The organism is Arthrobacter sp. B0316-1-20 (genome assembly GCF_059091865.1).
This window is the reverse complement of sequence record NZ_JBNHHC010000033.1, coordinates 1-55771: the sequence shown is the minus strand read 5'-3', so window position 1 is coordinate 55771 and position 55771 is coordinate 1. Positions and strand designations below refer to the sequence as shown.

General features: G+C 61.4%; 56 protein-coding genes and 2 pseudogenes. 23 read left to right on the top strand and 35 right to left on the bottom strand.

The genetic code is table 11. The features are described from left to right. Nucleotides 1-435: 435 nt before the first annotated feature. A complete protein-coding gene (locus AC5RW2_RS32375; RefSeq protein ID WP_493964504.1) occupies nt 436-1173 on the bottom strand; it encodes a class I SAM-dependent methyltransferase in 738 nt (245 codons plus the stop codon). Between the two features lie 230 nt (nt 1174-1403). Between AC5RW2_RS32375 and AC5RW2_RS32370 the strand changes: the two genes are divergently transcribed. Continuing rightward, nucleotides 1404-1967 (top strand): recombinase family protein, encoded by a 564-nt coding sequence (locus AC5RW2_RS32370; protein ID WP_493964505.1) that lies wholly within the window; start codon nt 1404-1406, stop codon nt 1965-1967. A 540-nt stretch (nt 1968-2507) separates the two neighbouring features. Here the strand turns inward: AC5RW2_RS32370 and AC5RW2_RS32365 are convergent. Beyond that, a complete protein-coding gene (locus tag AC5RW2_RS32365; RefSeq protein ID WP_493964506.1) occupies nt 2508-2981 on the bottom strand; it encodes a DUF1990 family protein in 474 nt (157 codons plus the stop codon). Between the two features lie 582 nt (nt 2982-3563). Between AC5RW2_RS32365 and AC5RW2_RS32360 the strand changes: the two genes are divergently transcribed. From AC5RW2_RS32360 to AC5RW2_RS32340, 5 genes are all read left to right on the top strand, one after another. After that, nucleotides 3564-4325, top strand: a complete 762-nt coding sequence (locus tag AC5RW2_RS32360) for a hypothetical protein (RefSeq protein ID WP_494046073.1) — start codon at nt 3564-3566, stop codon at nt 4323-4325. A 7-nt stretch (nt 4326-4332) separates the two neighbouring features. After that, nucleotides 4333-4656 (top strand): hypothetical protein, encoded by a 324-nt coding sequence (locus AC5RW2_RS32355; protein WP_493941641.1) that lies wholly within the window; start codon nt 4333-4335, stop codon nt 4654-4656. Between the two features lie 861 nt (nt 4657-5517). Further along, nucleotides 5518-5919, top strand: a complete 402-nt coding sequence (locus AC5RW2_RS32350) for a hypothetical protein (RefSeq protein ID WP_493941640.1) — start codon at nt 5518-5520, stop codon at nt 5917-5919. A gap of 204 nt (nt 5920-6123) precedes the next feature. Beyond that, nucleotides 6124-6501: a hypothetical protein gene (locus AC5RW2_RS32345; protein WP_493941639.1), complete on the top strand. Its 378-nt coding sequence runs from the start codon at nt 6124-6126 to the stop codon at nt 6499-6501. A 68-nt stretch (nt 6502-6569) separates the two neighbouring features. After that, a complete protein-coding gene (locus AC5RW2_RS32340; RefSeq protein WP_494074934.1) occupies nt 6570-7205 on the top strand; it encodes a hypothetical protein in 636 nt (211 codons plus the stop codon). Between the two features lie 966 nt (nt 7206-8171). Here the strand turns inward: AC5RW2_RS32340 and mraY are convergent. The 4 genes and pseudogenes from mraY to AC5RW2_RS32320 form a co-directional block, all read right to left on the bottom strand. After that, a complete protein-coding gene (gene mraY, locus AC5RW2_RS32335; protein ID WP_493941637.1) occupies nt 8172-9275 on the bottom strand; it encodes a phospho-N-acetylmuramoyl-pentapeptide-transferase in 1104 nt (367 codons plus the stop codon). A gap of 200 nt (nt 9276-9475) precedes the next feature. Beyond that, nucleotides 9476-10174, bottom strand: a complete 699-nt coding sequence (locus AC5RW2_RS32330) for a class I SAM-dependent methyltransferase (protein WP_493941636.1) — start codon at nt 10172-10174, stop codon at nt 9476-9478. A gap of 305 nt (nt 10175-10479) precedes the next feature. Then, nucleotides 10480-10716: pseudogene (locus AC5RW2_RS32325) on the bottom strand (type II toxin-antitoxin system Phd/YefM family antitoxin); the annotation flags it as partial. Nucleotides 10717-10832: 116 nt separating this feature from the next. Continuing rightward, nucleotides 10833-11300 carry a DUF2975 domain-containing protein gene (locus tag AC5RW2_RS32320; protein WP_493941635.1) on the bottom strand — a complete coding sequence of 156 codons (468 nt, stop codon included), beginning with the start codon at nt 11298-11300 and terminating at the stop codon, nt 10833-10835. 184 nt (nt 11301-11484) lie between these two features. Between AC5RW2_RS32320 and AC5RW2_RS32315 the strand changes: the two genes are divergently transcribed. Beyond that, nucleotides 11485-11865, top strand: a complete 381-nt coding sequence (locus tag AC5RW2_RS32315) for a hypothetical protein (RefSeq protein ID WP_493941634.1) — start codon at nt 11485-11487, stop codon at nt 11863-11865. A gap of 427 nt (nt 11866-12292) precedes the next feature. On the opposite strand, the gene AC5RW2_RS32310 is transcribed toward AC5RW2_RS32315, so the two are convergent. Continuing rightward, nucleotides 12293-12604, bottom strand: a complete 312-nt coding sequence (locus tag AC5RW2_RS32310; protein WP_493957955.1) for a hypothetical protein — start codon at nt 12602-12604, stop codon at nt 12293-12295. Nucleotides 12605-12830: 226 nt separating this feature from the next. Between AC5RW2_RS32310 and AC5RW2_RS32305 the strand changes: the two genes are divergently transcribed. From AC5RW2_RS32305 to AC5RW2_RS32285, 5 genes are all read left to right on the top strand, one after another. After that, on the top strand, nt 12831-13220 hold the full coding sequence (locus tag AC5RW2_RS32305; protein WP_493957954.1) for a plasmid mobilization protein: 390 nt from the start codon (nt 12831-12833) through the stop codon (nt 13218-13220). Between the two features lie 4 nt (nt 13221-13224). Continuing rightward, nucleotides 13225-14856 carry a relaxase/mobilization nuclease domain-containing protein gene (locus AC5RW2_RS32300; protein ID WP_493957953.1) on the top strand — a complete coding sequence of 544 codons (1632 nt, stop codon included), beginning with the start codon at nt 13225-13227 and terminating at the stop codon, nt 14854-14856. Between the two features lie 30 nt (nt 14857-14886). Further along, nucleotides 14887-16119 (top strand): hypothetical protein, encoded by a 1233-nt coding sequence (locus AC5RW2_RS32295; RefSeq protein ID WP_493957952.1) that lies wholly within the window; start codon nt 14887-14889, stop codon nt 16117-16119. A 152-nt stretch (nt 16120-16271) separates the two neighbouring features. After that, a complete protein-coding gene (locus AC5RW2_RS32290) occupies nt 16272-16490 on the top strand; it encodes a DUF4913 domain-containing protein (RefSeq protein ID WP_493957964.1) in 219 nt (72 codons plus the stop codon). Nucleotides 16491-16535: 45 nt separating this feature from the next. Next, nucleotides 16536-17573: a PDDEXK nuclease domain-containing protein gene (locus AC5RW2_RS32285; protein WP_493957951.1), complete on the top strand. Its 1038-nt coding sequence runs from the start codon at nt 16536-16538 to the stop codon at nt 17571-17573. A 239-nt stretch (nt 17574-17812) separates the two neighbouring features. Here the strand turns inward: AC5RW2_RS32285 and AC5RW2_RS32280 are convergent, their stop codons facing one another. From AC5RW2_RS32280 to AC5RW2_RS32270, 3 genes are all read right to left on the bottom strand, one after another. Further along, entirely contained in the window at nt 17813-18340 is a 528-nt protein-coding gene (locus AC5RW2_RS32280; RefSeq protein WP_493941652.1) for a hypothetical protein, read from the bottom strand. 169 nt (nt 18341-18509) lie between these two features. Then, nucleotides 18510-18671 carry a hypothetical protein gene (locus AC5RW2_RS32275; protein WP_493941653.1) on the bottom strand — a complete coding sequence of 54 codons (162 nt, stop codon included), beginning with the start codon at nt 18669-18671 and terminating at the stop codon, nt 18510-18512. Next, a complete protein-coding gene (locus tag AC5RW2_RS32270) occupies nt 18668-21778 on the bottom strand; it encodes an RHS repeat domain-containing protein (protein WP_493941654.1) in 3111 nt (1036 codons plus the stop codon). The genes AC5RW2_RS32275 and AC5RW2_RS32270 overlap by 4 nt, the downstream gene beginning before the upstream one ends. Nucleotides 21779-23455: 1677 nt before the next feature. On the opposite strand from AC5RW2_RS32270, the gene AC5RW2_RS32265 reads away from it, so the two are divergent. Beyond that, nucleotides 23456-23932, top strand: a complete 477-nt coding sequence (locus AC5RW2_RS32265; protein WP_493941655.1) for a hypothetical protein — start codon at nt 23456-23458, stop codon at nt 23930-23932. Between the two features lie 11 nt (nt 23933-23943). Continuing rightward, nucleotides 23944-24384: a hypothetical protein gene (locus AC5RW2_RS32260; protein WP_493941656.1), complete on the top strand. Its 441-nt coding sequence runs from the start codon at nt 23944-23946 to the stop codon at nt 24382-24384. 86 nt (nt 24385-24470) lie between these two features. Here AC5RW2_RS32260 and AC5RW2_RS32255 read toward each other — a convergent pair whose 3' ends face one another. The 13 genes from AC5RW2_RS32255 to AC5RW2_RS32195 all read right to left on the bottom strand — a co-directional run bounded on the left by AC5RW2_RS32255 (nt 24471) and on the right by AC5RW2_RS32195 (nt 37470). After that, nucleotides 24471-24971, bottom strand: a complete 501-nt coding sequence (locus AC5RW2_RS32255; RefSeq protein WP_493941657.1) for a hypothetical protein — start codon at nt 24969-24971, stop codon at nt 24471-24473. 12 nt (nt 24972-24983) lie between these two features. After that, on the bottom strand, nt 24984-25547 hold the full coding sequence (locus AC5RW2_RS32250; protein ID WP_493957963.1) for an RNA polymerase sigma factor: 564 nt from the start codon (nt 25545-25547) through the stop codon (nt 24984-24986). Between the two features lie 973 nt (nt 25548-26520). Next, nucleotides 26521-26952, bottom strand: a complete 432-nt coding sequence (locus AC5RW2_RS32245) for a DUF4913 domain-containing protein (protein WP_493941659.1) — start codon at nt 26950-26952, stop codon at nt 26521-26523. Nucleotides 26953-26967: 15 nt separating this feature from the next. After that, nucleotides 26968-28737: a type IV secretory system conjugative DNA transfer family protein gene (locus tag AC5RW2_RS32240; RefSeq protein WP_493957950.1), complete on the bottom strand. Its 1770-nt coding sequence runs from the start codon at nt 28735-28737 to the stop codon at nt 26968-26970. Next, nucleotides 28734-30299: a helicase HerA domain-containing protein gene (locus tag AC5RW2_RS32235; RefSeq protein ID WP_493941661.1), complete on the bottom strand. Its 1566-nt coding sequence runs from the start codon at nt 30297-30299 to the stop codon at nt 28734-28736. The genes AC5RW2_RS32240 and AC5RW2_RS32235 overlap by 4 nt, the downstream gene beginning before the upstream one ends. Next, a complete protein-coding gene (locus tag AC5RW2_RS32230; RefSeq protein WP_493964507.1) occupies nt 30299-31807 on the bottom strand; it encodes an SCO6880 family protein in 1509 nt (502 codons plus the stop codon). The genes AC5RW2_RS32235 and AC5RW2_RS32230 overlap by 1 nt, the downstream gene beginning before the upstream one ends. Further along, the gene (locus AC5RW2_RS32225; RefSeq protein WP_494074933.1) at nt 31794-32975 is read right to left on the bottom strand and encodes a TrbL/VirB6 family protein; all 1182 of its coding nucleotides are present in this window, start codon (nt 32973-32975) and stop codon (nt 31794-31796) included. Before AC5RW2_RS32225 ends, AC5RW2_RS32230 begins: the two co-directional genes overlap by 14 nt. 90 nt (nt 32976-33065) lie before the next feature. Then, nucleotides 33066-33812 (bottom strand): DUF8175 domain-containg protein, encoded by a 747-nt coding sequence (locus AC5RW2_RS32220; RefSeq protein WP_493957947.1) that lies wholly within the window; start codon nt 33810-33812, stop codon nt 33066-33068. A gap of 27 nt (nt 33813-33839) precedes the next feature. Next, on the bottom strand, nt 33840-34109 hold the full coding sequence (locus AC5RW2_RS32215) for a hypothetical protein (RefSeq protein ID WP_214944378.1): 270 nt from the start codon (nt 34107-34109) through the stop codon (nt 33840-33842). A gap of 11 nt (nt 34110-34120) precedes the next feature. Continuing rightward, nucleotides 34121-34720 (bottom strand): DUF6668 family protein, encoded by a 600-nt coding sequence (locus AC5RW2_RS32210; protein ID WP_493957946.1) that lies wholly within the window; start codon nt 34718-34720, stop codon nt 34121-34123. 39 nt (nt 34721-34759) lie between these two features. Continuing rightward, complete coding sequence (locus tag AC5RW2_RS32205) at nt 34760-36211, bottom strand: MinD/ParA family ATP-binding protein (RefSeq protein WP_493957945.1); 1452 nt, start codon at nt 36209-36211, stop codon at nt 34760-34762. Nucleotides 36212-36256: 45 nt separating this feature from the next. Further along, nucleotides 36257-36769 carry a hypothetical protein gene (locus AC5RW2_RS32200; protein ID WP_493957944.1) on the bottom strand — a complete coding sequence of 171 codons (513 nt, stop codon included), beginning with the start codon at nt 36767-36769 and terminating at the stop codon, nt 36257-36259. Further along, entirely contained in the window at nt 36766-37470 is a 705-nt protein-coding gene (locus AC5RW2_RS32195; RefSeq protein WP_493957943.1) for a CHAP domain-containing protein, read from the bottom strand. The genes AC5RW2_RS32200 and AC5RW2_RS32195 overlap by 4 nt, the downstream gene beginning before the upstream one ends. 473 nt (nt 37471-37943) lie before the next feature. Between AC5RW2_RS32195 and AC5RW2_RS32190 the strand changes: the two genes are divergently transcribed. After that, nucleotides 37944-38270 (top strand): helix-turn-helix domain-containing protein, encoded by a 327-nt coding sequence (locus tag AC5RW2_RS32190; RefSeq protein WP_493941375.1) that lies wholly within the window; start codon nt 37944-37946, stop codon nt 38268-38270. A gap of 161 nt (nt 38271-38431) precedes the next feature. Here AC5RW2_RS32190 and AC5RW2_RS32185 read toward each other — a convergent pair whose 3' ends face one another. The 4 genes from AC5RW2_RS32185 to AC5RW2_RS32170 are packed head-to-tail and all read right to left on the bottom strand — an operon-like array spanning nt 38432 to nt 40851. Continuing rightward, nucleotides 38432-38863, bottom strand: coding sequence for a hypothetical protein (locus AC5RW2_RS32185; protein WP_364651398.1), 432 nt, complete (start codon nt 38861-38863; stop codon nt 38432-38434). Beyond that, the gene (locus AC5RW2_RS32180; RefSeq protein ID WP_493941374.1) at nt 38860-39390 is read right to left on the bottom strand and encodes a hypothetical protein; all 531 of its coding nucleotides are present in this window, start codon (nt 39388-39390) and stop codon (nt 38860-38862) included. Before AC5RW2_RS32180 ends, AC5RW2_RS32185 begins: the two co-directional genes overlap by 4 nt. Nucleotides 39391-39400: 10 nt before the next feature. Next, nucleotides 39401-40399, bottom strand: a complete 999-nt coding sequence (locus AC5RW2_RS32175) for a hypothetical protein (protein ID WP_493941373.1) — start codon at nt 40397-40399, stop codon at nt 39401-39403. Further along, the gene (locus AC5RW2_RS32170; protein ID WP_493941372.1) at nt 40396-40851 is read right to left on the bottom strand and encodes an ImmA/IrrE family metallo-endopeptidase; all 456 of its coding nucleotides are present in this window, start codon (nt 40849-40851) and stop codon (nt 40396-40398) included. The genes AC5RW2_RS32175 and AC5RW2_RS32170 overlap by 4 nt, the downstream gene beginning before the upstream one ends. A 405-nt stretch (nt 40852-41256) precedes the next feature. On the opposite strand from AC5RW2_RS32170, the gene AC5RW2_RS32165 reads away from it, so the two are divergent. From AC5RW2_RS32165 to AC5RW2_RS32155, 3 genes are all read left to right on the top strand, one after another. Further along, the gene (locus AC5RW2_RS32165) at nt 41257-41547 is read left to right on the top strand and encodes a hypothetical protein (RefSeq protein WP_494074932.1); all 291 of its coding nucleotides are present in this window, start codon (nt 41257-41259) and stop codon (nt 41545-41547) included. A 292-nt stretch (nt 41548-41839) separates the two neighbouring features. Then, entirely contained in the window at nt 41840-43594 is a 1755-nt protein-coding gene (locus AC5RW2_RS32160) for a MarR family transcriptional regulator (RefSeq protein ID WP_493941370.1), read from the top strand. 862 nt (nt 43595-44456) lie between these two features. Continuing rightward, nucleotides 44457-45392, top strand: a complete 936-nt coding sequence (locus AC5RW2_RS32155) for a ParA family protein (RefSeq protein WP_493941369.1) — start codon at nt 44457-44459, stop codon at nt 45390-45392. 750 nt (nt 45393-46142) lie between these two features. Here AC5RW2_RS32155 and AC5RW2_RS32150 read toward each other — a convergent pair. Both AC5RW2_RS32150 and AC5RW2_RS32145 read right to left on the bottom strand, forming a co-directional pair. After that, the gene (locus AC5RW2_RS32150) at nt 46143-46391 is read right to left on the bottom strand and encodes a hypothetical protein (protein ID WP_493941368.1); all 249 of its coding nucleotides are present in this window, start codon (nt 46389-46391) and stop codon (nt 46143-46145) included. 31 nt (nt 46392-46422) lie between these two features. Next, nucleotides 46423-46788, bottom strand: coding sequence for a hypothetical protein (locus tag AC5RW2_RS32145; RefSeq protein ID WP_493941367.1), 366 nt, complete (start codon nt 46786-46788; stop codon nt 46423-46425). Between the two features lie 108 nt (nt 46789-46896). On the opposite strand from AC5RW2_RS32145, the gene AC5RW2_RS32140 reads away from it, so the two are divergent. Then, nucleotides 46897-47034, top strand: coding sequence for a hypothetical protein (locus AC5RW2_RS32140; RefSeq protein ID WP_493941366.1), 138 nt, complete (start codon nt 46897-46899; stop codon nt 47032-47034). A gap of 626 nt (nt 47035-47660) precedes the next feature. Here AC5RW2_RS32140 and AC5RW2_RS32135 read toward each other — a convergent pair. Next, nucleotides 47661-48194, bottom strand: a complete 534-nt coding sequence (locus AC5RW2_RS32135) for a hypothetical protein (protein ID WP_493941365.1) — start codon at nt 48192-48194, stop codon at nt 47661-47663. Continuing rightward, nucleotides 48191-48802 carry an RNA polymerase sigma factor gene (locus tag AC5RW2_RS32130; RefSeq protein ID WP_493941364.1) on the bottom strand — a complete coding sequence of 204 codons (612 nt, stop codon included), beginning with the start codon at nt 48800-48802 and terminating at the stop codon, nt 48191-48193. Before AC5RW2_RS32130 ends, AC5RW2_RS32135 begins: the two co-directional genes overlap by 4 nt. Before the next feature lie 896 nt (nt 48803-49698). Here AC5RW2_RS32130 and AC5RW2_RS32125 point away from each other — a divergent pair. Further along, nucleotides 49699-49836, top strand: coding sequence for a hypothetical protein (locus AC5RW2_RS32125; protein ID WP_493941378.1), 138 nt, complete (start codon nt 49699-49701; stop codon nt 49834-49836). A 361-nt stretch (nt 49837-50197) separates the two neighbouring features. Here AC5RW2_RS32125 and AC5RW2_RS32120 read toward each other — a convergent pair. The 4 genes and pseudogenes from AC5RW2_RS32120 to AC5RW2_RS32105 all read right to left on the bottom strand — a co-directional run. Further along, a pseudogene (locus AC5RW2_RS32120) lies at nt 50198-50392 on the bottom strand (ATP-dependent DNA ligase); the annotation flags it as partial. Between the two features lie 44 nt (nt 50393-50436). After that, nucleotides 50437-51996 (bottom strand): tyrosine-type recombinase/integrase, encoded by a 1560-nt coding sequence (locus AC5RW2_RS32115; RefSeq protein WP_493941363.1) that lies wholly within the window; start codon nt 51994-51996, stop codon nt 50437-50439. Nucleotides 51997-52261: 265 nt separating this feature from the next. Beyond that, nucleotides 52262-52858 carry a tyrosine-type recombinase/integrase gene (locus AC5RW2_RS32110; RefSeq protein ID WP_493941362.1) on the bottom strand — a complete coding sequence of 199 codons (597 nt, stop codon included), beginning with the start codon at nt 52856-52858 and terminating at the stop codon, nt 52262-52264. After that, nucleotides 52842-53438, bottom strand: a complete 597-nt coding sequence (locus AC5RW2_RS32105) for a site-specific integrase (RefSeq protein WP_493941361.1) — start codon at nt 53436-53438, stop codon at nt 52842-52844. The genes AC5RW2_RS32110 and AC5RW2_RS32105 overlap by 17 nt, the downstream gene beginning before the upstream one ends. Before the next feature lie 15 nt (nt 53439-53453). Here AC5RW2_RS32105 and AC5RW2_RS32100 point away from each other — a divergent pair, with 15 nt between their 5' ends. From AC5RW2_RS32100 to AC5RW2_RS32090, 3 genes are all read left to right on the top strand, one after another. Beyond that, nucleotides 53454-54407 carry an ATP-dependent DNA ligase gene (locus AC5RW2_RS32100; protein ID WP_493957940.1) on the top strand — a complete coding sequence of 318 codons (954 nt, stop codon included), beginning with the start codon at nt 53454-53456 and terminating at the stop codon, nt 54405-54407. 102 nt (nt 54408-54509) lie between these two features. Beyond that, the gene (locus tag AC5RW2_RS32095) at nt 54510-54971 is read left to right on the top strand and encodes a hypothetical protein (protein WP_493941355.1); all 462 of its coding nucleotides are present in this window, start codon (nt 54510-54512) and stop codon (nt 54969-54971) included. 16 nt (nt 54972-54987) lie between these two features. Next, the gene (locus tag AC5RW2_RS32090) at nt 54988-55443 is read left to right on the top strand and encodes a hypothetical protein (protein WP_493941354.1); all 456 of its coding nucleotides are present in this window, start codon (nt 54988-54990) and stop codon (nt 55441-55443) included. The last annotated feature ends 328 nt before the right edge of the window (nt 55444-55771 follow it).

Here is a 55771-nt window from a genome sequence, read left to right as displayed (position 1 = left end):
CAGTCAAGCCCATGCCTCTGACATTCAGGAAATCGATCTTTGGGCGTTCTCAACTCAGCAGATTGCGGACGGCAGCGTGAAGCGGTTAGGCAGGTCAAATACGACCATTTGAGACCCTGTCAGTTCGACCGCCACGATCACCCTAGAAATGGCCTAGATCGAGCTGTAGGAACTCGTTGCCGGAATCATAGTCAGTCAAAATAAGGGAGAAGGCGTTATTGACCAGTGAGAGCGGACGCACTGGAGCGAAGCACGGCTTCGCTTCAGAGTGCGGTCGCTAAACGTTCTGGCGGAGCCAGAACCTGTGATCTCAACGATGAGCGCTAGCTGGTGTCTGGCTTATGCGCGGAGCGGACTACCGCTTAGACGCCGTGTTCTGTGGGTACTTTTTCTTGGAGTATCGCATCGAATCTAATGAATCCTTGGCGGGTCCCTTCAGGCTCGGGCGATGATGAGCCAACCACGGCCCGGTGCGTAAGGCAGGTCGCGGACCTCGGTGTTGGTAAAGCCCGCTTCTGACAGGGACTGGCTGAGTGCCTCCTTGGTGCGGAAGCGCAGGGTGGAGGTGGAGTCGATGCGCTCACCGTCGGCTAGGAAGATGGTCGGAGATTCAAACGTCACTAACTCCCCATCGACGTCCGTCACTTGGACCCATTCCTCGACTGGCCCCTCCTCGGCGACGTGAACAACCCGATGGGTGAGTTCCTTGGTCCACCGCTTCCAGCCTTGGTCAGAGGGCACGCGGCTTTCAAAGGCGATCCGTCCTCCGGGGCGCAGGCATGTGCGGATGGCTTGCAGGGTGGCGAGCCATTCCTCGTCGTCAAGGAAGACTTGGGCGACGTTCGCGGTCATCGTGGCGAGGTCGTATTGATCCTGGTGGGATGGGTCAGCGGCAATGTCCGGGGCGATACCTACAACCCACGTCACTTGATCGGCGCCGGCTTTGGTTCGTGCGACATCGACGGATGCTCCGGCGGGGTCGACGCCCAACACTCTTAGGCCGCGCTCCGCCAGAAGCGAGCAGAAGGTCCCTGTACCGCAACCGACATCCAGGACCGCAGTCGCCCCAAACTCATCGACAAGGTTTGCATAGGTATCTAGGTCGCTGCGGTCAGGATCAAGAGGGTCATACACGCGGGCTACTCGCGGATGATCGAAGATAGCATCAGGCATCCCACAGACGGTACTCCATGCCGTCGAGATCTCATCGGCGGCGTTGAATGGTTCGACGAGTAGTCCCAGAAAAGGACCGTCTGCTGAGACAGCCGGTCTTCCCCGGCCGCCATTTCTGGAGGTGAGAGAAAGTCGCGGATTCTAGACAACCCCGTCGTCTCATCAATATGTCTCACGTCTGCTAGTCTCAGGAACATTAAAATGAACCTTTGATGTGACTTAGGACGGCTGTGGCAAGTATCGGGTATGCCAGGGTCAGCACAGTTGACCAAAACACGGACCTTCAACATGGCGCGCTGAAAACGGCCGGTTGCAAGAAGGTCTTTACGGACCACGGGGTGAGCGGCACACGGGCCAAGCGTCCTGAGCTGGACAAGATGCTGGAGCACCTCCGAGAAGGCGATGAAGTGGTCGTTTGGAAGCTTGACCGGCTGGGCCGCAACACGCGGAACCTGCTGGCGCTCATTGATGACCTCGAGGAACGGGGTGTCCACTTCCGTTCACTGACCGAGGGCATCACCACCACAGGCGCCATGGGCAAGGCGATGTTCACCGTTATGTCCGCGTTCGCCCAGCTCGAACGCGACCAGTTGGCCGAGCGCACCAAGGCAGGCATGGCTGCAGCTGCCGCCAACGGGCGCAGGGCGGGACGGCGGGAAGTCACGGCAGGCGACCGAAAAGTGAAGCGAGCCCATGAGCTGAAGGCCCAGGGCCTCAAACCCGCTGACATCGGCAAGATCGTTGGCGTCAGCCGCGCCACCGTTTACCGGTACCTGAACATGGAGAACGCCTAACTATTGTTTGGCTGAAACAGGTGGAAGCTAAGTCGTGGCCGGTTGAGCTGGCATCAGTAGCGATCTGCCCCGCCTGCGTGCAGGAAACCAATGCGCAGATGACCATGGCTTACCGGTATACCTGCCTCGCCCAGCTTGGCCACGTTCCGCGTTCTGTATCGAGGTCGATGCCACGAAGACGTACATGGCAGACGTCGCCTGGCGTTCGGGCCACTGCCCAGAGGCTGTGCGAGCGTCCACGCGATCGCGATGGAATCCACTCGAGTACCTCGTCAAGGTCGGCGCCGCTTAGCTCCCACTCCTCGCTTGCGCCACCGTCCTCTGCCCAGAAATAGACACGGTACGTCGGTTTCGCGACCTCGGACGTCTGATCACGCGGATCTATCGGGTGAGCTTCCATACGCTGACCGTACTCTGCCTTACCCTCATCCTGAATGGCCGCATCGCAGCCTCATAAATGACCGATGGCTGCAGGGGAAGGTCCGACGCGGCTTTATTCGAGAAGATCGGTTCTCGTGGTTTCGGCGTTTCTTACCCCGATTATCGGAGCGCACGTAGGTATCGCCTTCGCGCGACCCGCTGTGCGATTAGAAGGAGTGGGTACAGCAATCGCCACGGTTGCTGTGGAGCCGCCCGCGTGAGCGAGCGAATCGTCAGTTGAACCTCGTCGCCGTGGCGGTGAACGATAAACGCTTCCTCACCACGAACAGGATGCCCCGGCATCGTGCGGTAGGCAAAGCCAACTCGATCTGGCTCCTGCACAACAGATACGACTTCCACCGGCTCAACAACGGTGACCCCGCAAATGTTCGCTGTGACAATCACGTCGTCACCTTGCGAGACCGGGCCCGGTGCATCTACCGAAAAGCCACTCGCGGTTTTCACCTTCCATCGGAGCACATCGAAAGCGGCTTGCTCCCATTTGGCGTCGCCTCTTCCCACAAGCGCCGTAACCTCGGATCGACGATATTCGCGGTCACTACTAGGCCATCCCGGTAAAGCCGGATTCGTCATGCGGCCTCCCTTCGCGTCCTGCACTTATTCTCAGTTGACCCTCATTCTCGTCTACATGTAGACAGACCAGTGATTGCTAATCCACGAGGTCGGTTTTTGCACAGCCTTTGAACCGGGGGCTCCCTGTCCCACAGGCAATCGTAGGTCCCATAGCAGTGACTTCCGCTGACAGGTCAGAGTGAAATCTGAGACTCTAGTCTCACGACGTCAGGAATTGCAGATTAGAACCCTATCCTGACGTCTTTCAACTCTCTTCCGGACGTCAGGTTGGGGTGTACTCCAAACTGACGAACGCCTGCGCGAACTGGGAACCGAAGTGTGCACTTGAGAAAGGATGTGTGAGTTTTCGCAGGCCTTACGGGACGGCCAAGTTGTATCCGGGGGAACTCACCCGGGCGATTTACGACTGTCTCCCAATTGAACCCAAGAACGTTCCTCCATAGGCCGGGGGTTTCCGGCTCCGTGCACGGTCAGGCGCGGCCTTCCAGCAGGTCGAAGATCTACCCAGGGTTTCTTCAAGAACCGCTCCATAGCGTTTCGGACGGGGCACTTTCTTCCATGAAGGACTTACAGGGGGAATCAATGAGAAAAACTGTCTCAACACTTGTTGCCATTCTCGTCACTGGATCAATGGCTTTTTTGAGTGCCGCGCCGTCGGACGCTACGGAGACGGAACCAATCACCCCAGCGGTGGTTGAAGCCGCGGATGCAGCCGCTTTGGCAGATCCGCTCACCGAGGAGGAACTCAGTACAATCGCCGAGCAGGAAACGGCGCTCAGTGATCCGATTTCAGACGATGACTTGGCCGAACTGGAGGAGATCGCGGAAAACGAAGACCTGACCATGTGGGTCGACGGCGAACAGTACGTTCCCAAAGCCGAACACGAGGAGGAAGAGGACTCCAAGCGCTCGATCACAGGCGGAGTCAGCACTATGGCCTACCAGCCGGTGACGTGGGGTGCCTGCGGCGTCTTTACTGCTGCCAGCAAACTGGTCCGCACCTTTTACATCAGCACCGTGCCGTTCCGCTACCAGCCTGTTTATCTTCGGTGCGGCGCGGGCTGGGGATACCGCCACATCAAGGCCGAACACATGTCGCAGTGGGAGTCGCTGGCTAGGCTGGTCGGCGCAAACTGGCGCGATTTCGCTGACTTCGCTATTAAAGACGCCCTCGAACACATCTACTCGGGAACCTACCGTGCCGCCAACAAGACCTACACGTACAAGGGCACCATCCAGCTGAAACGGTACGATGGAAGAACAGTGCGGACCTACTACCCCCGCGTGACAGTTTCGGCCGGGGACTACCGGATTATCACAGCATTCCCGTCCAGCACGAGGTAGGGAATCGATGCGCGACTACGCTGAACTGTACGAACAACTAAAGTACCGAACATCCGACGACGGCCTTCTGGAGGTTTCCGAGTTCGGCGGTAACGCCCGTGTTTCTTTCCGCACGGCTGCCGGCGGCAGTCGCTATGAGTTCGACGCTACGTTCGATCAGGTGATTGACGCCGTCGAGCGGACGGACGCCAGCGACCTGTGGCCGGACCTGGACAGGCTGCAGGCTTCTATGTGCCTGTTTTCCGTTCATCTCTACGAAGCCTTGGATACTGCACCGGAAGGCGCGAAACGCCTGCATATCGTCAAGAACGGAATACGCGCCGTCGCCTGACAATACTTGGCCAGAAGAAGTAACTCTCCAGGACCGAGCGCGTCGGTAGTCTGGGCGAACTCCTTTGCTGATAGCCAGTCATGGAGTTTCAATGGTGGAAAAACCGCCTCCTCGTGGGCCGCGGAGGCCGGCGGAACAGTCGTGGGTGCGGGCATCGCCCATGTCACCATCGGTTCGTTCGCCCAAATGACAGATGGTTCGATCTGTTACTCGGGTAACCCGACTACCGATTACCCCTAAGCCCAACCGCACAAAGCAAAAATAAGGCGCGTGGGAGCCTCCGCCGGCCCCCGCGCGCCTTATGCATTTTCAGCAATTTTCAGATTGCCGCGTAATCGGCCGCAGCCGATCCAACCGAAAACTACTTCCGAGGACAATCACCACGTCGCCACGACGCGCCGCAGCGCCCCCACACGTCTGCCGCAGAAGGAAAGACATGAACCACGTCGGGACAGCGCGGCTTGGTGTTGCTCCGGCCGCGGACCGGCCCGGTGGGGCGCTGCTCGTGGCCGTCGCAAGAACATGGGCGCAACGGTCGGTTACCTGTCCGGCCTGGCGATGCGCCGGATCGCGCTCGTTACCCTCGCTCCGGAACCTCGATCCGTGGAGATTACACCTAGTCTCCAACGGGTTGTTGATCTGAGTTGTTTGGGCTCTGGGTGGTGAGGTTTCGCCCCACTGCTGGGTTGGCCTCCCACCAGACGGATTAGCGCACCATCAGGGGCAGAGCTGGACCGGGGCACGCGCGACCGCTGGACGAAAGCTGCCGTCCGGGACGCTGGTGAATGGATTTTCATATCCAGCGGCCAAGTCAGGCCTTAGAAGGTCTCAGTGGCACGCAACACAGTTAGACTCCGGAATATGAACGATCAGCAGACTTCTCCCGAGGCCCGGTCAGGCTCCCCGGCGCAACCCGTTTCGACCCGTCGGCGGACCGGCAAAATCGCATGGGCGGCATTTATCGCCGCAGCGATCGGTGTGCTTCTCACCTGGTTCACCACCTATGCCGGCCCGATCGCCGCACGGCAGGCGGCAGCAAGGTACGACTACGACAACATCTACACCGTCGCGGCCATTGGTTGGGGCCTCGTCACCGCTCTGAACATCATCGCCGTGATCCTTGGTGCCATGGGAATACGTCGAGGGGCCCGCAAGGCGCTGGCGGGTGCCGCAGTCGGAATAGGTGCTACTGGCATCGTAGGGTTCCTCGTAAACCTGCTGGTGTCCTTCCAGATCCTGCCGATGCTGCAAATCGCGCCATAGGGTTGGAAGCCGCAGCCAAAGACGACTAATCGCCGATTCGTGAAAAATTTCTTTCACGAATCGGCGAGTTTGGTTAAACGATATTGACTTCGGTCCGGTTCATTAATAGCGTCAGCGGACCACTCGCTGACGTTCGATGCGCAATGCCGACGAGATCGTTTGTTGGACCGCTAAGACGTCAACCTCTAGGGGAAAGGTTAGACAATGCGATCTACCAAGAGTTCCACCACGAAAAGACGAGGTACCATCGTCGGCGCCACCCTTCTGCTTACCGCGGCGATGGCCGGCGGCACCGCGGCCGCGGCGTATGCGGTAGTCGCCGACGGCACCCTCGGAAGAGGCCGCATCGCTCTTCCGGTAGCGTCTCCCTACACCACTTACGTTTATGTGGACCAATGTGCTCCCGACACCAGCGGGAAGGTCCTCATCGCACGGGGCAGGGCGGTCGCCGGAGGCGACCACATCGCATACGGTCCGGATTCGATCGCCGGCATCGGCCCTGAGAGCATAACTTCCACTAAGAAGATCGGGTACTGGACCGCATCCAACGGAAGTCGCTGGGACTGCCAAAAGAAGGCATAGCCGGAACAATTCCCTGTCTCATAAAAAGCACAGTAACAACGAAGATACTCGTGAAAAGAGGATTGGTAATGGCTAAGAAATTTCGCGTCATGGTTGGGGCAGCGGCCCTTGCCGGTGGCCTGGCTGCCGCTGGATTGGGCGGCATGGCTGCTGTAGCAAGCGTCGATTCCGGTACCGCTCAAAATGAAACCTTCGAGGGCGGGCTTTCCGGCGTCTTTGAGACGGCCCTTGAGGCCGCGGCATCGTCGCCGGCGGAGCACCGAGCGGTGACAGGCGCGGTCAAGAACGGCAAAATTGCTACAGCCGCTTACGAAGCGGCTCACCGCAAGTACGAAAAATGCCTGACCGACCGCGGTTTTGATCCGGAATTCCGGAAGTCTGCCCAGGGCTTTTACGTCGAGTTGCCCTACGAAGGAGTGACAGATGGGGATGCTCTTGACGCCGCGTCCGTCGACTGCGCGAAGGGCATCAGCACGGTTATGGCCCTGTACCAGGTGCAGCAGGCCAACCCGAAGGCCCTGACTGATTGGCGGCAGGTGGCTGTCGAATGTCTGACCGAGGGCGGACATGTGAAGGTCGGATACACCGTGCACCAGTTTGAAAACGACTGGAGCAAGGATCATTTCCCCTTCAATCCTTCCGCAGTCGGGGCCAACGACTGCCTCTACGGAGCCGGATACGCCTACTTCGATCTGGATGGCTAAGGCTCAAGGCTGAGCTTCAGCCCGTCACCCGAGAACGCCCCACCGGCAAAGCCTGGTGGGGCGTTCTTTTTCGATCGGGACGCCCTAGCCCGCGCCGTTAACCGGTTACAGTCGGTCGCTGATCCGCCGCCATTAGGCTCGGGGGCAAATCCAGGAGGGGTGTGATCGGCGGGCAAGTTGACCTCCTACGTATTCTCAACACTCTACGGGAGTTGCGATTGCAGCCGTCCAAGTCCGATAACCGTGAGTATGTCCGGACAAGGTGTCCCGCTGAAGCATGCTCAAAAGGGACAGGGGAGCCCCAGCGAAGACGGGACTTCGATCGCGCTCAGGCTATTCACAGGCGTCATAGGCTCTCGCTCATATTTGTCGCAGTGGACCATCGGCTTATGCCTCACTGTCACAGGGACTCAAGCCTGTGGACCGCCCAGCAGCCTGCCACGGTCAGTGGCTGCCACTTTCGGCGTCATCGCATACCGTGACCGTGAAGGATATCCGGCAGCGCAGGGACGGCTCCTGGGCCATCCATGGCCAGCAACTCGAAGTGACTCCGGAACCCGCCGAATGCCCCGCCTGCGTCGTCGCTCGGCAGCCCGTCACCGATGACATGTGGGAATCCCGGGAGCGGGGAGGCGAGGGCGGGGAGGACTACCAGCGGGCGTCCATGGATGAACTGACCGAGATCCTGGACCGGCTCGACACAGCAACCGCTCACGCGCTGAAAGCGTCCAGCCATAGAGGACACCCGGAGGATGCTGGACCAGGCGAGCCGCTGGGGCTGAGCGACAAGCCCTGCCCAGTACCCCAACCAACCAAAGCAGAGCACAACCAGCACAATGGGTATTGCCCGAATCATCAAGGCAATTGGAGCATTACGGCCGGCCATGGCTCCTGCCAAGCCCCACGCCCTTGGAAAAGCCGAATCGGGCGCTTTCGACCGGTCTGGATTTCGCTGGGATGAAACTGTTAGAGCAGTACAACCCATTCGGCGTAGAAGATTCCAAGGGCGACGGCGACGAAAAAGCCCGCAATCATCCAGAAGCGGGCCACCACTGTGACCTGTTCCCAGCCCTTCAATTCAAAGTGGTGATGCAGCGGCGTCATGAGGAAGACGCGCTTGCCGCCGGAGAGTTTGAAGAAGCTCACCTGGATGATGACGGACAGGGTGATCATCACGAACAGACCGGCCATGACGACCAGAAGCAGCTGAGTGCGGGACAGAATCGCGAACCCTGCGATCGCGCCCCCGAGGGCAAGTGATCCGGTATCACCCATGATGATCTTCGCCGGTGTGGTGTTCCACCAGACGAATCCGACAAGGGAGCCGCACAGCGCAGCCGCGATCAGGGCCAGGTCGAGCGGATCTCTCACTTCGTAGCAAATATTGATCGGGACACTGGGATCAGCACATCGTTGGTTGAACTGCCAGATGCCCATCAGCATGTATGCGCCGAACACAAAGATTGACGCCCCCGCGGCCAGGCCATCCAGCCCGTCGGTGATGTTTACGCCGTTGGATGTCGCGGTGAGGATCAGGATGGACCATAGGATGAACAAGATTGCGCCGATCAGCGGCCCGGCGAAGGCTAAATCGAAGGATGTGTCCCGAACGAATGAGATTGCGGTGGAGGCCGGAGTGTGCCCGTTCTCATTGGGGAAGTTGAGAGCGAGAACGGCGAACGTTATCCCAACTGCGGTTTGGCCGATGATCTTCGCCGGCGCAGTAAGCCCAAGGCTGCGCTGCTTGGAGACCTTGATGTAGTCATCAATAAAGCCTACGAAGCCCATGCCGACGGTGACCATGAGCAGCAACAACCCCGAGGCTGTCGGGCCGGGCGATGCACCAAGCATCATCATGATGCCGTGCGTTGCAAAATAGGCGATCACCACCGACCCAATGATCCATGCCCCGCCCATGGTGGGAGTGCCACGCTTGATGTGGTGGGAGGTGGGTCCATCCTCGCGGATGAACTGGCCGAAGTTCTTCTTGACCAGGTAGCGAGCGAGCACCGGTGTGCCGCTCAACGACAAAATCAGGGCCGAAGCAGCAGCGATCAGCAGCGCAATCATAGGGAGGCGCCCCTTCTGTTTCCCGGACTGAGTCCGTCACATGACTGAGGTGGATCGCCGGGCACCCCCGCCGACTCGTTCGACGCCGATCATATCGAATCGTTTCATCCGTACAAGCTGGACTCACCCGCAACAGCTGAACAACCGGCCGATAACACTCTCGATGGGGGGTTGGGATAGGGCTTGGTGGGTCGGCTCCCTCAGCTTGCTTCGAGGACGAAGAAGATGAAGGCCACGAACGCTGTCCGGTCTTCGAGGTGGGGAGGGAAAAGCTCCCGGGGTGCATCCGGAGAGGCGGGCGGTTCGCTGATCATCTTCAGGTGGAAGCCCGCCTCGGTGAACGCATCGGTCATGGCGTGCAGCGGCCGATGCCAGAACGTCAGCGTCGCGGTTTGTCCATTGAAGTCGTTCTCCTGCGAGTACTCGGTGATAGCGAAGTAGTCAGCGTCCGGCTCGATGACCTTGTAGACGAAGGGGTGGTTTACCGACAGGATCAGGCGACCTCCCGGCTTCAGGACCCGCCGCAGCTCGGCCAGGGGTTCCGACCAGTCCTTGAGATAGTGGATGACCAGGGACGATACGACGTCGTCGAAGGAATCGTCCGCGAAGGGGAGCGGTTTGCTGAGGTCGGCTACGTGCAGGTCCGCGCTCTGTCCCAGCCGTTGTCTGGCCAACTCAACCATCGCAGGGCTGGCATCGAAGCCGGTCATGATGGCGCCTTTGGCGGCCAGCGCGGCGGACAGGGGTCCGGCACCGCATCCGGCGTCCAGGATCCGGTGGCCGTCGACGTTTCCGGCGAGGTCGATCATCGCCGGACGCTCGTAGTAGGCATTAAGGAGGCTGGATGCGTTCTCCGCCGCGTAGTTCAGGGCGAATTTGTCATAGTGGTCAGCCTTCACCGGATCCTCGCTTTCGGGACAACGCTCATCTAGGGACGACCCGCTCGTTTCGGACAATGAATCTGCACTTGAGACGCTTAGCGGGTGGTTACCCGCTCGGTACGGGTTTGTTGAGTGGGAGCGGGCACTTCGAACCTATGCCACGGATCACCTTTGATCTGGCGGCGCGCCGAAGTGACAGATGCTATCGGCTTAAAGTCATCCGAGGTTTCCTTAGACAGCTACCTTTTTACGCTTTAAAAATTCGATGCCTCGTCCGGGGCAGGTGGTCATGACGCTAGCCGGTCAAGGCTACGTGCGTCTGGTTACGGTTCTGAAAGCTTGTGCTCGACGGTTTCGACCTCGCGCACGGACTCAAGGGCCGACATGAGGCGGCGCTCGTTCCTGGGTGAGCCCAGCAGGTAGCTTGTTTCCACTAGCGCGTCGTACCGGTCCTTCGACATAAGCACCGCAGATCCACGTTTTGACACAATCTCAATTTCGGTGCGGTCGATGTTGACCCGTTCGATGAGGCGGCCGAGGTTGCGCCTGGCTTCGCTCGCTGTGACGGCCGTAGTTGCCTCCTGTAGATAAGAGACATGCTACGGGTTGGTCATCGGTACGCTCCGCGCAGGCATCCGAACTGGCATTGCAAATCGCTATGCTCAGACGGAGCAACTTACCGCGATACGCGGTGGGCATCATCGCCCTGCAAGAAATCCACGGCCCTGTTTCTGAGAGTGAAAGCGACGGGCACAAGGGCTAGAGAGGCAAGAAGTCCGAATAACATCGGAGGACCGCCGACGGCTGCGAAGGAACCGGCGTGTACACAAACACCTGCGAAGATCGCTGCCATGAAGATTAGCGATGCTGCCAGGACATTTGCCCATCGCTTTGACCGGCTGTTCAGAGCCTCGCCCGCCGCCGCGGCCGAGAGCAGCTGCCAGGCTGCCAGCAAAGCCACCTCGAAACCGATGATCGCAACCACGATTGCCGTTATGTAGGGTGCCGCCAGATACGCAACCTCGGGGTAGGCGTTGGCGTACTCAGCGGCGGCCCATGGGACCACCACTAGTTGGGTCAGCAGGGCGCCAAGAGCAAGCGCACCGAGGATTATACGGAGGGGTGTGACTTGCTGTCGGATCATGTCGCAATCATCGACTCACCTATATTGAGTGTCAACGGGGCACGCGGTCTTCCTGCCCGGAGTCTAGCCGGCGCAGGAGCGGGAAGGGCTGGCACCCGTCCTTCTCTGCTTCCGGAGGAGTTGTTAAACTCGGTCACGCTGCGGCGTGCCCTCCAGTAGCTGGACGCTTCATAGGAGCGAAGGTATGTTCGCCTTTAAGGAGCGGATGAATCGTGGAGGAACGATGGGCGCCGGACGTTGGGGTCTCGTTGCAGTGGTGGGGGCCGTCATCGTGCTGTCCATGACGGGATGCGGGGCCAGTGGCGCCGACGCAGACCCGGGCGCCCCGGATGGGGCAACGGACCGGTGGCAGGTGGGCGTGCTCGGTGCGAGAAGCGGCCCCTATCAACAATGCTTGAATGACCGAAGCATTGAAGAAGCCTTTCAGTCTGCGGATATGCCTTCCTCGCACTTGGGCATCAAACTGGTCGCTTCAGCCACGGCAGAAGATGCCCAGCGAATTGCAGACTGCCTGAGGCAAACCCTGGAAACCGGTGAAGTATCGGTCAGCAGTCCGGGAAGCTAGAGCTGGCCCCGGCCCGGCCGAACAGCCGGCGCAGCAACGGGACGGGCGCTGTCCACACATCCCTGAACGCTGGTGCCGGAGGTCCCCGTCCTGCAGCAGGGCGGTTGTGGCCGGCACCTGGAAGGGTGCCGGCCTTCTTGGGTTCCGCCGGCGCCTCAGTCGGTGTTGTCCACGGTTGAAAAGGGGCCGGCCCCGCCTTGCCGGCGGGTCGGGCGCAGGACGGCGTGGGCCGTGGGAAAGTCTGCCGCTGGCAACCGCCCCGAAGTGGAGGCTGTGCATGACCGCCGGGGTGCGGTGGTGAGTGTCGGGGCCGGTGGTGACCTGGCGGTTGTGTGCAGCCGGTCGGCTGGGTCCCGTCGTCCAGGTGTGTGCGGGAAAAGCCCGGAGGATTTAGCTTTTGCCGTGCACAGGTGGGCGAGGGGAGACGCTACTGGTTTGCCGGTGTCGCGGCGCTATCTGTGCATGCCACGGAATCGTTGGTAGCGGAGCGGCCGCCGGCCTTCCTGCGGCGGCCGGCGGCGCCGGTTTCGAGTCCGAGCTTCTTTAATTCCTCGGGGCTCCAGCCGTCCTTGGTGGCACGCACGTAGGCGCGCTTGTCGTCACGCTCGGCTGCGGCGAGCTGTTCTTTGAGGTCGGTGATCCGTTGGCGGGTTTTCACCAGTGCGGTGACGGATTCGATGCGTGAGTCCAGGAGTGCGCGGGCCTGGTTGCGTGTCTGTTCAATATCGAGGGTAGCCATGATGCCAGCCTAACCGGACGGCACGACAGGTCCGATTCACGGCCCCAGGGTGCCTCGCCTCCAAAACTCAGCCCCGGCGGAGCAAGCTATACACTTACGTACCCGTAAGTGGTGAAACCTTTCGACATTTGTTGTCGAGTCGGGCACACTGGGGGTGTGGTCCCCGGGGTTCCGGGGTCGCTGCGCTGGGCATTCTGAGGGTCGTGGGAAGGGCGGTGAAAGCGCGTTGGGTGAGGAACCGATCGGGCGAGGCCGTTTGGGGAAGCGGCGGCGGGAGAACGCGCCGGCGGGTTCGAAGAAGCGGCGCACCGTGTGGGTGACCGCGGAGGAGGAAGCGCGGCTGGTTGCCCGGGCGGCGCGGGAGCGGGTGACGGTGCCGAACCTGCTGATGTCCGCTGCTTTGTCCGAGTCTGCCGAGACACCCACGGAGCGTAAGGCGGCGATGGCCGAGCTGATGGCCCTGCACACCCTGCTGGCGCGGGTGTCGAACAACGTGAACCAGATCGCCCGGCATGCCAACGCGGGGGAGGATTTCCCGGAGGATGCGGCCGTGGTGCTGGGGTATGTGCGTCAGGTGGCGGGGCGGATCGATCGCGCGGTCGAGGGGCTGATGTAGGGAGATGATTCCGAACATTACCCGTGGCTCGAGAATGGCGGGGCTCCTGGTGTATCTGGCGTCGACCGATGCGGATAAGACGAAGAACGCGCACACGGATCCGCACCTGGTCGCGGGTGATGCCGCGATCATGGCGTGGTACGACGACGGGGTCCTGGACCACGCCGATGCGCTGGCGATCGCGAAGCATCTGGACCAGCCGCGCAGGGCCTACGGGGTCGAGGTCCGGCAGAAGGACTTCCGCTGGGACCAGGCGGCGAAGCGGCGGGTGGAGAACGGGTATAAGCAGGCCGACGTGTGGCACTGCTCGCTGAGCCTGCGCGCCGAAGAAGGCCCGCTGACGGACCAGCAGTGGGGTGATATCGCCAACGACTTCGTGGACGCGATGGGCTTCACCGAAGCCAGCGGCAAGGCGCAGTGCCGGTGGGCTGCGATCAACCACGGCACCAGCGAGAACGGGAACCACCACATCCACATTGCGGTGTCCCTGGTCCGGGAGGACGGCACCAAAGCCTCCACGCACGGTGATTACAAGCGTGCGCAGAACACCTGCCGGGAGCTGGAGGTCAAGTACGGGCTGGAACAGCTCTCCACAGTGCATGCAGCCCGCGGCTACGATCGTGCCGAGAAGGCCACTGCGGTCAGGGATGAGCGTGAAATGCACCGGTGGTCGCTGGCACGGAAGGTGCGTGCCAGCGCAGGCGCGTCGGTATCCGAAGCGGAGTTCGTCCGCCGCGCCCGCGACACCGGATTACTGGTCCGGCCGCGCTATGCGAAGAACACCACGGACGTCATTGTTGGGTACTCGGTAGCCGAGCGGCCGAAGCCGGGGGAGCGGCCTATTTGGTTCGGTGGCGGCACCCTCGCCTCCGACCTCAAGCTCACCGCGCTGCGGGAAGGATGGAGGGACTCGCCACAGTTGGCGATGGAAGCTGCAGCCGAATGGAACGCAGCTGCCCGCAATAAGCGCAAGGTGTCCAGGACCGGCCCCGAGAAGGCAATACCGCCGGCAGAAATGTGGGAGGAGTACACCCGTAACGCAACGCAACTGGTTCAGCAGCTGCGGGCACTGCCGCATGATGATCACGCCACGTGGGCGAAGGCTGCACGGGAAGTGTCCGGTGCCTTTGCGGCGTGGTCGCACTGCCTGGAACCAACGCCCGGACCGCTGGCGGCCACCGCGGCTGAACTGTCCCGCACAGCCCAACTCAGGACGCCAAAGGCACATGGAAAACCCGTGCCCCTGCCTTCCGTTGCCGGGACGGCGATGTTGTTCATGGCGGCCTCGGGCAAGAACAAAACGGCTGCCCAATCAGCGCTCATGCTGCAGCTGGTCAACACTGCCTTCGCCATCCACGAAATGCACCAACAGTCCGGGCGCACGAGGGAAGCGCAGCGGATCCGTGCCATCGTCACCGAGCAGCTGAAACCGTTCGCGGCGTCCATGCCGCGACCAGTCACGGCCGACGCACCGGAACAGACAGCACCAGAGCGGAGGACCGTGCCGAAGCCGGTGGAGATTGGCCTTCGCGGCATGGTTCCCACCCGCCCTGGGTTGGCCGTGCCGGCCACTCCAACCCCGGCAAGAACCCGCCAACACACAGGGCGCGGGTCCGGACCTGTGCTCGACCGATAAAGAATCACACCAAGGGATAAGGGGAACGCCATGAGTGACTCGGACGGAATGGATGATGTCCTGGACAACGGAATGCGGCAGGCCCTGCTGATGGCCTCACGCATTGCCGAAACACTTGCCCGGCACCGGCAGGAATCCCTGCGGCAGCAGGAACACCGGGACGCCCAGGCAGCACACGACGCCGGGACGCGCTTCGCGGCCGAGCGCAGTGCCGCGCGCGCGGCACTGGCACCGGTGGAGAAAGACCAGTGGTGGGACAAAGCCCAGCCCAATGACATCGCCGGCGTGCATGCCGTGGCGGAGGGCTGGAAAGACCATGACCCCGCCGCCTTGGCAGCCTCGGAAAGAATCCGTCAGGAAGTCCTGACGCGCTACGCCATCGACACCCACGACGTCGATGCGGACGGCGCCTATCTGGAGTCATATCTCCAAACCATCACCACGGAAAAGGCCCGACAGGACGCGCTGGCAACCAGCCAGGACGAGACACGCAAGGCGGCCGCCGAACACAAGAAGGCCATGCAACTGCTCGCAGCGGTCCATGCCGAAGAACTCCGCGCCCAGGCCCAGAAACTGGCCCCTGAAATGGAACGCCACCAGATACCCGTCGAGTACCTGGCCAACCCCGAGCTCGCAAAGGCCCTGCAGCGCGCGCACACCGCGAAAACCCCCAACGCCATGGCAGCGGCCGATGCCGAGATCAAGGAACGCCTGTACCTCATCGGCAAAGACGGGATCAACGGACCCGACATCGACCAACTGCGCCAAGAAACCACCGCCCACCTCAACGGTGTCGGCGATTCACACTTCAAGGATCCCGCGTTCGTCAAAGCCGCCAAGGACATGCACGAAGCCAGGCTCCTGGCTGAAGGCGGATTCGAAGGCACACACCGGGCGTCAATGGAAAAGCGTTACGAACAAGCCGAGAAGGAACTCTTCACCCGCCTCGAAGGCGTCGGCCGCGAGATTGAAAACCGCGTCACCGGCAACGACAGCAGCCGGCTCAAAGACCAAGGCCCCGGAGCAGAAACTGCTTCGTCCGCCGGCTACGGCTCCGCCGAGCGCCAGGAAGCTTTCGCCGCATCCCTTGCCACTACCGGCGCCAACGAAACCCAAATCCGAGGCCGTGCCGCGGCGGAACGCAGCGAGGGGACGCACCCCAGCGCAGCCATCACCCTGGGTAAAGGCACAGCCAAAGCCAAAAAGACCCGCCCAGGGGCAGCCATGGGTGCGGAACGGACCAAGAGCGGCCCTTCCCGATAGGCCGCCCGGTCTAACGAATGGGGAGACTTCCCCCGGGGGCGGTCTCCCATTCTCAGGAGTGTATTGCTCCGTATCCTGGGCCACGATCCTGGTGCTTAGCACCGGATAACGCGAACGGGTTGAGCCTGGCCGGATAGTCCAAAGTTCTTTGGATCTGGCGCGCGTGGGAACACCTCCGGCTGGAGCCGGCCCTTGGAGTCAGCACTTGGTGGTTGAACCATGCCGACCCGCACATGCGAATCCTCATGGACAAGGAAGGGCCGTTCAAGAAGTTGCGCCTACAACGGCCACAAGTCCTCCTGAACGCCGGGCCTCACTTCTCTCCCGCACACGCGCCCCGAACCCGGGCATCTTCGACTGCCTGCCACTAACCTTCGGGGCCATGAAGTAGTTTCCGGATAGATAGGATCGAATCCATGACTCCAGCCGGCGACCTTTCCCTCCCCAACGGCTACACCGACCTGCTGGGCGAACTCAAAAATCGGGTCAGGACCGCGCGCACCAAGGCGCTGCGGGCCGTAAACACCGAACTGATCGAGCTGTATTGGTCCATCGGCCACACCATCCTTCAACGCCAGGAGGTCGAGAGCTGGGGGAGTGGTGTGATGGGACGGCTGGCAGACGATCTGCGGGCAGAGTTCCCGGAGATGAAGGGATTGTCGCGGCGCAACCTGTTCTACATGCGCGGATTCGCTGCTGCTTGGCCGGATCCAATTGTGCAACAGCCTGTTGCACAATTGCCGTGGGGCCACGTCACCGTGTTGCTGGACAAGGCGCAGACACCGGAGCAACGGGCCTGGTACGCGTCGGCCGCTGTGGAGTACGGCTGGTCCCGGAACGTCCTGATGAACATGATGATGAACAAGTCCATGGATCGGACCGGTACGGCGCCGTCAAACTTTGTGCAACGGCTTGTTGCACCGGATTCGGAGCTGGCCCAGCAGGCCGCCAGGGACCCCTACAACTTCGAATTCCTTAACCTCTCCGGGGAGGTTGCCGAACGCGATCTCGAGCAAGCGCTCATGGACCGCATCACCGACACCCTGCGGGAAATGGGTCCCGGGTTCGCGTTCGTCGGCCGCCAGGTTCACTTCGACGTCGGCGGTGACGACTTCTACCTTGACCTGCTGTTCTTCCACGTCGAGCAACTGCGCTACTTCGTCATCGAACTTAAAACCGGCAAGTTCCAGCCCGAATACGCAGGCAAGCTCAACTTCTATATCGCCCTCGTCGATGACAGGCTCCGCCGCGAAGCGCACAACGACACTGTGGGCATCCTGATCTGCGGCAGCAAGAACGACCACACCGTCCGCTACAGCCTCGGCAGGTCCACTTCACCCATGGCCGTCGCCTCCTACACCTATGAGTCCCTGCCTGCCGAGGTACGCAAAGAATTGCCCGACGCCGACCGGCTGACCGCCGCTCTCGACTGGACCGAAGATACGACGGGCTAACCTGCACGACCAATAGGAACGGCGTGTCTTCGCCGATTGCGTCCCGCTCGGATTCCTGCGCCTGCTGGGCCGGCTACAACCTGATGCGTGATAGTGCCCCTGCTCCGGTACCGGCTTCCACGGGGTCAGGCACCTACCTGCAGCCAAACATTCGCCGTTCCACGACAGCAAAGCGCCCCTGCTCCTACTTGAGGAACAGGGGCACTTTGCTGTGACCGCCGTGGTCAGGTGGGTCGCGTCTAGGCGGCTTTCATATGTGTGATGAACTCCGCCAAATCTTTTCCGCACTGTCCGTAGTCATACATGGTGGTTTTTACGCGAGGAGAGCACTTTACATCGACCTTTGATGAGTCCTCGATGCTTGGAAATGCTACCGTGATGACCTCTCCCCACGTCCATATGTTCGGCTTGACCACTATTTCAAGCCTGTCAGGCATGAACTCGATCTTCGAGTATTTAGGGTTGCTCTCGACAAGGTTGGCCGCTCTGCTCTTCAGCGACTCGACACCGTGCTTCCAAACGAGTGAGGCCGATGCAGTTGCTCCAGAAACAGAGACGCCGCTCTTCTGAGTCATTTCATTAGTGACACGAGTTCTGCGCACCCCGTAAAGCACGAGACATATGGCTAGGACGAGGGCCAGAAGCAGGGCAATTATCCAACCTAAGTGGTTCATGTAGTTAGTATCCTCCACAAAATTTGAACGGTTCGTTGTCCGCATGTCAAAGCTGCAGTACCCATGAAGCACCAGGGATTCTGCAACCGACATTCCCTGTGGTTAGGTCCCGTAAACGCGACGCGGGTCTACGGCCCGCGCGGCAAAAAGCGCCCCTGCTCCTACTTGAGGAACAGGGGCGCTTTGTTGTTGCACCGTCATTATCTGAGCGGGTCCTAACAGGCCGAAACGATGTCAGGCGTGACGATCAGAGAGTCGCTACTCAGCGGCGGTTCCTGGAGTAGATGGCGGACCCCACACCGAGGGCGCCACAGGCAGCTACCACTATCCCCGCGACCGAGAGCTCGGTTGTTTCGGCAGCAACACTTAGCATGACGCCGGCAATTACGAGCAGGGACATGATCACGATAAAGGTGCGGCTCATGTGCATGCCACCACCGTAGCCGCCCCCGAACCCGCGCCCCCGACAATGGTAGTACCTAGCGCGATAACAGTTCCTACACCGACAGGACCTGTCACAGGCACCGAGGACGCCGCAGCAACGAGGCCGATTGCTGAAATCCCTAGCATAGCGATAGAAAAGCCGCAGTCTAGGCTAACCAAGCCGGTGGGGTCGGTGTTATTAGTGGGGTTGCATTTTGCGTAAGCGTACCGGTTGGCTTCCTGGTTGGATGGGTCGGGCTGGGTGAATCGTCCGGTGGTGTGGTCGTAGTAGCGGGCCCCGAGTTTGGTGAGGTTGGTGGCGGTGTCTTTGTAGCCGCCGGTGTATTGGAAGGGGTTGTTGCCAGCCTGGGGTCCGGTGGCGGTGGTGGTGCCCCAGGAGTCGTAGGTGTAGTTGGCGGCTTTGGCCTGGTTGCTGTCGGTCAGGGTGATAGTGGAACCGAGAGCGTCCGCCGTGTAGTAGAAAGTGCCGGCGCTGTTGGTCATGCTGAGCAGCTCGCCTTCGTTGTCGCGGACGAACGAGGTGCTGTTGCTGCCGGTGGTGGTGCGGGTGATGCCGAGCAGCCCGTTGAGGATGCTGGTGGTCCCGGCCGTGGTGCGCTCGGTGTTGGATGACCCGGCGTAGGTGAACGGGGTTGTGGTGCCGGAGCGGGTGTGTGAAGTCATCTGGTCGAACACGTTGTACACGCTGGTCGGGGCACCTGCCTTGGTGGTGTTCCCGTTCGCGTCATAGGTGTAGGTCGCTGCCCCTGTTGGGGGTGTGGCGCAGGTCCCGGCGGTGGGGGCGGTCCAGCAAAGCTGATCGGCGGCGTTGTAGGCGTAATGCACGGTGGCGGCGCCGGTCTTGGCTGAGGTGAGCCGGTTCGCGTTGGCGTCGTAGGTCCACGCCTCGGTGCTGGCCCCGGTCACTGCCTGGGTGAGCCGCTTCATCTTGTCGTAAGCGTAGGTGGTGAGAGCCCCGGTTTCGGTAGTCATGGTCTTGCGCAGCGCACCGTCCTTGCCGGTGGCCCCGACGGTGTAGGTGTAGGCCCGCTTGGAGAGCACGGTATTGGAGCTGTTGGTCGCGGTGATGCTCGTGATGCGGTCGGCCCTGTCATAGACCGTGGTGTTCTTCACCCCGTTCGGGTGCTTCACCACGGTGCGGCGGTCGTTGTTGTCATAGCTGAAGCCGGTGCACTTGGTGCTGTTCGGGAACACCGGGGTGGCCGGGCAGGAGCCACCTGGCGCAGCGAGGGCGATGAGCCGGTCATCGTCGTCGTAGCGGTAGGCCACGGTCCCGGCCGGGTCGGTGTAGGAGGTGATGTTGGAGGCGTGGTCCCAAGCCAAGGTCGTGGTGATTCCGCCGATGGTCTTGTTCTTGGGCCGGTTCTGACTGTCGTAGGTGTAGGTCGTGGTGCCGGCAGCGTCGGTGCGGGAGGTGAGGTTGCCGTTCCCGTCGTAGGCGTAGGTCACGCACGTTGCTGCAGAGCAGGTGGATCCGTACCGGGTTTCGGTGAGCCGGTCCATCCTGTCGTAGGCGTAGGTGGCCGTCTGGTTTTTGCCGTCCTTCGTTGTCGCGACCCGGCCGGCGGCGTCGAAGGTGTTGGTGACGACTCCGAGCGGAGCGGGACGGGTGATCGTGACCGGGTTGCGGGAGGCGTCGTAGGTGAAGGAGGTGGTGTTGCCCTTGCCGTCGATCGTCTTGCACAGCTGTCCGCGCAAGGCCCCGCAGGAGGTCCCTGCGGCATCGCCCTGGTAGCGGTTCGCAAGGGTTCCGCCTTGCCCCGAGGGCGTCACGGTTTGATAGTGGCGCTGGGTGACGGAGTCGTAGGTGTAGGTAGTGGTGTTGCCTTCACTGTCCGTTGAAGACAGGGGTTGGAACTCCAGCCAGGCCTCCCCTGTAGTGGGGGCGGGGTAGGTGTAGGAGATCTGCTTCCCGGTCCCGCCGGCCGCCCCGGCGGGCGACGTGATGGTGGCGAGGGTGTTGTTTGGGTTCCAGGTCGTGGTGGTCAGGTTCCCCAGGCTGTCCAGGGTCGTGAGCACATCGTCGTGGGCGTTGTAGGTTTTCGTGGTGGTGTGTCCGAGCGGGTCGGTGATCTTAGTGACCTGCCTGGCGGAGTTGAACATGTAGGCGGTTTGCCGGTTGCCGGCGTCTGTCAGATATGAGGTGTTCGCGCTGCTTGTGTCGGCCCCGGATGAGATGGACGAACTGCCGTAGGAAAAGTAGTGCGAGGTTCCCGCTGATTCTCCGCCGTAGAGGACTTCTTCGGCTTTGCCGTCGCTGTAGTAGTCGATATCCGTGTCTGTTTCGCGGGGATCTGTGTACTCGCTTACCAGTCCGCCTTCGTAATCGAACTCGTGCTCTCCGCCTGCGGCGTCTTTCACGTCGGTCATTTGGCCGGAGGTGTTGTAGTCGAATTCAATCGATCGGCCGAGGGTCGAATCGGTGATCATTGAGGGCTGGGAATTGGTGTAGGGGTCGGCGTATTCGAAGGTGACCTTTCGCCCGTTTGGTGTGGTTATGCTCGCCAGACGGTCGGAAGTGTCATAGGCGTAGGTGACGCGGTCGGCGGCGGCACTGTAATGATGCCCGGCATGCGTCAACCGGAAAACACCGTTGACTTTCTGGTAGAAATTCGTTTCCCCGCTGTCGTTGAGCCTCAACGTCACGGCGGTGGAACTGAATGCGGTGATCGTGGCGTTCAATCCTGGCGGCATGGTCCAGCCGCCGCCGGCCTTGGGCACGAATTTGTATTCGCCGCCGTCGGCAGCCGTGTAGGTGACCGAATTGTCGGCACCGACTTTCAGCGCTGTTTCGAGAGTGCCCGCAGAGAGCATGGGACCGTCATCGTTGATGCTGTTGTACCGCCATGAAATATCGATGTCGCGGTCGGCGCCCTCCAGATGGAGCAGGTCCCCGGTGAGCAGGATGTTCCCCGTGACAGGGTTCCACTCCAAGCGCACGTTGTCGGTCAGATCGCGCCCCACCATTTCGGCGGCCTTTCGGCTGCCGGCCAGGTGCCCGTCCGGGCCCGAAAGCGGGGACAGGGCGGCGGTGTCCGACAGGCTCTGCTGGGTTGTATCGGATGCAGTTTCATCTGCTGCAGGCACAGCGGCGTCTGCTGTCGGTGTGGTTGTCGGTGAATTTGTGCCTAGGGTCGGGAGGGTCGCGGCGGATGAAATGCCAGCTCCCGTAACAGTCAGAGCTGAAGTAATTACGCTCGCTAAAAGAACACGCCGGACTCCCATTCAGGTCCCCCATAAGTCGGTGTTTCGCCCGCCCCATGCGGGATATCTGAAAGTGTGCCTTCAGTAAGTTTGCTTGGCAATGCGCTTTTGAGTTCATTTACAAACCCCAAGGAAATCCCAAGGTCTTAAACCCAGTCGGAGACTGTTGATGTCACGATTAGTGCATATGCCATCCGGAGTCAGCCGCGGCTATTGAAGTTTTCCGCGGTGTCACTTATAAGAAGATTTGTCTCACGTGGTCCACCACCTTGGTAAGCGAGCCCGTGTCCAATGCTAACGCGGCTGACGGTACCAGGAAGGTAAGTACCAGGGCACTTATCATTACCGGGACGGGCAATTTGAACAATTTCATCAGTGAACTTCCTTCTGTCTAGTTAGGGACGTTCAGTTAGTGAAAGCGCGAGGGGTGAAACGTTCCCCTCAGGGGCAGATAAATTCATCGGTAGTGCCTCGTCAATGGGCTACGCTCGCCAATTAGCCGTCGTGTCCAATCCGTTACCTTCGGCATCAAAGGGCGGCGAGCTTGACCCGTGTTCCGCGCAAGTTGGAGCCGGTGGCCCACAAATGGAAGATGGTCGTCTGTTACTCGGGTAACCTGACTACCGAGTATCTCTAAGCCCAAGTACACAAAGCAAAATGAGGCGCGCGGGAGCCTTTGCCGGCACCCGCGCGCCTCATGCATTTTCAGCGATTTTCAGTTTTGCGGTGTAATCTGCCGCAGCCGATCCGACCGAAAACTACTTCCGGTACCCCCGAGGGGTTGAGGACCAGACGCTCCGGATGGAGAATACCGAAATGACAGACGCACCCTGGGCTCTTCATGCACTCAGCGCATTCTGGAACCAAGAGTAGATCGGGACCGGGGCCGGAATGCCGCACCGGACCTTCACCTGTGGATGGGGCTGGCTTGGTCCAGTATCGGCCAGGTGTCTTCAATGGCTGCGTTGGATGGCGGCTCTGCATCGAGCCTGAGACAGATGATCTGCGCCGCCGATACCGTGCCGGTCGTTGCCTCGGGCAATTACTTGTCATAACGTCGATTATCAGCATTTAAAGTGCGGGAGTGGAAAAAGCTGCTAGAACTCCCGGTTTTTGCCCATCATTGGCCACGCCCCTAACAGGCACTCTGGCCCCGAAGCCCGAAGCCCGAAGCCCGAAGCCCGAACTGCCCAGGGCGCCAAGAGGGGCTTATAGGAACGGCCAAAGCCGCCCAATCCCGGCCCATCGATACTCGTGCAGAAACGCTACACAATAGCGTCCGCCCTCGTCGATGCAACGTTTCAATAACACTCTTCGGTTTAAACTTCCAGGTTGCACATATGTCTGTTCAACTGGGCAGAACCATCATTGATTTCTAGATTGGATCCGATTCAAGATGGTGCGGCCGTGGGAGAGCGAAGGCATTCTGGTTAGGCTGAATGGTTCATCCCTCCGCATGGGCGATTTTTCGCGTTTCATCTTCAACGCACTGTCAAGGACGAAACCGAATCCGCTATTGAGCAATTGTTAGTGCAAATAGCTTTGACTCTAGGAGTGCTCATGAAAACTGTCAAGAAACGAAACTGCGAACCAAAGCCGATTCGCCGCAGGGCGTATAGGCTAACATTGGCCTTTATTGTCGGCTTTACTTCAGTATTCGGCCTTGGCGTGGCCCAGGCTGTCACGTATAACAGCTCCAATAGTTATTATGGGCCGGTTTCTGGCATTTCATACTATAATTACGCCTCCGTTTCCAACACCTCCCGCTTATATGCAGGAACTTTCGTGGGCAGGAACGGATCCGGGAATTATCCAGCGGGTTATGCCGGTGCCAACGCACGGCTCTTCCGCGATAACGGAACGTTGTGCACGGAGACCGGCTTCCTATACAACGACGCGAGCGCTCACGGGCATGGGATAGCCACTTCTGGTTCATGTGGATCCGACGGCTACTACGGTTACGGGGTGACCCGGGCATGGAATGGGAACGGTTACAACAGCTACTACACCTTCAAAACCAGGAACGTGAACTATTAGGAGTTGGCGCAATGAAACCTTTCGTGAGCAAAGTGATCTTTGGGGCCGCACTCGTAGGCTCTATGGGGTTAGGCGGGGTAGCGGCCTTAGGCGCCCAAGGCGCTGGCCTCCCATCTGCTGAAGAGGTAAACGAGGGAAGGGTGGCTCCTAGCTACCCCGTCAATCAGAAGGGATTGACGTATGGGTCTGCAGCAGAGGCCTTCTCCCCGGAAACAGAGCCGGATCTGATCAGAGCTGAGGGTGATAGCGGTGTAGTGGGGTACGTCTATGCTGACGACCTCGATTATCAACCCTCTTTTAGCTCGCCGGCAGAAGCCGTTGCCTGGCAGAATAAAAACGGGCGTGACGACGTTGTTCTGCCACTATATGACGTGGGTGGAACAAAAGTCATTGGAACTTTTACCATACATCGTCAGGCAGCAGAAGTCCTTGGTCTCACAACTTCTGAGTAGAGCGGTTCTTAACCTCTCCATATGTCGCCCGGGCATTGCTAATTGCAATGCCCGGGCGGTATATTGTTTTATCGACCGAGGCTAACCTATGGGCCGATACGAAATGACCCGATGAGCGTCCGACCATCCTTTTCATAAACATCGATAACCCGCGGATTTCCTTCTTGTGCCCTCTGCCATTCAAGCGCCTGTTCAGGACTTGTTGGCATCGGGCCTTCTAGATCCCGAGACCAGACATACCCCGTCTTCCCGTTGGAGGCGTGTACTCTGACGAGGTCAGGCGCAACTGGGCTGTCCCCTTGTACGCCGTATGTTTCGCCATGTGCATTGACTGGCCAGTCGGTTACCTCGGCATATTCAGGTTGACAATTGGTTATCGCGCAAGGTAGTTGGATCCAACCAGCTTCGGCGACGGCCAGTGCACCTCCTGTCAGCGCCATAGTGCTGACAATGGCTCCGCCAAGAACCAGCCTGGCCTTACCCTTCAGCCTGTAACTATGATTTACGGCTGTCGATGCCGCCGTATTCACGAGAAGTTGGCGCACGGCGGCGCTTCGAACCGGGTCGAAAGTCGGTTCAAAGGTCATGGCAGATTCCCTTCAAGTGGTGGAATGTATTGATAGTTCAGGGGGTAGTAGTGCCCTCATTTTTTCCTTAGCGCGAAGAAGCCTGGATTTCGCCGTCCCGTGTGGAATGCCAAGGACTGCGCTTGCCCGCATGGTGCTGAGTCCTTCCAAGACACAGAGCGTGAGAATATCTTGGTCTCGTGCATTGAGGCGGCCGAATGCCGTCCTAATCTGCTGATCCCGGGCCGCTCGCTGAACGGCATCAACTACATCATTGGAGTGATCAGGGACATGCTGCCGAGGCAGCTTGTCCAAAAGTCTTTGATACCTGCGCTTGGAGCGGTTGTGGTTCCGCATGACGTTGTTGCTCGTTAGGAGCAGCCAGGGGAGGATGGACCCTCCGGTCATTCTGACATCAGACTTGCGTCTCCACGCTTCCAAGAACACCATTGCGGTGACGTCCTCAGCATCCTGGGCAGATCGAAGATAGCGGAGACTATGGCGGAATATCCGGTCCCGATGCCGGTCGAATATCAGGCCGAAAGCCGTGCCGTCCCCGGCCTGAGCCTGCGGCCACAACTCCTCATCACTGCCCATATCTAATAATGTCCAGGAATCAGGAATTGGATGCATCAATTTCCCAAAACTACCCCCGTCAACCACTAATTCGGGCCTGATGGCGCTGTTTCGGTCCGCGTAGCCCCAGCCGCTGCAACGTGGGCGCAGCGAGGCTGGAGCTGTAGCCCTCATTGCAGACGACCACGATCCGGCGGGGGGCTGGAAGGATCGAGCCGCCGCTCAAGAACGTTTCGATCAATAAGACTGCACCTGGCAGATCACTGTCGCGGTCCCGCTGATCGACCGGCCGCTTGTCAACAACAAGGGCGCCCGCCGCCATCTCCCGCTCAAGATTCGGAGCGTGTACACGCAGCAGCGTCCCGCGGATCTCTAGCAGTATTAGGTTGATCGCAAGAGTCCCGGGGGAATCGGTGGAGTCCAACTGCCATGGCAGGTCGCCCCGTGGGCGTCCGAAGCCCGAACTTGCCATGGCACTCTCGCCATGAGGGGCTTGCACGGCAAAGCGCTACGAAGGTGACGGACGCCCGATTCGCCGAACTCGTAGGTATCTAGTGTTCCTCGCTAGCGCCGATCCAACGGCGAACAACGCGATCTATGTGAGCCGGCAGCTCGTCAAGTTTCTCGGCGTCAGCCCACGTGCTCATAAAGTCCGGGTCGTTGCTCTTAGGCGCGTCTGTGATGTCGCGGATGCGGACAGCAACTGGCACCCCCGTACTCACCCCGGTGACTAGGGCGTGCTGCTGCGCCAGACCGGGAAGCTGATCAAGTAGTGAACGTGAGCTGAGAGATGTCGCGTGGCGGAGCAGGTTTTGGTCGGCGTGGTGCGTCAGACGGTGGGCTATGACAGCGCCGCACTGCGCTACGACTGTTTCGCTAAGTTCGCTGGGACGTTGGCTGGCGAGCAGCAGGGATAGCCCGAATTTTCGGCCTTCCTTAGTCTCGTGGAAACCCATAGAGCCCGGCGGGAGACTTTGAACGTCTTGCGGGACTCTCATTCAGGTTGCGTCCGCACGTCCGGGAACCAGCCCACGGGTGCTTTCTTCGGTTCCAGGTGTTCGGGGTCGCGGTGTTCTTTCATGTCGCAGTTGTAGAACGGTCCTTGTGGGTCCAGGAGGACTCTCATGTGGTGGTCTGCGTGGTCCCGCCACCAGATGCTCATGCCGGTGGCAGCGTCCAGGCGTAGGTGTTCCCAGGAGCGCCACAGGGCTGCGACACGTGAGACTGCTTCGGGGTGGAAGTACCACTCGGTGCACCATTTTGCTGTTTTCCCGGTGACGCTGCGGACATATGTGGGCAGCAGTTGCTCGTGCAGGAATTCTTCGGCCGAGCCGTAGACGAGCTCCGGTGTCTCCGCGGTCTTTCCGTCCCCGCTCTGGCTGGTAGCGGGGGCGTCGGTATCGAATAGTCCGAAATCATCTTCCATGAGTGAGGCGCTTCCTTACTGCGTGACCCAGGGATTAGCGTTCGGCGCGGCTGAGACCGGGACTGGCTCAGCTTCGGGCTGCGGGCTGTACTTCTGGATGGACGCTTCCACGGCTTCCTTGTGCGGGCCTGTGTACCAGGGCAGTGTGCGCACCAGCGTTGCCGGTGCCCCCGAGGCGAGGACCACCGCGCGGCCGCGGTCGAGTTCGGCAAGGTTGGAGACATCGAAGATGCGTTCCTTGCCTTCCTGGCGGGAGCGGCTGGACCCGGACTTGCCGGAAGAGACGGAGACATTGATGTAGCTGTAGTCGCCGATTAGATCCGAGAGTGCCCGGAGGAATCCTTCTTCGGCCACGCCGCCGCCGTAGACCTTGACGTTTGCGGCGGACCAGATTTTGCGCATGTTTGCCTCGCCCCAGAGTTCGACGCCCTGGGACCAGGATTGCAGGATGCCCATGACGATCAGGCCTTTGGAGCCGTAGTGGCTGAACTGGTCGGGCAGCCCGGCCCAGCGGACGACGTTGGCCAGCTCGTCGAGGGCGAACAGTGCGGGCTTGGGCAGGCGTCCGCCGCTGCGTTCGGCGCGTTCTTCCATGGCCTCGGCGATGGCTACCGTCAGTGCGGTGGTGAGCGGGGCGGCCGAGCTGGCCCCTTCCTTGGAGAGGATGTAGATCGTCTCCTGTGAGGCAGCGAACGTGTGCGGGTTGAACTGACGGCGCGCATCGGTAGCCACGCTCGCGCTCCCGGTCGGGGCGACCCAGCGCAGCGTGTTCCTGCTCTTGAGGCACTGGATCATTTTCTCGGCCGTGCCGAAGATGCCGTCCCGTTGTTTGTCTGCCAGTTCCAGCGTGGACTCCAGGCCTTTGTACTGCAGCTCGTAGTCATGTGTTTTGAGGATGTTGATGGGTTCGCGGTTTACCTGCTCCGTCACCCAGAGGTAGACCTGGGTGATGGGCAGCCCGCCCAATGCGGCCGCGAGGAAGTACGAGGAGAGAATGTCTTCGGCCTTGGGATCGAAGTAGGCGTCCGGCTTGGATCCCGGCACCCGGGAACCGACCGAGAAGTGCTGGGTGAGCTTGTAGGCCTTCTCTTCGTCCGTGACGTAGGAGAGCGGGTTCCACCACCAGTGAGGTTCCTCCTGGGCGATTTTCTGCGGATCGAACACCCACACCCGGCCCGTGGCCTCGCGGACGCCACGGGTGCCGTCCACGACGTCACGCTTGTTCGACGTCGACACCACAGCCCCTGGTGCGTCCAGGATCGCGGGCATCACCCGGGAGGTCGATTTACCGGTCCGTGGTCCCCAGATATCGAGGCTGAGGTCTTCCCAGGACTGGACGAATTTCCGGCCGGTGGAGACGACCTTGCCCACGACGATACCGGGGTTGTCCTTGATTCCCAGCCGTTCGGCCTTGGCCTGCGCTCCCTTGTCGGAGAACGCGGCCAGGGACTTTCCGCGGCCGAGGTAGCGGGCGGCCTTATCGACCCGGGCACGCTTGGACGCGCCCTGCCGCCACGCCACCAACACGACGACGGCCAGGGCCAGAATCAGGCCGGCCATGACGCAGACGACGATGGTGGACTGGGCTGGCCAGGGCACCTTGCCCTTGATGAGCCCGGCGATCAGGTCAATGGGGTGGGCCGGCGGTGCGTCAATGCCGGCCATCCAGGAGCCGATATGTGCGGCCGCATACGTGCCGCCACCGAAGACGACGATAAAGCCGATGGCCAGCCATACGAGGACGGCGTCGCCAAGGCCCATGCCTTTGCGGTTCGGTGCGCTCACAATGAGCCTCCTTCAGTTGGCACGATGGGTGCGGCCGGGTCAAGGATCGGTTCCGGGGATCCGTGCCATTTCCCGTCGGTGTCGTTGACCCCGTCGGGGCCGTGCTCAACAGAGGTCAGGCCCACCTGGACCGGGATTCCGGGACGACCGCCGACCTTGATGAGGAACTTCCCACGCCCTGGCGGTTCGACGTCTACACCACGGGAGTCCCACGCGGGCGGATCCTGCCAGGAAATGAGCTTTTGCTGTTCCTGCCGGGACAGCGGGATCGCGGAGGTCAGCAGCGGCATCTCCGAGGCCGGCAGCCCGCCGCAGATCACCATGCCCGAACGTTCGACGAAGCCGCGGGCTTTCATCCGGTCCTCCTCTGCCGGCAGTGCCAGCAGGTCGGACATGGTGTGGGAGATCATGATCTGCCCGACGCCGACGGACCGGTTAAGCCGAGTGAGGGCGTCCACCCGGTCGACCATGCCCTTGCCGGCACGCAGGGCCCGCCACAGCTCATCCAGAACCACGAAGTAGTTCCTGCGCGGCTCCAGCCCCGCGTCGGCGAGGGCGTGGGCGACGTTCACGGTGCCGAATCCGTAGGACCAGCAGGCCAGCAGCACAGCTGCCTGCAGGTCTGTCTCGGTCTCGTCGATGCTGGAGACGTCGAAGACCACGGCCCGGTCACGCTTCATGGGGTTAGTTGTCTGGCGGGAGAAGATTTCGCCGAGCTTTCCTCCCCCGGTCAGGCCCAGCAGCGTTGCTTCCAGCGCCCGGGTCTCCTGCAGATAGACGTTCATATCGCCGCGGTCCAGCGCGACCTGGCGCAGTTCGTCCGGTGCGGAAACGATCACGTCCAGCAGGTCCTTCAAGACCGGGACGCCGTCGAAGCGTTCGTCCAGGACGCGCAGCGCCCGGTCCAGGATCGTTTGTTCCTGGTCCGTGGGAGGGTTGTTCCGGCTGATCGTGATGAGGGAGACGACCATGGTAAGTCGACGGCCGTGCGCGTCGGCACGGACCCTGGCTGCATCTTCGTGGTGGCCGCCGTCTTCCAGCAGCTGGGCCGCTTCGACGGCCTGGCCGGGGTCGAGGATGTTCAGGTATCCGACGCCGCGGCCGAGCTTGATGACCTGCCCGCCCAGGGCTTTCACGGCTTTGACGTGCTCGCCTTTGAGGTCGCCCAAGATTAGCGGGTGCACGCCTTGGGCGGAGAGACCGATGAACATCCGGCGCACCACCGTGGACTTCCCGAGGCCGGGTTTGCCGAGGATGAACGCCGAGGGGTTGGAAATCAGCCGTGCACGCTGGAACCAGCTGATCGGGTCACAGCACACCGTTGCCTGGGTTTCCTCATGGCGGCCCAGCGGCACCCCAATCATGGGAGACGATGCGCTGGATGAGAACGGCCATAGACCGCAGACCTGAACCGTGGTTCCCCGGTACTCCCGCACGGACGGCAGGAGCTGGGCCATGCCGCCGCCCCTCCCGGTCCAGCCCCGCGAGCCAGGCCCTGCTTCCTTTGCCGGGGCTTTTACTGTCTTTGCCTTCTTTGCTGACAAAAGCTTCATGCGGGCCATTAGAGGGCGTCCTTAATTTCGGAGGGCACCATGCTGTGCTTGGGCAGGACCAGCCCCAGGGGCAGGGACGCCGCGAACGCGGTGTCCTGGGAGCCGTAGGCGCGGCGCAGCAGCACGCGGGCGGTGCCGGAGGTCTGTTCAATGGCAGCAACGGCGTCCGGCAGGCGTTCCTTGTCGGTGACCGTGGCGGTGACGACCATGCCGAAGTTCACCAGACCGGCGCCCTGGGCTTCTTCCTGGGCGGTCTGCGCAGCAGAGCGGGCATCCACCAGCGCCCGGGCTGTCGGGCGGGTGCCCGAGGTGATGCGGACGTTGGCGTTGTTCTGGTCCCGCTCAACTACCGCTGCGGCACGGGCGGAGTCCATCGGACGGTAAAGCAGGGAGATGCGCTTGCGGTCAATGTCCCCGTGCGGGGCCAGAAGCCGGGAGAGGACGGAGGAGTTCACGGAGCCGCGGGGAGCCCCGGTCATGGTCCAGGAGGCAGAGAACGCGGAGTCGTGCCGGTAGTCGTCCCAGCTGGCCTGCGTCGCGGTCGGGCCGACCTCGCCCCAGGTCAGCGACACCGGGGTGCCGGCGGCGTGGGCCTCGTCGATGATCAGCGCTGCGGGCGGGTCGTAGGCGATCCGTACGACCTCGCAAAGTTCCTGCGCGGACATGGGCCGGGCGATCCCGGCGCCGGTGGACTGCAGCCGGGCCGAAAGACCGGGGATCCGCGAGGCCAGGTCGCGGGCGACATCCTCCGGGGTGCGCTTTTTCGAGCCCGCGCGCAGGGAGGCGTTGAAGGTCAGGGAAACCCAGGCGCGGACCGTGGCTGATCCTTCCGGGTAGGTGTCGACGACCTCGTGGAGCATGTCCTTGGCGAATTGAGGGGCGTCCGGGTCGATATTCAACATGACCTCATTCCGCAGCCGGTAGCCGGAGTCCGGTGCGGTCTCAACGGTGACGGCGGCCGCGTCCAGGCCGGCCTCGTCGGCCAGTCCGGCGAGCCAGCCGCCCCAGTTCGCGACCCAGGCATCGACCTGTTCCGGGTCCACGAGGGAGGCCCCGTCGGGTTCGGTGGAGAAGATCACGGTGAAGTGGCTCGTGGCCGGGACGTGCAGCATGGCGAAGGGGCGCTTGTAGGAGTCGGTGAACTCGTACAGGGTGGACTTCGCTGCCAGCCCGGGAAGCTGGTACATGCCCCATTCAGTCACGCCCAGCGGCCCCGAGCGGTACAGGTTGGTCCCAGAGGACTTCGAGACCTTGAACGCCATGCGAATACCCAGACGGTCCACGACGGACTGACCGTGTTTGTCCTTGACGGTCAGAAGCAGTGCGCAGGCGCCGGCAACGGCGAGGACGCCAAGGCCAACGATCAGGCCCCAGATGGCGAAGGTGACGATGCCCAACAGGAGGCCGACCATGACGATGCCGGTGCCGATAGCGCCGAGATTGCCCAGCCCGGCTGAGCGCGGGACGCGCCAGTTGCCGTAGGACGGTTCTTTGTATTCGGTGTTAATTGCTGCCACTGGGGCCCTCCCCCGTTGAATCCTGCGCGGTCGTCTTGATTGCTTCTGATGTCCTGGACGCCACCTGGACGCCGGTGGCTACGGCCATGCCTGCCGGGCCGGTAGCCGCGGCCCCGGTCGTGGCTGCAGCGCTTCCGGCGGGTGCTGCCGCTCCCGCCGTGCCGGCTTTACCGGCTGCTCCGCCCGGGCCTGTAGTGCCTGGCGTCGGCTGTCCTCCCCCACCCCGTGGGCCCGAAGAGCCAGCGCTGCCCTTTGGAGAGCTGCCGCTGTGGGTCGTGGACGTGCTGTTGCTGCTGGCCGGCATCGGTGTTGCGTTACCTCGCCCACTGCCGGGACGGCCCATGGAGACAGCCCCGGTCGCAATAGCACCGACCGCGGCCCCAGCTGCCGCGCCACCTCCGGAGGCAACCGCTCCGACCATTGGGGTGACGAACCGCATCAAGGCTGGAAGCGCGAACAACGCCACGATCATCAACGTGAACCCGCTGATGGAACCCACCAGAGCGTCACGGCCGCTGGTGTTGCCCATCAGTAGAAACGCGACCGAATACACGATCGCCGCCGCCGGCTTGTAAAGGATGAAGGCGATAGTCCAGCCGACGGCCTTTTGGAACCATTGCCTGCCCATTTCCGTGTTCGTGAATGCGGCCGTGGTGGGCAGGATGCCCGCCAGGATCACCAGCATGCCGCTGCGGACAACCATCAGCACTATCTGAAGCAAAGATGCGATCAAACCAACCAGGCCCAGAACGATCAGAATGAACTGGGCGATACCGCTCTGACCGGTCATAACCAGGCCATTCATTGCCTCGGCAAAACCCTTGCCATCCGTGGACCGCTGGATGATCGCGGCCGCGAAGGTATCGGCTGCGATCACCAATATGGCGATGACTCCCAGACCGAGTCCTGAAACCAGGGTGAGTGTGAGAAGTGACCGGAGCAAATCCTTTAGGGGCGCGCCGCGCTGTTCCCAGACCATCCGGATGCCGCCAATAATCACAGCAAGGACGGCCAGGGTCAGAGTCCAGGGCATCAGCTCACTGTTCACGGCGGATACCACGGGACTCGCTTCTGATCCGTCCTCACTGGCCAGGTTCACGGTCGGCATGGAAACCCAGAACGTGGATAACGTCGTCACCATCTGGCTCATGCCTTCAGTGATGGCCATGCCCAGGTTGGTTATAGCGTCGTCCACGGCTCCTGATACCACGTTGCCGGCAACGCACGTGATGTCACCCAGTTTGCAGTCAGCCATCGCTTACACCCCAGACCAGGCAATGAAGCCGCTCAGATCGGGGAGCTGGGCGGTGCCAGTGAATATCTGGCCATCATCTGAGGCTTTAACCTTCCAGTCCCCGTCCACCCACCGCAGCGAGAGGACGCTGTGCGCCAAGGCCCCGTTTTGGAGCTGAAAGGCCAAATCAACATCGGCCTCAGTGGGGCTGTAGGACTTCAGGATGAAGCCCCTGATTTGTGCGCTTTGACTGGATTCAGTCGATGAACTTCGTGTTGTCGCAGCCTTGATGGCCGCGTCCCTGCCAGCGCCCGGTACCAGTAGCCGCTCCGCGAGCTTGACCTCGTCCTGAGCGGAGGAACCGAGAGCGACGGCGTTCGCCGCAGAATAGAGTGCTCCAGTCGGTGAGTGTGCAAAGCATGAACGGAAGCCGCTGGCGTCGGTCAAACCTGGGCCGGAAGTCGTGGGCTCAGTCGGTGCAGCCATGCGGCCGACCAGTTCCCACTTGGATTGGGGAGCCGCTCCTAGGGCTGTGTCAGAAGAAGAAGGCAGCCCACAGATGCTTTTGTCTGCACGGGCGGGACTGGGACTTGCTGCAGCTGAGGCGGATTCCGCTGGGTCCGGTATGGGGCGGGCATCGCTCTGCCCCTTGGGGAGAAGGAAGATGACGATCCCTGCCGCAACCAGCGCGACCACCAGCGCGGCCGCGATGATGAACCCGGGCCTGGTGAACGGATTGCTTTCGGTGGTGCTCTCTGTTGACTGGCTCATACGGAACCTCCCGTTGATGGTGCTGGCTTAGACGAAGGCGCGGACGATGCCTGCGGCACCGGTGATGATGATGCAGCCCATGAGGACCCAGCCGAGCTTGCCGATCGCCTGTGCGCCTTCACCGCGCTGGAGCTGGATGACCATGCCGATGCCGACGATGATGACGCCCAGGACGCCCAGGACCAGGCCGATACCGGAGGCCCAGTTCAGGATGGTCAGCAGACCGCCGGCCTGCGCGGGGACGACGGGGGTGGGGTTGGGAATAACGCTTGTTGAGAGTGCAGTGAACGTGTTCATGGTGAGACCTTTCAGTGGTTGGTTGCCGTGGCCAGGGCGGCCACGTCGGTAATGAAGCGTTGGTATTCGCGGACGGCTGGCAGCGCTGTGGTGTCCGTGTGCCGCCAGGCATCCACCCAGGGCAGAGTCCAGAATCGTGGCGCCCCGCCGCCTACGAGGGCGGTGAAGTCCCGAAGCGCTTTGGGTGTCTTTCCAGGGGCGTCTGCAAGGACGGCGAGGCCGAGCAGGTCGACCTGCGGGGCGGCGCCTGACGCCCACTGGGTGAGTGCGTTCCTGGCAGTTGTCAGGCCCCGTATGTCTGCGCGGCAGACCAGCAGCACCCGCGGGCTGCCGCCGCTGGGGAGGACAGGCCAGCAATGATCCGTGGAACGGGCAGATTCGATGAGGTCAGCGATCCGGCTTTCACCCGCTCCCCCATGGGTACCAACAACCCAGAGACGGGCTGTGCCGGCCATGCTGCGGGACGCCAACCGGTCTGCCGCGTCTGGCTCGATCATGCCCCGCAGCGGTGTGCTGATGACCGCCGCCGGCGGGACAGCCGCAGCCCGGGTTTCCTCAGCCGGATCGTCAGCCGTGGGGCGGGTAACCCAGGGGTTCAGGGTCTGTTGCATTGGTCCTCCTCTCAACTCTCAAGTTCCGTAGGGATCGTTCTAGAAGCCTTTGGCGACAGCGGCCGCTGCCGCGAGCCACGCCCGCTGGGTCACGGGCTGGAGCGCTTCGTAACGGATCGGCCCGTTGACCAGGGCGGGGTCGTACGGGATACGGACGACGGCGCGCACGAACGGTTCGAAGCCGTCCGCGATCCGCTGCGCCTCGGCTTTCGCCCGCTTCAGGGCATCCCCAGTCATGCTGCGCTTGGCGTCGGTGGACTCGGAGACGATCACGACGGCGTTGCGTGCCAGCTCGGCGTCGTGGCCGCCACGGGATTCGAGGGTCTGCAGGGTCAGCCGGGCTGCTTCTGCACGGTCCTCGATGGCGGTGACGGGGACGACTAGCTGGTTGGTGTGGTCGATCATCCGCCGCCAGTTGGCGGCCCTGGCGGTGTTGCCGGAGTCCATGATGACCAGTCGGTAGTACCGGGTGAGGACCTGGTGGGCGATGTCCACTTCCTCTGCGGTGACTTCGTGGTCGCCTTCTTCGTTTTCGTCCGAGCGCAGCACATCGAACTTGTCGGCGGTCTGGTGGTGGACGAACTTGGCGATCTCGGCCGCGTTCGTGGAAGGGGACAGGAGTTCGGTGGAGGAATCGATCAGGTCCAGGACGCTGCGGTCGTGGGCGCCTTTCTCGGTCCGCCATCCCAGGGTGCCTTGGGATTCGTTGTTGTCCCAGGCCACGGTCGCGGCGCCGCTGTAGCGGGCAAGGATCGCCGAGAGCATGACAACCGTGGGCGTCTTGTTGGCCCCGCCCTTGCGGTTGACCACGGCGATGGTCCGCGGGCCGGGCCAGTGCTGGCTGACGGTGCGAATATCCTCACGCTCGGACAGCTCCTCCTCTGAGGGGTCCATCCGGAAGCCCAGGCGAGTCAAGGTCCCGCGCCAGCCCTGCGTGGCCGGCTCCAGCACCGGGGCGCTCACCAGGAAGGAGGTCTCCTTCAGGCTCCGTCGGGTCACCGGCGCGTCGGCTGCAACGGCCTGCTGCGGTGCCTCGGCGGCCGGAGCCACGTCCAACGCAGTCTCCGCGGCAAGGGGCGGCCACGGCTGGCGTTCCACCGTCGGCTGGGCAGCTTCAGGCGTCACCGCAGGCGTTGGCGCTGGAGTGGTGTCGGTGACTTCGGCGGCGGCCGCAGCAGGCGTGCTGGCGGGTGCGGCAGTGCGGCGGCGGCCGGGCCGGGGCTCGTAGGAGACGGATTCGACGTTGCCGCCCGGGTGGACGATCAGTTCGCCGTGTCCTTCGGGATCTTCGATGCGAACCCGGACGGGGCGCTGCAACGTCTTGGCTTCGGCCACGACAAGGGCCAGGGCGTTGTCGCGCAGGTCCTGCAGCGTCTCCCCTGCAGGGACGACGCGGGAGTTCCCCGCGACGGTGACCTCGGCTGTGCCGTTGTCGCTGATGATGGCCTTGATGTTCGGGAAGGCCAGGACCTCTGTTGGAGTGGTGCTCATGAAACCTGATTCCTTACGTTGACGGGGTTGGCGAGGTGCGGGTGCTTAGGAGGCGGGCGGGGTGAGCCGGTTGACCTTCCACGGGGCCTCCTGGCCTGTACGGAGCAGCTGCACGGCGTAGGTCCCGGCATCAGTCGGCACGGCTGCCATAACGCCGTAGCCGTTCGCCTCATCGACCGTCAGCGTCGCGGGGCCAGTGACCCGAGTGGCGGGGACATTGGCGGGATCCACGGCGGAGTAATCGGCGGTGGCCTGCGGCGTGAGCCAGCGGGCCAGGTCGTTGGCCCACTGCTTTTCCTCCACGCCCGGGCGGGCGAAGTCCGCCATGGCCTTCTCAGCAATGTCTACGGCGGCGTCCTTGCTTGCCTGATCCCAGCTGATGCCGATGGTGGCCGGCACCGTGCCTTCTGGAGCCTGCGGGCCGCTGCCCGCGCTCAGGGAGACCGGTGCTGAGGCTGTGGCGGCCGTGCTGGGCACCGGGGCCGGTGTGGTGTTCGCTGCCGGTGCGCACGCGGCGCAGAGCAGGGCCACCGCGATGAGGGCCAGAGACTCTTTCACGCTTTCTCCTCTTGAGTAGGCAGGTACAGGAAGGCTGAAGGGACATCGCTGCTGACGGTCCGGGTGTAGTAGTTGTGGTCATCCGGGGGCGGGTTGCCGTTGTATCCCTCTTCGACGTAGGTGCCGTCGTCCCTGACCTCCTTGACCACGGCGACGTGGCCGAAAGTGGGGTCCGCTCCCCCGGCCCCCGGCGCGTACCAGACAACCGCCCCGACACGAGGAACGGAACCGGTGGGCCAGCCCTTGGCATCCCAGCCGGCCTTCCACGTCAGCGCCGAACCAAGGCGCTGCCCGTCCGGACGGAAATTGCCGTTGAGGAACTTGAACGGTGCGCTGGTCGATCCCATCTGCTGGTTCACCCGCCACAGGGCGAAGTCCACGCATTCGCGGTGAAACATGCCCAGCGGCGACGCGGCGGCAGCTCCGGCTCCCGCCTGCATCCAGGTGGGAGAGTCTTTCCACGGGTAGTCATCCCCGGCACCGGAATTCCCAGGGATGGCGCAGTCGCTGCCTTCCAGTGAGAACTTCCCGTCCGAGAGTGCCTGGACGAGCTTGACGGCCTCGGGCCAGTACTTCTGGTAGTGGTACGGGTCGGCGTTGCGCTGGACCTTGTTTCCGGCAAGGGTCGGCTCCAACAGCTCCCAGCCCTCAACCTTCTGCAAGGCTTTGATGAAGTTCGTGGCGCTGATGGTTGGGTCCATGCGGTCTGCGTAGGAGCCCCACGCGCCGTTGTCGCGCTGCTGAAACAGGCCTCTGGAATCCGGTCCTGGGCCATCGCCATGGTCCAGGACTCTGAGACCTGACTCGCCCAAGGCAACCATCACGCTGATCATTTGCCCTTTAACCGGCAGGTTTAGCCTGTCGCCTTCGTTGATGATGGCCGCAGCATTTTCCAGCTGCTCCGCCGAGTACCTTTCAACCGCTGCATTGCCGTCGAAAGCGGCTGAAACGGCCGGTGCGCATACTGCCGAGGCTGGTTCCGACCCGGCGGGCTGCAGCGCTAAGGCGAAGATCAAACCTAGGGACAACACGGACACCGAAGCAACGGCGCCGGTAAGGAGACCTGGCGATTGCAAGGCTGATCCCCCTTCTGAGCAATGGAAAGGATAAGACAAGCATCATCTTTAAAGTGATGGTAGCATCACTTTACGATGAGGTAGGCGAGAATTATGGAGTGCCGCGCATCTACAAGCCCATTTCCGGGCTTCCCCATGAGGTTGGAAATGCTTTGAGTGTTTTCAATGCGAACACCTTGAGGGCGGCGGTTATCCGCGACCTGGCTCAGCAACCGAGTGGTGACACCACCGGCAATGTCGCAAAACGAATCGGCGTCGATTACCGGCAGGTCTACACCCATATCAAGGCTCTTGAAGCCGAAGGGCTCGTCTCTGCTGACGGGGAGGTCGGTGAACGGATCGGACAGCGTGTCCGCTACACCATCGACCTCGCAAAGCTGCGCGAGCGTGGGCTCATATACATGAGGTATCTGTTGGGCGAATGAGGTGCCCTCTATGGTGCGATCATCGACGACTAGATGTGTGCAGGCATCCCGTTGCATCGGATTGACCCTATCACGCATGTGTCACACATGCGTGAACAGCACTGTTGCTGATTAGGGAGTAGCGGTGCTACATGCGTCGGTGAAAGGTGCCGGACGTTGCCTTAGGTTTCCTCGTCCAAGATCTTGGTAATCGCCTTCAGTGCTTCGGGATCGACCGGTCCCAGGGCGCGGGCGGCGAAGTTCCGCACCTCCGCGCGCCTCATACTGCGGAGCAACTCCAGTTCAGCTTCCACTCGTTCAGGCAATTTACCGCCCTCCTGAAGGAGATACTCAGGATCCACGTCGAAGACAGAAGCTATCGCGCGCAGTGCTTCGTTCGGGACCACCTGCTCTTTGCCTGCCTTCAGCAGTGACCATCTGGTCCGGGAAAGATAGTAGCCGGCCTTCTGCGCCCCATCACGGATGGCCGGGTAGTCAAAAGGCTTACCGCTGTCAGACATGATCACGTCCAGCAGAAGATTGATCTTCCGTGCGAGCGTTTCTGCTCGGCGGATCCCAGCGGCCCGCTCCGGCGACAGATCGAAATCGCTCAAGTGATCCAGCTCCAATTTATAGCTCCGACGAAACAGCCGAAGGTGGCTATTCCGATAAGGGCCCCGGCCAAGGCTTCACCCCAGGTGTGTTCCTTCAGAGCGGTTCGACTCACCATCATCATTGGCGATAGTACCAACAGCCAACCGAGGGGAGGGCCGAATACCGCCGTCCCCCATAGAGCAGCGAAGGATATAACTGACACGTGGGCCGAGGCGTTCAGCCAGCGTCGTGCCAAGGCCAACCCCGCATTTCCTGCAACGAGTCCTGCGACTGTTGCCGAAACCGGAGCCGGGACATTCAGCGCAGCACAAGCAATTACCCCAACAACAGTCAGTATTGTAACCACCCCTGTCCGCCATGTTGCAGGCAAACCCAGCTTCTCGGAGACCAGGGAGTATTTCTTGTAGGTGAATCCGGGGACGACGATGATGCCGACGGCAAGCGCAACCACACTCAAGAAACCGAGCCCGGCATTCACTCCAGCCAGGACGATAACGACTAGCAGGACAACTGCGGGTGCGAACACCTTCGAGAAACTAGCTGCCAATCTGGACTTGGGCGGCGCTAATCGGACCTGGGTGTGCAATTCTTGCCTCAATGGTGTCTACTAACTCGATTTCGTCGGCGGACAAAAGCCCTGGATTTTGAACCCGTATATCGTGTATGAAGATCACCCATCGGTATAGCTGGTTCCGAGTTGACCGCGGACGCAGACTAAGGGCCGCTCCTTCCCTAGCTCGTTGGCCCGCATCCGTTTCAACGAGCCGGCCCACAATGGGTCGAAGCCTCAGAAGCGCACTTCGGATTCGCCTTCGTTCAGCCCACTGCAACCGGATGCGCTGGTACGCAGGAAGCGCGAAACCCACAGCGAAGCCAATCAAGGTAACCGCGACCAACGCCCGGTAGCCCACATAAACAATATTCGAGGCGTTACTTCCCACCCCAGACGCCGCCTGCCCCACCAGCAGCAACTTGACCCCAACCGCCAGCACGCCGATAAGGCAAGACACAGCGGTGATATCGAACCCGACGCGGAAGGACGCCGTTTCGCCGGTCCTGTCCCGGCGAAGACATTCGATTCCGGTGTAACCGGAGATGATCCCGATCCAGACGAAGAACAAGCTCTGATACCAACCGATAGTTGGAATACCCGCGAAAGCGTCGGTGAAGTTAGTGGCTGACCCTGGCGTTTCTGAGGTGAGCAGCAGAGCTGCTTGAACAATCGAGAACGCGATTCCCGCCAGTACCAGTAAGCGCCAGCGGGTGTTTGAGGCTCCTGTCGCGGCTACGATCAGACGACTGAGCTCGGTCATGCCAAGCCCCAAAACAAGGTGGACCACCAAGTTCAGAATATTTCGATCGCCAAGTACAGGGTCAACGGCCAGGTACACCGGATCAATATTCAGTGTCGTGCCAATCGACACGGGGACCATCGCCGTGAGAATTCCAGGCTTCCAGCCGAACCTCAACCCAACGATCCGAGTAAGCACCACAGTCCAGAGGATGAGAGCAGGCAGTATCTGCAGCAGGCTCATCCAAAGACCTTTTCGAAGTCACTGATCGGGGCAGCCGGCGTGGCCAGCACTATTCGAGATAGCAGGTAGGCGACTTCCTCGGCGGCCTTTTCCGTGTCGTTCCATTGCGGGGATCGGGCAAGCATCCGTTTGATGCCTTTCTTCTGCCCCACATGGCTGAAGACCGACGGCATGGAAGCGGCGAGCCCGTCGCACCCCTCGTGGTCGAGCAGGATATGGCCAAACTCATGGCAGATCACGTGCATTCGGTGCAGGTCCGAGTGATCTTCAGGAACCAGGATGTGGGACTTGACATCTGTTTCGAGCCAAAGTCCGGAAAGGCCAGGTATGGCGGACTCTGGCACTATCCGAACAGTAATAGGTTTGCCATGCACGGCTTCAACTGAGGCAAGCAGCTGGTCAAAAGATACCTGGCCCGCAAGTTGCAGCTGCTCAACAGTGGCCTGTGGCATTCGGCGTGGCAGGCCGACCTCTGCGAACCCATCCCTACTTCTGCGCACTACATCTCCACTACACGAACTTTCACACATGAGTCACGCATGTGTGAGTACACTCTTATAGGACGGCATCCCCGCTCGTGGAAGGCCTAGACATAACTGCCCAATCCCCGAGCAATCCAATGACCATGTTTAGCACAAGGAAGGAAACATGCCCGGAATCAAGCATGATGCGGTACGAACGGCGCTGCCCGCCCCGCCAGCTACAACTACCCGCGAAACCCCGCCACTAGGTGCAGTTGCAGCAGCCAAAGCGCCCCGGCCAGCTCCGACCAAGCCCTGGCTCTATCAAGTGGACACCGTACTCGACGAGCGGAGTTCGTCGGCGGCAGCTCGAGCAGTGGTTTGAGGATCAACCAAGTGTTTCCCGACACGCCGAACAGCTTCACGTCAATCGGTTACAGTAACCGATTGAATTGCCACATGGCTATCTCAGGAAACCGTCGCGGCGGGCGTCGTAGCAAAGGCGAACGCCACCTTATTGGAGCCCGAATGCCGGTACCCGACGCTGACAAGCTCCGCAGCGTCGCCGAGGCTGAAGGCAGTACGGTCAGCGATTACGTTGCCCGGGTCATGCACGAACACCTGATGTCCATCGATCTCGATTCACTGCACGGTCAGGAGGCTCTGCCTATCAGCCGGGCCAGTTAAAAGAAGAAGGCCCGCACGAAGCGGGCCTTCTAAATGAAGTTATCCAAGCTCACTGTTGCGTTTCCGCCAAGATTCTTCAACAGCAAGCTTCATACAGAACCGGGTATTTTCATGCCCTCTTCCATATGGAATTGAGTCCATCATACACGCACGCGCATTTGCAACGAGTGATGCCCTGCCGACCACGCCGCCCGGCGCGTCGAAAACGGGCTCCCCATCGGCTTCCTCAGACCGGGACCTGGCCGCGGCAGAGTGGCGAGCCCTTGCACCGCTGATCGCCTCCGGCCCGTACATGCGACTGTCCAAGGACGGCGGCAAGACCTACAGAAACAGTGGCGAACGCGCCCTGTCCGAAGCCCTCCCCTCATTCCCGGCAGCGGTGCGGACCTGCGGCCGGGACGGAATGGTTCGTACCCTTTGCTTGGACTTGGACGTCAGCCGCGGCGGCCAGAACAAAGTCGACGACGACTACCGCAGGCTGCGTACCTGGTTCTCGGCCAACGACGTGCGCTGGATCGAAGACCAGTCCCCCAGCGGCGGACGCCACCTGTACATCCCTCTGGCTTTTGCCGTGGTGTTCACTGACGCCAAGGAATTCGTTCAGGCCCTGTCCAAGCGGTTTACCAGCATCGACCCCGGTCCGCACGAAAACGCCGCCACCGGAGCCATCCGGGTACCCGGAAGTGTCTGGAAAAAAGGCGGTTACCAGAGGCTCACGATGAGCCTGAACACTGCCTACGACGTCGCCAAGGCCCGGCGCAACAAGTGGCCGGCGTGGGAGCACCTGCGCCAGGACCTGCGCGATGAGTTGGACACTGTCAGGCAGCGCCGGAGCCAGCCTTTGGAGCTGCTGGAACCCGCGGAAACCCTGCCCCGCTCCGGCGGACCCCGGGCACTGCCCCAAGCCAAGGAGTTTATTGCCCGCAGCGGCAATTACGACACCAGCCGGTACTCCAGCCCGTCGGAGGCCCGCCAAGGCGTACTGGCGTCCGCGGTAGCGGCCGGCTGGTCCCTGACGGATGTTCAGCGTCTGATGCACCAAAACACCTGGGCTGGCATGGTCGCGTTCTACTCCCGGTACTCCCCCACCCACCGCAGCAAGGCCTTGCACCGGGACTGGCAAAAGGCCGTCACCTACGTCCAAAGCTTCACCAAAAAACATGAAGTCCGCGATGAAGGGAATAACAACCGGCATAAAAGCTACACAAGCCCGCCAAATACACACCCCCCTGTACTTACCCTGCTGCCGCAACCGAAGTCCCCCGCTGAATACCAATACCTGCTCACCTGGCGCAACGCGCTGGCAACCTACGAACGTTCCCTGATCGGTTCCAGGGCAGGGCTTGGAATGCGGATGCTGCTCCGGGCGATGGGCGAAGCAGCCAGCAAGGCCGGCAGCCGCTTCATTGAGTTCGGTGTGAGGTCACTTGCACTGGCCACGGGCACACACGAGACCACAGTTGCCAGGCAATTGCGTGAACTAGGCACTGGAGAGCATCGCCTGATTCGGCTCGCGAACGAAGCACGCGGCGTGCATGCGGACCTCTACGAACTCGTCATCCCAGACGAGTTCAGAGAAAGTGCCGAGCGTAAAGCCTGGAAGCCAGGGAAACTGCACGCACTCCGCCCCGTTTTCCGCGAACTCGGTGTTGTCAGCGCCTTTGTCTACGAGACCATCGAGCAAAGCGATATCCCCCTCACTACAGCCGATATCGCGCGATGCAGCGGCCTCTCCCCCAGAGCCACCGCTCAAGCACTGGAAATCCTGGCCGCGTGGAAAATGATCCAACGCACTCACGAGGGCTGGAAATTCGTAGAAGCGACAAGTCTCCGGGCACTGGCTGAACGCTTCGGAGTCTTGGAGAGCATTGCAGCCCAGCGCAAGCGTTACCGCACTGAACGAGCAATATGGCACCAATGGTTGGCTAAACGCATACTCTCCAAGGAGCCACTTTTGGCGCTGGCACTAGACGACTACCCATATTGGGACGACGGACCCCCAGAAGAACAATCACTAGTGGACGTGGTCTACAGGCGAGCGTCTTAACTCTGTAGTCCCAGAGTTGAGCTGGTGCACCGCGATGATTGGGCTTTGGCCTGCGGTATTCCTGGCGACGGGGCCGTCTGTCTGACCGCGGAGGCAGGGCCCCCCATGACCTGTACTCAATGGCGGGCCTTGGGTGCAGATGGCGGTGACTACCGAGTGGAAAGAGTATGTAACTCTGTTAGTCCGTCAGTCTGTTGGAGGTGCATGTGACCGAGGCTCGCTTTCGCTTCTTGCCCATCAACGCCGTTCGATTGACTCCCCCGGTCCGTACAGGTTGGTTAATGTCGCGCCACGAGGAAATAGCGATAAGTGACTGCAGCAGTCCAGCAGATTTCCCGTTGCACAACCATACAGAGCTCTGTGAGTCTGTGAGTTTAGCGGTGTGAGTTGTTCTCATGGCTCGGGCCGCACTTGGGTAAGTCTTGGGGCTAACAGAGTAACGGTGTAACAGAGCTACAGACTTTGGGACTTGGGAAACTGCTTGTCTCTGTAACTCTGTAGTCAAACATACGGCTCAACTGACTTTGTGGGGCAGGACCCAGCGGTCATGCGTCCGCTGATTGTGAGTACGGGACTAACAGAGTCTGAGACTCACGGAGTATCAGGAGGGCGGAATCGGTGCAGTAATCCAGTTCTCGGCCGGGGCTCGCGGGTGAAACTGCTTCTCTCTGTAACTCTGTTAGTCAAATACTCAGCCTCAACTGCCCTTGTGGAGCGTCAAGTCCTTCGCAGGATATGAGGGAGGGCGGTTGACTCCGGAACTAACAGAGTGCTGGAGTCACGGACTTACAGAGTTACGGCGCGCCTCCCGGCTTTGTGATAGTTCGGGCGCGAAGATGGCCAAAGAAGGAAGGGAGCGCATATGACACAGGGACTGGAGCGAGTGGTTGCCGTCGTTAACGGCAAAGGAGGTGTAGGAAAGACAACGATCACCGCCAACATCGGTGGCATGCTTGCCGCAAGCGGCTACAGGGTTTTGTTGGTGGATATGGATCCCCAGGGCAATTTGGCTGAGGAACTGGGCTACACGGCGAGTGACGTCAACGATGACGGGCTGGGGCTTGCCCAGACACTGGCATTCGGTAGCGCACTCAAACCCGTCGTGGGCATCAGGGAGAATCTCGACGTGTTAGTCGGTGGCTCGCACCTAGATATGGCAGCAGCCGGTCTCACCATGAAGGCGCAAAAGGATCCGCAAGGCGCCAAGGCCGCATTGGCTGCAGCCCTTGCGCCAGCGGCACCTGACTACGACTTGATCTTCATCGACTGTCCGCCGGGCCAAGAGACGCTTCAGCAAGCGGCTTTAGCAGCGGCCCGCTGGGCATTGATCCCGGTGAAGACTGATGCTTCCTCGCGCAAGGGACTCAGAGATGTCGCGCGCCGGCTGGACGCAGTCGTGGAGATTAATCCGGACATTGACCTTCTGGGTGTCGTGCTGTTCGGCGTCAACCGCTCAGCTAAGCGAGTATCCGAGGCCGCTCGAGAAGCTGTGCTAAACGACCTGGGGGAGGGGGCGCCGATTTTCACTACGTCAATTAGACATGCAGAGGCGGCAGCGCAAGAGAGCCGTGAGAGAGGGCTGCTGGCTTTCGAACTCGAAGAAGCGGTTCTGTCTGCACCAAAGTGGTGGGAGTTGCGCCGTAACAACGTTCAGCACGACGGCCCCAGATCAAAAAGTGCTGTCGGCGTTGCCGAAGATTTCCAAGCTCTCGGAGAGGAGATCGTCGCCCGGATCACTGCCAATGAAGGTGTGGCAACTTCAGAAGCCCCAGTTGCGACAGGGGAGGCCACCCGTTGAGTGCACCCACGCGCCGGACTCTTAGCGGTCTGACACCTAAGGCAGCGGCACCCAAGAGCGAAGTAAGGCAACTCATTCGTTCTAACCGGACTGAGCCGGTAGCCCCAAAACCCGTGCCCGAAGAAGTCAAGTCGTTGCAATCTGCGACAGTTGCCGCCCAGTCCGTAATTAGTACAACACCAGACCCTGTGACTAACAGAGTTCCGAAGTATTTGAAATTTAAACGTCGTGAAGCTCGCGTGTACGCCGAACAAGCGGACGAACTAACCTTGTTGACTCGACGACTGAACACAGCCCGCCGCCTTCCCGACGGGACAACAACGGGCGAGCGAATTACAGACAACACTCTTCTTCGGCTGGCTATAGATCTCCTTCTCGCCAGAACCGATGACCTAAGAGGGACGACAGAGGAAGAGTTAGCTGCAAGCCTCGGACTGAAACCGCGCAAGCCCGGCGACGGCTAAGAAGGAAGTCCACAGCCAATTCGGACCTACGGGAAGCGGCCCGCTCCTGGCCGCTTCCCGTACCTGAGTGCCCACCGGCTTGTACAAAACGGATCACCTCACCGCAGTCGACGTTTACGCCCACACACTGTCTTAGCCAGCTGGCGGAGTGGGAGATGCGCTTAGGAATCTAGCGTGCAACCCATAGGCAAGACCAAGTTTCCGGCCTCGAGACGGCAGGCTTGGTATCGGGTGCCTTTTGGCCGCGAAAACAAGCGGAGGGCTGCTCTGTGCGGGTCTTTGAGTCTTAGGCTTCGTCGGAGAGGTGGACGAGATACCAGCCTTCCCAGCCCGGGTGTTTGCGGACCTCCAACGTCCGCAGAGGCGACGTCGAGGTGGCGCGCACCTGCAGCCGCCAGAATTCGACGTCGACAATATTGCCCTGACCACGTCCAGCCCGCAGGTTTGATTCCCACCAATTCCAGCGGCTGAACCAGCGCAGTGGTTCAGCCGCTACCGGCCAAAGCCGGCCCCGCCAGCGCACGGCCAGCGGCACCCCTTGGGGTGTGAACCGGATTTCGACCGGCTCATTGAGCGCTCTCTGGCCTAGTTGTTCCTGTACCGCTGTCACTGGTCTGTGCCGTCCTGTCTCCCAAAGATGTCTTTCGTACCTGATCGTTCCGCCGCCGCACCGCGGACGCCCAGACCCAGGTCACCCGGCGGACCCCTGCGTCCGTCCAGGTGACCTGTACCGCCCGCGACGTCCACCCGAAGGCCTCACCGGCGACCAGCTCGGCCGCACCCGGGAACCGGATCCACGCCCACACCGGCACACCCGGCACCACCCGGGTGACCTTGCAGTGCTCGAAATCCAGTTCCTCCGGAGTCAGCGACACCGGCTCGGCCCGCCTGGTGTAACGGGCCGCCAGCTTCGCCAGCGACTCCCGATCCATCCCTTAAAAATAGAACACATATTCGAATTAAGCGAAGTGCCCGAACCAAAGATTCCAGCGTCTCGCCCCGCCCAATGAGTCCAAGGCGTTCCTTGTATCGTGGGCTGCATGGATGCCGGGCTGCCGGTGAATCTGCGACCGCCTGTGGTGGTCGCCCTGGCCCATGCCGTGGAAAAGATCCCAGATCCCGGGGCTCTGCCCGGCGGCGCCTGGTACGAGCCCAAGTGGGATGGCTACCTTCACTGAACAGCGACCCAAAGCGCAAAACTCCGATGTAGACCTGCCACGGCGTTGTGCGCACCGGATCCAAAACATGGGCCAGCTGCAGAACCAGCAGCACCGCCGTCGCCCTAAGGGGAGCCGCAGCCCAGCGACCCGCTAGGGCTATGGCCACCGAGACGAGAACGATGACCGGAAGCCGACCCTGCTCGGCCAGGAAGTAACCGTAGAGGCCCCAATGACGGCCCGTCCACCAGGACACAGAACATCAGAGCCGCCAAGGGGGCGCATCAGCGCCGTAAGAATCTCAGAATTTGGTCCATACCCGCCACGCTATACGCCGCCGCATGGCCCTGCCGCCGCCCGATTCCACCCGGGAGCCAGAAAAATTCATCCCCGCGGGGGAGCCGCGATACTGATGAATCTTCGGCCTGCCATCGTGGCGGAACCCGAAGTATGGATTGGAATGGACACCTACACCGCGCACCTCACTCGCGCCTGAGAACCGCCAAATAGCGCTGCAAAAACAACGCCATCTACCGGGACACCGCCGGCAGCGGGGCCGACCACTGCCTCCTACCCGACGATAGGAATCCGCGCCCGGGCACAACATCGCACAGTGCCGGCCGTGGATCTGCGGCCGCAATCAGAGCCTATTCAGCCTTCACAGCGAGTCCCAGTTCGGTACAAACCTCCGCGGAACCGGGAATCACGGCGGCCCTGCCGTCCGGCATGACGCAGACGCTCAAGGGGTTGGGCACCGGATACGAGCCGTCGGGATCGTCCTCATCCGGGGCCGTATAGCCATCAGGGATGTCCGCATCCAGGACATGATGTGCCCATAAATCGGAGCACAGTGCCAGGGCGTCTTCGATGGGGACGGTGCTCTCGGTCAGGCTTGACTGGCCCACGATGGCCGTGGTCCCTGGAAACCACCCCCCCTTCAATTCTGCCCGGGCAAAACAAAGCACGCTGTTCTTGTCAGTCACGTAAGATTGGATGACTGCCACTGTGCCTGCCGTGAGGGCGAGAGCCAAGAGAACGGCAGGAACCAGCGTCCATGCTCGCTGAGTGTTCTGGAAGTGCCGGTTTTCCTCAGTCCCTGTCGTGGACGTACTGACGAGCAGGTCATGGATGGCAGCACTGCGCCGCTCGCTGAATTGCGGCTTCGGAGCCGGGGTGGTCATGGTGTTTCCTCCGTGGGAGTTGGTGAGGATGTCTTGGTTGGTTCCTGACTGTTGCCGAGTGCGGTGGCGAGGGCTGTTTTCGCGCGGGAGAGCCGCGATTTGACGGTGCCTGGTGGGATGCGCAGGAGCTCGCTGACTTCTGACTCTGGCATTGCCTCCAGGACACACAGGGTGAGGATTTCCCTGCTCTTGGCGTTCAGGGCACGGAAGGCTTGCAGGAGCGCTGCGCTTCGTGCGGCGGCATCGGTCGCCTCAAGAACCGCTTCGCTGTGGTCGGGTTCGGGTTGTGGCGCCGGAAGCCTTCGAATCAGCTTCTGGTAGCGCAAGGTGGACCGGATCTGGTTTCTGGCGACATTGTTCGTCGTCAACAGAAGCCAGCCAAGCATCGAACCGTTAACCAGTCGAACCTTTGCCCTCAGCCGCCATGTTTCGAGGAAAACCATCGCCGTCACGTCCTCGGCTTCGGGTACGGTCCTGACCAGCCTGAGGCTGTGTCCAAATACGCGGTCTCGATGGCGGACGAACAGGAAACCAAACGACTCCCCGTTCCCGTTGAGGACATCCGGCCAGATATCGCTGTCCCTCATGGCTGCGCTGTAGTGGTCCATACCGTTAAGTGTCCGCCCAGGGGCAAGAGGTTCCATCTGGCCAATGAGCCTCTTGAGGGTGGCGACGAGCCAGTGACGAGGCGCGTTCTGCGCCGGGCCGCAGGCGTCACCAGGGTTTGCCGAGGAAGGGTGTCGGCTTTGGCCGCGTCGGCCGCGGACCTGTCCTGGATGCTGAGCATGCAACGGTCGCCGTGACCGGGCCAGCTGCGCGAGCATTTTGGGATTGCGGTCGGAGTGCAGCCATCATGTCCCCTCTGGAGACACTGAAGATATCGGCGGCTATGGCGGAGAACTTGATACACATTCACGAGGAGCTTCTCGACTCCGTTTTTCTCTGCCCTGCGGACCCCGGTCAGGTCGGCCCGTCACCGGGTCAGGTCCCGCAGCCGGCCGATCGGGACCGGGGGGAAAGGAAGCTGGGCCGGAGCGTGTGCCGTTCTGCGCCTTGCCGAGCCAGAGCGCATCAAGCACATCGGTCATGGACCGGCCGGAGAGACACCCCGATCCACCGATTAAAGTCCGGGTCTGCCCGGTAGCCCAGACATAAAATGCCTGTCCGAGCGGGAAGAATAGAACTTATTTAAGGTCCTGTTCCACCGCAATGAGAGGGCATCTCACAGATGTACGTTTCCTATACCCGACCCTCCGTGACGGTTTCCTTCGACGAGAGCACCCTCGTGTCCGCTGTCGGGCTGGTCCCGGTGATACGCGTGGCCGAGGGCGCGGGGTGCGGGACCTGGCGGACGTATGACTGAGCGTGCCGCTGGGGACGGGGTGGTCGCCGTGGCGGATTCGATCGATGGCATGGCCCTGCTGCGCCACGGTGGTATGGGCAAGGTGTTTGAGAGGCCTATGCGCCCTCGACGCTGCGCTCGTTCCTGAAGGGACGCCGGAGCATGAGGCCCGCCCAGGCGGATCTGCGCTCCTACTGGGAGTCCTTCGGCTTCATTCCCATCCTCAAGGAAGCCCTCGGCGATCACCTTGTCTACTTCGCCCCGAGTGACGCCGACGCCGACGTGCACTTGTCTCTCTGACATCATCGAGAGTGGGATCAACGGCAGGAGGCCAATCAACCGTCATTAGATCCGGCATGTCGTCAGGTGGGTACCGTTCGGTCCGTCCTAGTGGGCTCCAAACAGGCTGACATATTCAAGCGGGATTGACACGCCAGAGAGCCAGATGCCTCCACGCCGCTGGGTTGCGCCTGGACAACATCAGGGCTGATCGGTGGTCGCGTTCAGCGCCTTCACGACCGCTTCCGCGACGTCGGGTTCACTCCTCGGGTTCTGTCCGGTGATCAGCCGCCCGTCCTCGACGACGTGCGATAGGTTCAGATCCCACCGCTGAGGATGTCCGTCAGCCGGAAGTCGACCGGCTGCTCAAGTTGGTCGTATTAAGCGCCTCAATCACCTCGGGGAAGTACCTCGTCATCGGTTTCTCGTTGCGGCTGCCCAAGACGACTTCGTCGCCGTCGCGGAAAACTATCGTTCTGAAGCCGTCCCATTTGGGTTCTGTATGGCCGAGGTCCGGAATGTCCGATGTTGCCTTCGCAAGCATCGGCTTCGATGGCGGCATCACTGGAAGGTCCATGAAGACATCTTCGCGGGGTGGACGAATACATCCAGGCCCTCGCGTCAAATGAGATCACCCGCACCCGCTTCGATCTTCTCGAGCTTCGCCTCCGCCTCCTGTTTGCGTCGCCGAATGTGGACGAGGCTTTCTTCAAGCGCAGCTACTTCCCCCAGCCAGACGTGCCCGCGAGCCTCGACCAGACGCTCCTCCGCGTTGGTTTCCATGATCTCAAGCCTCCCGAGTCCGTAGGGATCGACGTCGAGGAAGCGACACTTCGCACAGGCGTTTTCATGGATGCACGGCGTGGCGAATGGGCGCCGGCAGTCGCCCAGCGCGACCTTGCGCAGCAGGAAGTGGTTCTCGAAGTCTGCCCACTCCTTTTCGGTTGCTTCGCGATTTTCTCCATAGGGCCTCATCGTCCGACGGCGCTCAACGAACGCCTGATGCGCTTGGAGCACATGTTCAGGTAAAACCGCGGTGTACCCGCGCGTCGTCTGTAGATTGAGGTGGCCAAGCAACTTGCTTGTGATATGAAGCGGGAGTCCACTCGCCACTAGCTCGGTACTGAAAAGCCGTCGGAAGTCGTGTGGCGTGAGCATCACCTTTTGGCCCGCATCGACGATGCCAGCATGGTCGGCGATCTCCAGGAGGCGTGCACGCACGTACGCCTTCGAAACGACCTCCTGACGCGCGCCGACCGGGCGTGCGAAAAGATGAGGCAAGGGATCGCTGAAGACCTTGTCGTCTGTGTCGTATCGCACAGACAGCGGGACAATAGTCGAGCCGCCCTTTGCTCGGCGTTGAACCTCCACGAGTACCTTCACGAGCTCTGGGCTCATCGGGAGTAGCCGCTCCGTGTCTGTCTTGGACGGGACGACGTGCAGGAGAGGGACGATGGTGTTGGTCGTCGACGGCACATACTGACGGAAAGACAGCTGCGAAAGCTCAGTGAGTTCCTCGATGCGCAACCCGGTTTCCGCAAGCGTCTCGGTCACAGCCCAAGCCCAGAAGCTGTTCTCCTCAATGCGTTTGACGTTCAGACGGTCGTTTTCCAGTCGGGGTGGTCTCACGCCGGGGGCGACGGCGATAAGCTTCGCCCACACGCCGGCACGTGGGGGCGCCCCCTTCGGAATCGGCGGGTTCAACCGTTCGAGCGTCCAGCCGTCCACTTCGTACTCGCTACCGACACGGGCGATGCACATTTCTGCGTTGCGCTGAGCCAGCGTGTTAGCTGCCTTGTACGCAGGCAACGATCGGAGACGCTCGGTCGCGGCCGGCTCGTGAGTCTCTAGGAACAGCGCGGGGTTCCTGTTGTGATAAGCGGCCGACAGCTGCCACGAATAGGACGGCCGGATAACTCTGGCCAGCAAGAGCGCATTTAGTCCACTGGTCAGCGCAAGGCCAGCCAGGTCGGCTTCAGCTTCGACGGTGTTCATCCACGTCTGCGGGGCTGCGTCCAAACCGCTCAGAAGCCATCGCTCTTCCCAGCTGTCGCCGGGGAAAGCATCGAGCCATCGGAGCAAAGCGACTATGGATCGACGGCGTCGAGCCTCGTGTTTCGTCGTGCGCATGCCCTCCCCGAGCACGGTGCACACGTGTGCGAGCGTGTCCTCCACGCTCATTCGCTGTGCTCGCGCGGTGGGAGAGTCGTCGGGAACGGGTGGTGCGGCGATCCCGCGGTCGTAGCCCCAGATGGGGCGCGTGCGTCCGTTCTCATCCACAGCCGGGTCTGGCGGAACCATCGCGCTCCGAAGTGCGAGGGATCTCCGACGCGTTTCGAAAGCAGCGGTTCTTCCTGCATTCCTGGCCCTAGAGCCGGCATCGTCAGCCCTTGTTTGGAGGCTGAGAGATGTCTTCGTTGGATATCGGATTTCCGAAGCTCATTCATCAACTCAGGCCCAGCAACTCGCGGACGGCAGAGTCATCGTACGCAGGTTCGACGGTCGGCGAAGGGGCTTTCGGCCGGGCGTAGAATTCCAGCGCTTTGGCCACGAGGTCCTCCATCCTGGGTTGGGTGTAGATCGTAGTCGTGCTGATGTTGGCGTGGCGAAGGATGGTTTGCACGTCCACGAGCGAGAAGCTCTCGTCCGAGAGAAAGCGTTCAGCGGCGGTATGGCGAAGGTCGTGCATTGTCCAGTTCGATCCCAGCGCCTTCTGCGCGCGGCCGAACATGGCACGCGCGGCGTGATAATTCAGGCGCCTTCGCGGTGAGCCGTGCAGCGTCCACCACACTGGATCTCCGGGACCGGCGGGTTGGCCTTCGAGCATGTAAAGCCCCAACCAGACGAACGCATCGGGACTGGCGGGAACGACCTCACGTGCGCGCGATCCCTTTGACTCGACCGTGATCGTCATTGCGCCGAAGTCGTAGTCGCGCCCGTGAACCAATCCCAAGAGTTCTCGTGCGCGAACTCCACTGGACAACCAGAACGACATCAGCGCACGATCTCGGTTGCTCTTCAGAGCATCAAAGATCCGATCCATTGGCTCGTCGGGGATCGATCCCGCGCCAAGTGGGCTTCGGCTCCTTCTGCCGGTAGACGGCACGCTTGCGCGGAGAGAAGTCGTACATGGGATTGTGGTGACCGTCATGGCGTCGCTCTCGCCGAGACCTGCCCGCCGGCACGGGATTCACTATCGGGCCCAGGTCCGCTTCGATGGCGAACTCGTAGAAATCGCTGAGCACGCTGAGCTGATGGTTAATTGTCCGCGGAGCGAACGTCATGGCTGGTGCGCTCTTGTGCGTTATGCCGTTGATTTGCTGAGGCTTCAGCTTGCGTCGAATCGCGTTAGCAGTCGGAGCGGCACGCATGTGCTCGACGAGCGCGCGCACATCGGTCCGCTCCGCCTTCTGCCAGGGGACGAACCTGTCGTCTAAGAATCGGAGCCAGCGCAAGAGGTCGTATGCGTAACTACGCAACGTCGAAGGCGGACTGTCGGATGCGAGCTTCTCGCGCAGGAAAAGCGTGGATTCGAAGTGCTCCTCGTTGGGGAACAGCACCCGGTACGGTACGCCGCTGTCGAACTCCGCAACCCTGCCGACTCCACGATGTGTCTGCCCCATGCCACTTACGCTGACATGCGCATCTCACGCGAGCCGGATGAACACGCCGAGGGCGCAGAAAGAGTTCAGTCAACGTATCGCGCAGTCATCGCCCGCGACGGGGATGAGACCTCCATCTGGTCACGGCAGGGCAAGAACCTCTCACGGTACTTCCCGGACCTCATCAATGCAGCGGCAGAACTGCTGCCGCCTGGATGCCTGCTCGACGGAGAAGCCGTGATCTGGTCCGAGGACCGCCTGGACTTCTCTGCGCTGCAGCAGCGCCTAAGCACCTCGGCGAAGGCCATGCCAGGTCTGGCCCGCCAAGTGCCGGCCCACTTCGTCGCATTCGACCTGCTCGCCATCGCAGGACACGACCTCCGGGGCGAGGCATTCCGGGTCCGACGGCGGCTGCTGGAGGAACTTGCCAAAGACTGGGACACAACCCCCCTCGAACTGTCGCCGGGCACCAGCGACTTCGACACAGCGGCGACATGGTTCGAGGAACTGCCCGCCGCGGGCCTGGAAGGCCTTGTCGTGAAGGCCGCCGGCGAACCGTATGCGGGCGGCCAGCGCCGGTGGCAAAAAATCAAAAGCCGCGACACCGTGGACGTTATCTGCGCTGCGGTCATCGGCTCGATCAGCCGACCCCAGGCAATCGTCGTCGGGCTCCCCGTCAAAGGGAAACTGCGCATTGTCGGGCGCTCTGCGCCGTTGAAAGCGACAGCCGCGAAGCAGCTGGGCGCCCAGCTCCAGCCAGCCGGCCCGAAGCATCCCTGGCCGCGCCGGGTGAAATCCACCATCCTGGACCGGTTCAACGCCGACGCCGGCGAAACCGAGCTGACCCTGGTGGAACCGCTCGTCATCGAAGTCTCCGCCGACACCGCGATGACCGGAACATCCTTCCGCCACGCCGTACGCTTCCTGAGAGCCAGGCCGGAACTGGATCCGAAATCGGTGGCCCCTCGGTCGGTGGGTAGTAGCCCGTAGAAACCAGTCAGAAGTTATTGCTTCGCAACGTCAGAACTCTCCTTCGTCTGCTGTCGCGCGGTTAGCGTGAGACAAACGCTGTACAAATGGAGGGAAAGATACGTGAATAAACACGCAAGGCAGCTCCTACCCTTGGCGACGGTGCTCGGGCTTCTTGGCTCGGTTACCGCCTGCGGTGCCACAAGTGGTGCAGGTCAGGAACCGCGGGAGTTCACATCGCTGGATGATACGTACCAAGCAGTCGACGCCGTGCTGGACTGCGCGGATGACGTAGATGACCCCCCGGCCAAAATCCCCCAAGCAGGTGTACCTACCGGGGAAGCGGTGATGTGCACGGAGACGGTTGAAGTTCTCTGGTTTGAGAGCCAGGAAGCCTACGGCAACGTATACGAGCTCTACGTCAGTGCAGCTGGTAACCCCGGGGCTGTCTACCTCGTAGAGGGCCCCAACTGGTTTGTCGCCGACGTGGCGGAAGTCGCGCCCGGGGTGAAGGACCCCGAAAGAAACACGAAGTTGGAAGCTCTCGCAGATAACCTCGGCGCCAAGTACACAGTGAAGCGGTAATGATCAAGACAGGGACATGATGCGTACTTTGACCAAACTGGCAGCCGGCGCTGTCGTACTGCTGGCGTTGGCCGGCTGCAGCAATGATCCAAAGTCCGGAATATCTGCTCTGGAAGCTCCGGCTGGTTCGGCTGATACCTTCCCCGGTGATGCAGAAGCAGCCGAAAACCTGGGCATCGCACCGGACAGCACACGGTTGCTGGTGGAGGAGAGCGAATACGCGCTCTATGCCGCACGGCCAAACCCAACGGATTCACAGAAACTGCCGGCCGACGGGGTGTGCCTGGTTGTAGTCCATCACCTGGAGGGAGAACAGATGTCCTCCAGTTGCAGGGGCAACCCCGCCCTGGGCCCTGTCCAACTTGGAGGCATGGGTGTAGGGGCCAAGCTGACCGCAGATGACTATGACGCAAGCGAGGAGCTGGCCGACGGCTGGCGCCAGCCTCACAAGAACCTGCTGGTCCGTCCATGATTGCTGGTGCAGCCGTACCCACTTGCGGGAATACCTACGGTTCTGAATAACGGACTGCGCCCAAGTGCCCGACCGGAGCTGGATCCGGCATCGGTGACCCATCCCGCGGAAGAAAGAATGCCGTAAATAACCGCTTCGAGGACCCGGGTTATACCCAGTGGGGACAGCTTTGAGCTGTGGCGGAGGGCTCCACCTGCCCGCCAATGGGCATAACCCGGCCCCTAAAAGCCCTGGGTCTTCGCTGCGCTACGCCCTGGTGGGCGTCCGCTGGCGCGGCCGGCTGTTGGGTCCAGTGCCGGCTCCGCAGAGCTCCGCCGTCCCTGAACCT

Excerpts from the sequence above, each read along its gene's own strand:
- AC5RW2_RS32375 (WP_493964504.1), bottom strand. The coding sequence starts at position 1,173 with ATGCCTGATGCTATCTTCGATCATCCGCGAGTAGCCCGCGTGTATGAC.
- AC5RW2_RS32365 (WP_493964506.1), bottom strand. The coding sequence starts at position 2,981 with ATGACGAATCCGGCTTTACCGGGATGGCCTAGTAGTGACCGCGAATAT.
- AC5RW2_RS32360 (WP_494046073.1), top strand. The coding sequence starts at position 3,564 with ATGAGAAAAACTGTCTCAACACTTGTTGCCATTCTCGTCACTGGATCA.
- AC5RW2_RS32355 (WP_493941641.1), top strand. The coding sequence starts at position 4,333 with ATGCGCGACTACGCTGAACTGTACGAACAACTAAAGTACCGAACATCC.
- AC5RW2_RS32350 (WP_493941640.1), top strand. The coding sequence starts at position 5,518 with ATGAACGATCAGCAGACTTCTCCCGAGGCCCGGTCAGGCTCCCCGGCG.
- AC5RW2_RS32345 (WP_493941639.1), top strand. The coding sequence starts at position 6,124 with ATGCGATCTACCAAGAGTTCCACCACGAAAAGACGAGGTACCATCGTC.
- AC5RW2_RS32340 (WP_494074934.1), top strand. The coding sequence starts at position 6,570 with ATGGCTAAGAAATTTCGCGTCATGGTTGGGGCAGCGGCCCTTGCCGGT.
- mraY (WP_493941637.1), bottom strand. The coding sequence starts at position 9,275 with ATGATTGCGCTGCTGATCGCTGCTGCTTCGGCCCTGATTTTGTCGTTG.
- AC5RW2_RS32320 (WP_493941635.1), bottom strand. The coding sequence starts at position 11,300 with ATGATCCGACAGCAAGTCACACCCCTCCGTATAATCCTCGGTGCGCTT.
- AC5RW2_RS32315 (WP_493941634.1), top strand. The coding sequence starts at position 11,485 with ATGTTCGCCTTTAAGGAGCGGATGAATCGTGGAGGAACGATGGGCGCC.
- AC5RW2_RS32310 (WP_493957955.1), bottom strand. The coding sequence starts at position 12,604 with ATGGCTACCCTCGATATTGAACAGACACGCAACCAGGCCCGCGCACTC.
- AC5RW2_RS32300 (WP_493957953.1), top strand. The coding sequence starts at position 13,225 with ATGATTCCGAACATTACCCGTGGCTCGAGAATGGCGGGGCTCCTGGTG.
- AC5RW2_RS32295 (WP_493957952.1), top strand. The coding sequence starts at position 14,887 with ATGAGTGACTCGGACGGAATGGATGATGTCCTGGACAACGGAATGCGG.
- AC5RW2_RS32285 (WP_493957951.1), top strand. The coding sequence starts at position 16,536 with ATGACTCCAGCCGGCGACCTTTCCCTCCCCAACGGCTACACCGACCTG.
- AC5RW2_RS32280 (WP_493941652.1), bottom strand. The coding sequence starts at position 18,340 with ATGTCGGTTGCAGAATCCCTGGTGCTTCATGGGTACTGCAGCTTTGAC.
- AC5RW2_RS32275 (WP_493941653.1), bottom strand. The coding sequence starts at position 18,671 with ATGAGCCGCACCTTTATCGTGATCATGTCCCTGCTCGTAATTGCCGGC.
- AC5RW2_RS32265 (WP_493941655.1), top strand. The coding sequence starts at position 23,456 with ATGAAAACTGTCAAGAAACGAAACTGCGAACCAAAGCCGATTCGCCGC.
- AC5RW2_RS32260 (WP_493941656.1), top strand. The coding sequence starts at position 23,944 with ATGAAACCTTTCGTGAGCAAAGTGATCTTTGGGGCCGCACTCGTAGGC.
- AC5RW2_RS32255 (WP_493941657.1), bottom strand. The coding sequence starts at position 24,971 with ATGACCTTTGAACCGACTTTCGACCCGGTTCGAAGCGCCGCCGTGCGC.
- AC5RW2_RS32250 (WP_493957963.1), bottom strand. The coding sequence starts at position 25,547 with ATGGGCAGTGATGAGGAGTTGTGGCCGCAGGCTCAGGCCGGGGACGGC.
- AC5RW2_RS32245 (WP_493941659.1), bottom strand. The coding sequence starts at position 26,952 with ATGGAAGATGATTTCGGACTATTCGATACCGACGCCCCCGCTACCAGC.
- AC5RW2_RS32235 (WP_493941661.1), bottom strand. The coding sequence starts at position 30,299 with ATGGCCCGCATGAAGCTTTTGTCAGCAAAGAAGGCAAAGACAGTAAAA.
- AC5RW2_RS32225 (WP_494074933.1), bottom strand. The coding sequence starts at position 32,975 with ATGGCCATCACTGAAGGCATGAGCCAGATGGTGACGACGTTATCCACG.
- AC5RW2_RS32220 (WP_493957947.1), bottom strand. The coding sequence starts at position 33,812 with ATGAGCCAGTCAACAGAGAGCACCACCGAAAGCAATCCGTTCACCAGG.
- AC5RW2_RS32215 (WP_214944378.1), bottom strand. The coding sequence starts at position 34,109 with ATGAACACGTTCACTGCACTCTCAACAAGCGTTATTCCCAACCCCACC.
- AC5RW2_RS32210 (WP_493957946.1), bottom strand. The coding sequence starts at position 34,720 with ATGCAACAGACCCTGAACCCCTGGGTTACCCGCCCCACGGCTGACGAT.
- AC5RW2_RS32205 (WP_493957945.1), bottom strand. The coding sequence starts at position 36,211 with ATGAGCACCACTCCAACAGAGGTCCTGGCCTTCCCGAACATCAAGGCC.
- AC5RW2_RS32195 (WP_493957943.1), bottom strand. The coding sequence starts at position 37,470 with ATGGACCCAACCATCAGCGCCACGAACTTCATCAAAGCCTTGCAGAAG.
- AC5RW2_RS32175 (WP_493941373.1), bottom strand. The coding sequence starts at position 40,399 with ATGAGCCTGCTGCAGATACTGCCTGCTCTCATCCTCTGGACTGTGGTG.
- AC5RW2_RS32170 (WP_493941372.1), bottom strand. The coding sequence starts at position 40,851 with ATGCCACAGGCCACTGTTGAGCAGCTGCAACTTGCGGGCCAGGTATCT.
- AC5RW2_RS32160 (WP_493941370.1), top strand. The coding sequence starts at position 41,840 with ATGCGACTGTCCAAGGACGGCGGCAAGACCTACAGAAACAGTGGCGAA.
- AC5RW2_RS32155 (WP_493941369.1), top strand. The coding sequence starts at position 44,457 with ATGACACAGGGACTGGAGCGAGTGGTTGCCGTCGTTAACGGCAAAGGA.
- AC5RW2_RS32145 (WP_493941367.1), bottom strand. The coding sequence starts at position 46,788 with ATGGATCGGGAGTCGCTGGCGAAGCTGGCGGCCCGTTACACCAGGCGG.
- AC5RW2_RS32140 (WP_493941366.1), top strand. The coding sequence starts at position 46,897 with ATGGATGCCGGGCTGCCGGTGAATCTGCGACCGCCTGTGGTGGTCGCC.
- AC5RW2_RS32135 (WP_493941365.1), bottom strand. The coding sequence starts at position 48,194 with ATGACCACCCCGGCTCCGAAGCCGCAATTCAGCGAGCGGCGCAGTGCT.
- AC5RW2_RS32130 (WP_493941364.1), bottom strand. The coding sequence starts at position 48,802 with ATGGACCACTACAGCGCAGCCATGAGGGACAGCGATATCTGGCCGGAT.
- AC5RW2_RS32125 (WP_493941378.1), top strand. The coding sequence starts at position 49,699 with ATGAGGCCCGCCCAGGCGGATCTGCGCTCCTACTGGGAGTCCTTCGGC.
- AC5RW2_RS32115 (WP_493941363.1), bottom strand. The coding sequence starts at position 51,996 with ATGAGCGTGGAGGACACGCTCGCACACGTGTGCACCGTGCTCGGGGAG.
- AC5RW2_RS32110 (WP_493941362.1), bottom strand. The coding sequence starts at position 52,858 with ATGGATCGGATCTTTGATGCTCTGAAGAGCAACCGAGATCGTGCGCTG.
- AC5RW2_RS32105 (WP_493941361.1), bottom strand. The coding sequence starts at position 53,438 with ATGGGGCAGACACATCGTGGAGTCGGCAGGGTTGCGGAGTTCGACAGC.
- AC5RW2_RS32100 (WP_493957940.1), top strand. The coding sequence starts at position 53,454 with ATGCGCATCTCACGCGAGCCGGATGAACACGCCGAGGGCGCAGAAAGA.
- AC5RW2_RS32090 (WP_493941354.1), top strand. The coding sequence starts at position 54,988 with ATGATGCGTACTTTGACCAAACTGGCAGCCGGCGCTGTCGTACTGCTG.